General features: G+C 68.0%; 52 protein-coding genes (2 of these 52 cut by a window edge). 31 read left to right on the top strand and 21 right to left on the bottom strand.

All coding sequences use genetic code 11. The features are described 5' to 3' along the window. The 11 genes from gspF to gspG form a co-directional block, all read right to left on the bottom strand. A protein-coding gene (gene gspF / locus AB6807_RS17085) for a type II secretion system inner membrane protein GspF (RefSeq protein WP_116912284.1) crosses the window boundary here: on the bottom strand, positions 1–553 show its 5' portion. It extends 686 nt beyond the left edge of the window; 553 of the gene's 1,239 nt are visible here — the first part of the coding sequence; it begins with the start codon at positions 551–553; its stop codon lies off the left edge, out of view. A 21-nt stretch (positions 554–574) separates the two neighbouring features. Next, positions 575–1,972 carry a GspE/PulE family protein gene (locus AB6807_RS17090; RefSeq protein WP_286513465.1) on the bottom strand — a complete coding sequence of 466 codons (1,398 nt, stop codon included), beginning with the start codon at positions 1,970–1,972 and terminating at the stop codon, positions 575–577. Between the two features lie 28 nt (positions 1,973–2,000). Next, entirely contained in the window at positions 2,001–4,301 is a 2,301-nt protein-coding gene (gene gspD, locus AB6807_RS17095) for a type II secretion system secretin GspD (RefSeq protein ID WP_286513462.1), read from the bottom strand. 5 nt (positions 4,302–4,306) lie between these two features. After that, positions 4,307–5,125, bottom strand: a complete 819-nt coding sequence (gene gspN, locus AB6807_RS17100) for a type II secretion system protein N (RefSeq protein WP_371085499.1) — start codon at positions 5,123–5,125, stop codon at positions 4,307–4,309. A gap of 25 nt (positions 5,126–5,150) precedes the next feature. Beyond that, complete coding sequence (gspM, locus tag AB6807_RS17105; RefSeq protein WP_371085500.1) at positions 5,151–5,699, bottom strand: type II secretion system protein GspM; 549 nt, start codon at positions 5,697–5,699, stop codon at positions 5,151–5,153. After that, positions 5,696–6,913, bottom strand: coding sequence for a type II secretion system protein GspL (gene gspL / locus AB6807_RS17110; RefSeq protein WP_371085501.1), 1,218 nt, complete (start codon positions 6,911–6,913; stop codon positions 5,696–5,698). Before gspL ends, gspM begins: the two co-directional genes overlap by 4 nt. 126 nt (positions 6,914–7,039) lie before the next feature. Next, complete coding sequence (gene gspK, locus AB6807_RS17115; RefSeq protein WP_286513456.1) at positions 7,040–8,026, bottom strand: type II secretion system minor pseudopilin GspK; 987 nt, start codon at positions 8,024–8,026, stop codon at positions 7,040–7,042. After that, entirely contained in the window at positions 8,023–8,715 is a 693-nt protein-coding gene (locus AB6807_RS17120) for a type II secretion system protein J (protein ID WP_371085502.1), read from the bottom strand. The genes gspK and AB6807_RS17120 overlap by 4 nt, the downstream gene beginning before the upstream one ends. Next, positions 8,715–9,128 carry a type II secretion system minor pseudopilin GspI gene (gene gspI, locus AB6807_RS17125; protein ID WP_371085503.1) on the bottom strand — a complete coding sequence of 138 codons (414 nt, stop codon included), beginning with the start codon at positions 9,126–9,128 and terminating at the stop codon, positions 8,715–8,717. The genes AB6807_RS17120 and gspI overlap by 1 nt, the downstream gene beginning before the upstream one ends. Next, positions 9,125–9,637, bottom strand: coding sequence for a prepilin-type N-terminal cleavage/methylation domain-containing protein (locus tag AB6807_RS17130; protein ID WP_371085504.1), 513 nt, complete (start codon positions 9,635–9,637; stop codon positions 9,125–9,127). Before AB6807_RS17130 ends, gspI begins: the two co-directional genes overlap by 4 nt. After that, a complete protein-coding gene (gene gspG / locus AB6807_RS17135) occupies positions 9,612–10,052 on the bottom strand; it encodes a type II secretion system major pseudopilin GspG (RefSeq protein ID WP_116912274.1) in 441 nt (146 codons plus the stop codon). Before gspG ends, AB6807_RS17130 begins: the two co-directional genes overlap by 26 nt. A 50-nt stretch (positions 10,053–10,102) precedes the next feature. Between gspG and AB6807_RS17140 the strand changes: the two genes are divergently transcribed. Then, complete coding sequence (locus tag AB6807_RS17140) at positions 10,103–10,705, top strand: hypothetical protein (protein ID WP_371085505.1); 603 nt, start codon at positions 10,103–10,105, stop codon at positions 10,703–10,705. 48 nt (positions 10,706–10,753) lie between these two features. On the opposite strand, the gene ilvA is transcribed toward AB6807_RS17140, so the two are convergent. Then, positions 10,754–12,388, bottom strand: coding sequence for a threonine ammonia-lyase, biosynthetic (gene ilvA / locus AB6807_RS17145; RefSeq protein ID WP_371085645.1), 1,635 nt, complete (start codon positions 12,386–12,388; stop codon positions 10,754–10,756). 49 nt (positions 12,389–12,437) lie between these two features. Here ilvA and AB6807_RS17150 point away from each other — a divergent pair, with 49 nt between their 5' ends. Next, positions 12,438–13,568, top strand: a complete 1,131-nt coding sequence (locus AB6807_RS17150; protein ID WP_371085506.1) for a hypothetical protein — start codon at positions 12,438–12,440, stop codon at positions 13,566–13,568. A 94-nt stretch (positions 13,569–13,662) separates the two neighbouring features. Here AB6807_RS17150 and AB6807_RS17155 read toward each other — a convergent pair whose 3' ends face one another. After that, complete coding sequence (locus AB6807_RS17155; protein ID WP_371085646.1) at positions 13,663–14,943, bottom strand: porin; 1,281 nt, start codon at positions 14,941–14,943, stop codon at positions 13,663–13,665. 252 nt (positions 14,944–15,195) lie between these two features. Between AB6807_RS17155 and AB6807_RS17160 the strand changes: the two genes are divergently transcribed. Next, on the top strand, positions 15,196–15,645 hold the full coding sequence (locus AB6807_RS17160; RefSeq protein WP_093125587.1) for an OsmC family protein: 450 nt from the start codon (positions 15,196–15,198) through the stop codon (positions 15,643–15,645). A gap of 18 nt (positions 15,646–15,663) precedes the next feature. Here AB6807_RS17160 and coq7 read toward each other — a convergent pair whose 3' ends face one another. Further along, on the bottom strand, positions 15,664–16,293 hold the full coding sequence (gene coq7, locus AB6807_RS17165; protein WP_371085507.1) for a 2-polyprenyl-3-methyl-6-methoxy-1,4-benzoquinone monooxygenase: 630 nt from the start codon (positions 16,291–16,293) through the stop codon (positions 15,664–15,666). 281 nt (positions 16,294–16,574) lie between these two features. Here coq7 and AB6807_RS17170 point away from each other — a divergent pair, with 281 nt between their 5' ends. From AB6807_RS17170 to ygiD, 10 genes are all read left to right on the top strand, one after another. Continuing rightward, entirely contained in the window at positions 16,575–17,840 is a 1,266-nt protein-coding gene (locus AB6807_RS17170; RefSeq protein ID WP_286513436.1) for a porin, read from the top strand. A gap of 196 nt (positions 17,841–18,036) precedes the next feature. After that, positions 18,037–19,017 carry an ABC transporter permease gene (locus AB6807_RS17175; RefSeq protein WP_371085508.1) on the top strand — a complete coding sequence of 327 codons (981 nt, stop codon included), beginning with the start codon at positions 18,037–18,039 and terminating at the stop codon, positions 19,015–19,017. A gap of 1 nt (position 19,018) precedes the next feature. After that, a complete protein-coding gene (locus AB6807_RS17180) occupies positions 19,019–20,293 on the top strand; it encodes a M20 aminoacylase family protein (RefSeq protein WP_116912268.1) in 1,275 nt (424 codons plus the stop codon). A gap of 31 nt (positions 20,294–20,324) precedes the next feature. Then, positions 20,325–21,911 carry an ABC transporter substrate-binding protein gene (locus AB6807_RS17185; RefSeq protein ID WP_116912267.1) on the top strand — a complete coding sequence of 529 codons (1,587 nt, stop codon included), beginning with the start codon at positions 20,325–20,327 and terminating at the stop codon, positions 21,909–21,911. Positions 21,912–21,983: 72 nt separating this feature from the next. Continuing rightward, on the top strand, positions 21,984–22,895 hold the full coding sequence (locus AB6807_RS17190; RefSeq protein ID WP_116912266.1) for an ABC transporter permease: 912 nt from the start codon (positions 21,984–21,986) through the stop codon (positions 22,893–22,895). A 21-nt stretch (positions 22,896–22,916) separates the two neighbouring features. Then, the gene (locus AB6807_RS17195; protein WP_116912265.1) at positions 22,917–23,987 is read left to right on the top strand and encodes an ABC transporter ATP-binding protein; all 1,071 of its coding nucleotides are present in this window, start codon (positions 22,917–22,919) and stop codon (positions 23,985–23,987) included. Then, entirely contained in the window at positions 23,984–25,039 is a 1,056-nt protein-coding gene (locus AB6807_RS17200) for an ABC transporter ATP-binding protein (protein WP_371085509.1), read from the top strand. Before AB6807_RS17195 ends, AB6807_RS17200 begins: the two co-directional genes overlap by 4 nt. A 131-nt stretch (positions 25,040–25,170) precedes the next feature. Then, positions 25,171–25,350 (top strand): DUF3311 domain-containing protein, encoded by a 180-nt coding sequence (locus tag AB6807_RS17205; RefSeq protein ID WP_371085510.1) that lies wholly within the window; start codon positions 25,171–25,173, stop codon positions 25,348–25,350. Continuing rightward, positions 25,350–26,852 carry a monocarboxylate uptake permease MctP gene (mctP, locus tag AB6807_RS17210; RefSeq protein ID WP_286513422.1) on the top strand — a complete coding sequence of 501 codons (1,503 nt, stop codon included), beginning with the start codon at positions 25,350–25,352 and terminating at the stop codon, positions 26,850–26,852. The genes AB6807_RS17205 and mctP overlap by 1 nt, the downstream gene beginning before the upstream one ends. 85 nt (positions 26,853–26,937) lie before the next feature. Continuing rightward, positions 26,938–27,837 carry a 4,5-DOPA dioxygenase extradiol gene (ygiD, locus tag AB6807_RS17215; protein WP_371085511.1) on the top strand — a complete coding sequence of 300 codons (900 nt, stop codon included), beginning with the start codon at positions 26,938–26,940 and terminating at the stop codon, positions 27,835–27,837. Positions 27,838–27,874: 37 nt separating this feature from the next. On the opposite strand, the gene zwf is transcribed toward ygiD, so the two are convergent. Further along, the gene (gene zwf, locus AB6807_RS17220) at positions 27,875–29,347 is read right to left on the bottom strand and encodes a glucose-6-phosphate dehydrogenase (protein WP_116912261.1); all 1,473 of its coding nucleotides are present in this window, start codon (positions 29,345–29,347) and stop codon (positions 27,875–27,877) included. A 147-nt stretch (positions 29,348–29,494) separates the two neighbouring features. Here zwf and AB6807_RS17225 point away from each other — a divergent pair, with 147 nt between their 5' ends. Genes AB6807_RS17225 through AB6807_RS17240 form a run of 4 tightly spaced genes read left to right on the top strand, consistent with a single transcriptional unit; the run spans position 29,495 to position 34,502 of the window. Beyond that, the gene (locus AB6807_RS17225; RefSeq protein ID WP_116912260.1) at positions 29,495–30,508 is read left to right on the top strand and encodes an ABC transporter substrate-binding protein; all 1,014 of its coding nucleotides are present in this window, start codon (positions 29,495–29,497) and stop codon (positions 30,506–30,508) included. Continuing rightward, a complete protein-coding gene (locus tag AB6807_RS17230; protein WP_371085513.1) occupies positions 30,509–32,767 on the top strand; it encodes an ABC transporter permease in 2,259 nt (752 codons plus the stop codon). Between the two features lie 16 nt (positions 32,768–32,783). Beyond that, positions 32,784–33,827, top strand: a complete 1,044-nt coding sequence (locus AB6807_RS17235) for an ABC transporter ATP-binding protein (protein WP_371085514.1) — start codon at positions 32,784–32,786, stop codon at positions 33,825–33,827. A gap of 12 nt (positions 33,828–33,839) precedes the next feature. Further along, positions 33,840–34,502 carry an HAD family hydrolase gene (locus AB6807_RS17240; RefSeq protein ID WP_371085515.1) on the top strand — a complete coding sequence of 221 codons (663 nt, stop codon included), beginning with the start codon at positions 33,840–33,842 and terminating at the stop codon, positions 34,500–34,502. On the opposite strand, the gene AB6807_RS17245 is transcribed toward AB6807_RS17240, so the two are convergent. After that, positions 34,448–35,134: a lipocalin family protein gene (locus tag AB6807_RS17245; protein WP_286513411.1), complete on the bottom strand. Its 687-nt coding sequence runs from the start codon at positions 35,132–35,134 to the stop codon at positions 34,448–34,450. The two genes, AB6807_RS17240 and AB6807_RS17245, sit on opposite strands and share 55 nt — an antisense overlap. 245 nt (positions 35,135–35,379) lie before the next feature. Between AB6807_RS17245 and tal the strand changes: the two genes are divergently transcribed. Beyond that, positions 35,380–36,339 carry a transaldolase gene (gene tal / locus AB6807_RS17250; protein WP_116912255.1) on the top strand — a complete coding sequence of 320 codons (960 nt, stop codon included), beginning with the start codon at positions 35,380–35,382 and terminating at the stop codon, positions 36,337–36,339. 2 nt (positions 36,340–36,341) lie between these two features. Further along, on the top strand, positions 36,342–37,904 hold the full coding sequence (gene pgi / locus AB6807_RS17255; protein WP_371085516.1) for a glucose-6-phosphate isomerase: 1,563 nt from the start codon (positions 36,342–36,344) through the stop codon (positions 37,902–37,904). Here pgi and AB6807_RS17260 read toward each other — a convergent pair. After that, positions 37,885–38,970 carry a 4-hydroxythreonine-4-phosphate dehydrogenase PdxA gene (locus AB6807_RS17260; RefSeq protein WP_371085517.1) on the bottom strand — a complete coding sequence of 362 codons (1,086 nt, stop codon included), beginning with the start codon at positions 38,968–38,970 and terminating at the stop codon, positions 37,885–37,887. The two genes, pgi and AB6807_RS17260, sit on opposite strands and share 20 nt — an antisense overlap. A 61-nt stretch (positions 38,971–39,031) precedes the next feature. After that, a complete protein-coding gene (locus AB6807_RS17265; RefSeq protein ID WP_371085518.1) occupies positions 39,032–40,006 on the bottom strand; it encodes a Bug family tripartite tricarboxylate transporter substrate binding protein in 975 nt (324 codons plus the stop codon). 108 nt (positions 40,007–40,114) lie between these two features. Between AB6807_RS17265 and AB6807_RS17270 the strand changes: the two genes are divergently transcribed. From AB6807_RS17270 to xylB, 11 genes are all read left to right on the top strand, one after another. Further along, complete coding sequence (locus AB6807_RS17270) at positions 40,115–41,047, top strand: LysR family transcriptional regulator (protein WP_286513399.1); 933 nt, start codon at positions 40,115–40,117, stop codon at positions 41,045–41,047. A gap of 216 nt (positions 41,048–41,263) precedes the next feature. Then, on the top strand, positions 41,264–42,574 hold the full coding sequence (locus tag AB6807_RS17275; protein WP_116912251.1) for a sugar ABC transporter substrate-binding protein: 1,311 nt from the start codon (positions 41,264–41,266) through the stop codon (positions 42,572–42,574). A gap of 142 nt (positions 42,575–42,716) precedes the next feature. Further along, positions 42,717–43,574, top strand: coding sequence for a carbohydrate ABC transporter permease (locus AB6807_RS17280; protein WP_116912250.1), 858 nt, complete (start codon positions 42,717–42,719; stop codon positions 43,572–43,574). Positions 43,575–43,586: 12 nt separating this feature from the next. After that, a complete protein-coding gene (locus AB6807_RS17285; RefSeq protein ID WP_116912249.1) occupies positions 43,587–44,420 on the top strand; it encodes a carbohydrate ABC transporter permease in 834 nt (277 codons plus the stop codon). A 17-nt stretch (positions 44,421–44,437) separates the two neighbouring features. Continuing rightward, the gene (locus AB6807_RS17290) at positions 44,438–45,478 is read left to right on the top strand and encodes an ABC transporter ATP-binding protein (protein ID WP_286513395.1); all 1,041 of its coding nucleotides are present in this window, start codon (positions 44,438–44,440) and stop codon (positions 45,476–45,478) included. A 79-nt stretch (positions 45,479–45,557) separates the two neighbouring features. Beyond that, entirely contained in the window at positions 45,558–46,946 is a 1,389-nt protein-coding gene (dalD, locus tag AB6807_RS17295; RefSeq protein WP_371085647.1) for a D-arabinitol 4-dehydrogenase, read from the top strand. Continuing rightward, entirely contained in the window at positions 46,943–47,731 is a 789-nt protein-coding gene (locus AB6807_RS17300; RefSeq protein WP_116912247.1) for an L-iditol 2-dehydrogenase, read from the top strand. Before dalD ends, AB6807_RS17300 begins: the two co-directional genes overlap by 4 nt. Positions 47,732–47,834: 103 nt before the next feature. Then, the gene (locus AB6807_RS17305) at positions 47,835–48,506 is read left to right on the top strand and encodes a transaldolase family protein (protein WP_371085519.1); all 672 of its coding nucleotides are present in this window, start codon (positions 47,835–47,837) and stop codon (positions 48,504–48,506) included. A gap of 33 nt (positions 48,507–48,539) precedes the next feature. Next, positions 48,540–49,514, top strand: a complete 975-nt coding sequence (locus AB6807_RS17310) for a carbohydrate kinase (RefSeq protein WP_116912245.1) — start codon at positions 48,540–48,542, stop codon at positions 49,512–49,514. Positions 49,515–49,540: 26 nt separating this feature from the next. Further along, complete coding sequence (locus tag AB6807_RS17315) at positions 49,541–50,497, top strand: AraC family transcriptional regulator (RefSeq protein WP_116912244.1); 957 nt, start codon at positions 49,541–49,543, stop codon at positions 50,495–50,497. Positions 50,498–50,524: 27 nt separating this feature from the next. Then, positions 50,525–52,006, top strand: a complete 1,482-nt coding sequence (xylB, locus tag AB6807_RS17320) for a xylulokinase (RefSeq protein WP_371085520.1) — start codon at positions 50,525–50,527, stop codon at positions 52,004–52,006. 171 nt (positions 52,007–52,177) lie between these two features. Here the strand turns inward: xylB and groL are convergent, their stop codons facing one another. Beyond that, a complete protein-coding gene (gene groL / locus AB6807_RS17325) occupies positions 52,178–53,833 on the bottom strand; it encodes a chaperonin GroEL (protein ID WP_116912242.1) in 1,656 nt (551 codons plus the stop codon). A 52-nt stretch (positions 53,834–53,885) separates the two neighbouring features. After that, positions 53,886–54,176 (bottom strand): co-chaperone GroES, encoded by a 291-nt coding sequence (locus AB6807_RS17330; protein ID WP_056572926.1) that lies wholly within the window; start codon positions 54,174–54,176, stop codon positions 53,886–53,888. A gap of 262 nt (positions 54,177–54,438) precedes the next feature. On the opposite strand from AB6807_RS17330, the gene AB6807_RS17335 reads away from it, so the two are divergent. Continuing rightward, on the top strand, positions 54,439–55,695 hold the full coding sequence (locus AB6807_RS17335) for a Zn-dependent hydrolase (RefSeq protein ID WP_371085521.1): 1,257 nt from the start codon (positions 54,439–54,441) through the stop codon (positions 55,693–55,695). Here AB6807_RS17335 and AB6807_RS17340 read toward each other — a convergent pair. Next, positions 55,667–56,092, bottom strand: the final stretch of a protein-coding gene (locus AB6807_RS17340) for a LysR family transcriptional regulator (protein WP_371085522.1). Its footprint extends 549 nt past the window's final position; the window shows 426 of its 975 coding nt (coding positions 550–975); the start codon falls outside the window, past its right edge; its stop codon occupies positions 55,667–55,669. The genes AB6807_RS17335 and AB6807_RS17340 overlap by 29 nt on opposite strands.

Raw genomic sequence — 56,092 nt, forward strand, 5'->3', positions numbered from 1 at the left:
TGACGATGGCCGGGTACAGCGCCGCGCCGACCAGCTTCTGCTGCAGCGCCTGGCGCTCCTCGAGGTCGTCGGCCAGGCGGTCGAGCACCAGGCCCAGGTTGCCGCTTTGCTCGCCGGCGCCGATCACGGCGGTGTAGATGGGCGAGAACTCGCGCGAGTGCGCCGACAGCGCGCGCGCAAAGGGCGAGCCCGCGTTGACCTCGGCGCGCAGCGAGGCGACGAGGTTGCGCTGGGGCTCGGACTCGGCTTCGTCGGTGAGCGCGGTGAGCGCGCGTTCCAGCGGCAGGCCCGAAGACACGAGGCCCGCGAGCTGGCGCGTCCACACGGCCAGGCCGGTGGAGTTGAAGACGCGCTTGCCGCCGCCCAGCCAGCGGCTCAGGCTGCTGCGCTGGCCGGTGCCGTTGACGTGGTCGCTGCCGACCGGCTTGACCGACAGCGGAATGAGCGCCTGCGCGCGCAGCAGGCTGCGTGCGCTGCGCGCGGTGTCGGCCTCGAGCACGCCTTCGCGCGACTGGCCGGTGGCATCGATGGCTTCGAAGGAATAGGCGGGCATGGCGGTCTTGCGCGGGGGGCGCTAGTCACGCGTGACGCGCAGCAGCTCGGCGCGCGAGGTGACGCCGGCCTGCACCAGCCGCTCGCCGTCTTCGCGCATCAGCCGCAGGCCGCCGCGTGCGCCGGCCTGCAGCAGTTCGCTCTCGGCCGCCTTGCCGTGGATGAGGCCCTGCACGGTCTCGTCGGCCACCAGCAGCTCGAAGATGCCGGTGCGACCCTGGTAGCCGGTTTGCCCGCACACCTCGCAGCCCGCGCCGGCGCACACCGTGCACACCTTGCGCACGAGGCGCTGCGCGAGCACGCCCAGCAGCGACGAGCTCAGCAGGAAGGGCTCCACGCCCATGTCGGTCAGGCGCGTGACGGCGCTGACCGAGTCGTTGGTGTGCAGCGTGGCCAGCACCAGGTGGCCGGTGAGCGAGGCCTGGATGGCGATCTGCGCGGTTTCGAAGTCGCGGATTTCGCCGATCATGATCACGTCCGGGTCCTGGCGCAGGATGGCGCGCAGGGCCTTGGCGAAGGTGAGCTCGATCTTGGCGTTGATCTGCGTCTGGCCCACGCCCGGCAGCTCGTACTCGATGGGGTCTTCCACCGTCATGATGTTGCTGCGGCTGGCGTCCAGCCGGGCCAGCGCGGCGTACAGCGTGGTGGTCTTGCCCGAGCCCGTGGGCCCGGTCACCAGGATGATGCCGTGCGGCTGCGAGATGAGCTTCTCGAACCGGTCCAGCGTGTCGCCCTGCATGCCCACCGACTCGAGCGTGAGCTTGGATTCGCTCTTGTCCAGCAGGCGCAGCACGGCGCGTTCGCCGTGCGCGCTGGGCAGCGTCGATACCCGCACGTCGACCGCACGCGTGCCGATGCGCAGGCTGATGCGCCCGTCCTGCGGCAGCCGCTTCTCGGAGATGTCGAGGTCGGCCATGATCTTCAGCCGCGAGATCAGCGCGGCGTGCAGCGCCCGGTTGGGCTGCACCACCTCGCGCAGCGTGCCGTCGATGCGAAAGCGCACGGACGAGGTGCGCTCGTAGGGCTCGATGTGGATGTCGCTGGCGCCGTCGCGCGCGGCCTGCGTGAGCAGCGCGTTCAGCATGCGGATGATGGGCGCGTCGCCCGCGCTGGCCAGCAGGTCTTCGACCGCAGGTAGCTCCTGCATCATGCGAGAGAGGTCGGCGTCGTTCTGCACCTCGCTCACCACCGCGGCGGCGCTGGATTCGCCCTGCGAGTACGCCGCGCTGATGCGCTGCGCGAGCGCGGCGTCGGCCAGCACCTCGAAGGCCTGCACGCCGTACTTGCGCGCCACCTCGCCCACGGCGCTGCGCGCGGGGTGCGAGGACATCCACAGCGTGTAGCGGCCGTCGTCGGTCTCCTCGAGCAGCAGTTGCTGGCTGCGTGCGAACGCGTAGGGCAGGGGGTAGCGGCTGGACATCAGGGCAGTATCAAGGCAATTCGCGGGGTCAGGGCAGTTCGCGTGCGCTCACGGGGTCGGCCGTGGGCGGCAGGGCGCCGCGCAGGGGGCTGGGGGCCAGCTTGCGGTTGTCGGCGGGCAGCGCGGGCGGCGGGATCAGCTGGGTGCCTTCCTCGCGCAGGCCGCCGGTGCGGTTGCTGGCGGCGCCCAGCGGCGGCGTGGCGGGCAGCACCGGCGCGGCGCTCACGTTGCGCAGCATCACGTTGTCGGTGTTGGGCTGGGTTGCCTGCTGCAGGCCGCGGATCTGGTCGTAGCGGTCGTAGGCGAAGGCTTCGGTGGAGTTCGCGTCGCGCATGACCACCGGGCGCAGGAACATCATCAGGTTGTTCTTCTCGCGCTTGCGGGTCTCGTTCTTGAACAGGTTGCCCACCACCGGGATGTCGCCGGCCAGCGGCACCTTCTCGATGGAGTTGCCGTAGGTGTCCGACAGCAGCCCGCCCAGCATGACGAGCCCGCCGTCTTCCACCAGCACGCTGGACTCGAGCGAGCGCTTGTTGGTGGTGGGGCCGTTCGGGTCGGTGGTGGTGCCGGCGGCCACGTTGGAGATCTCCTGGAAGATCTGCATCTTCACGGTGCCGTTCTCGTTGATGGTGGGGCGCACGCGCAGGGTGAGGCCCACGTCCTTGCGCTCCACGGTGGTGAAGGGGTTGATGCCCACCGAGCCCGAGGTGCTGGCGTAGGAGCCCGTGGGGAAGGGCACGTTCTGGCCGATGACGATCTTGGCCTCTTCGTTGTCCAGCGTCAGCAGGTTGGGCGTCGAGAGCACGTTGGCGTCGTTGTCGCTGCTGAAGAAGTTGGCGATGGCGCCCAGGATGTACTGGCCGCCGACCTTGCCCGCGATGCCGAGGTTCAGGCCGGTGGGAAGGTTGATGCCGGCCGCGTTGCGGGTGGCGATGGCCTGCGTGAGCGCCAGGATGTTGGCCCCCGTGAGGCTGGAGTTGGTGCCGATCACCGCGTTGTTGCCCAGCGCGCTTTGCCACTGCACGCCGAAGTTCGCCGCCTTGGTGGCGTTCACCTCGACGATCAGCGCCTCGATCATCACCTGCGCGCGGCGTCCGTCGAGCCGGTCGATCACGGCGCGCATCTGCCGGTATTGCGGCTCGGGCGCGGTGATGATCAGCGAATTGGTGCTCGGGTCGGCCTGGATCTGGCCGCCGGTGGAGGGCTGGTTGGCGTTGTTCAGCGGCGCCGAGGCCTGCGGCGAACCGCTGTTCTGGCCGCCGCCGAAGGCCGTTTGCTGCGCCTGCTGGGCGAAGGCGTTCTGTGCCTGCGGCTGCGCCGCGCCACCGGCCCCGGCCGCGCCGCCCTGGGTGGTGTTGATCTGGTTGGCCGCCATGGCGGCGCGCAGCGTGGCGGCCAGGCGCACGGCGTCGGCGTTCTTCAGATAGACCACGTAGATGTTGCCGGCCGCGCCGTTGCTGCTCTCGGCGGCGGGGCGGTCGAGCTTGTCGACCAGCGAACGCACCAGGCTCACGCGCGCCGGGTTGGCCGCGCGAAGAATGAGCGAGTTGCTGCGCGGGTCGGCCATCAGCGTGGTGCGGAACGACGCGTCGCTGGCGCCCGGGGCTGCCGCCGCACCGGGCGCGCCCGCGCCGCCGCCGTCGATGAGCCGCTGCACCAGCGGCACCATGTCGGTGGCGATCGAGTGCTTGAGCTGGATGACCTCGATGTCGGACGCGTTGGGCACGTCGAGCGACGCGATGATGCGCGCCAGCCGGCGCATGTTGTCGGCGTAGTCGGTGATCACGAGCGAGTTGTTGCCCGGGTTCACGTTGATGGTGTTGTTCGGCGGAATCAGCGGGCGCAGCACCGGCAGCAGGCTGTTGGGCGACTCGTAGTTGAGCCTGAAGATCTGCGTGACGATCTGGTTGCTGCCGCTGGAGGACACGGCGCCGATGGAGGTGTTGACGGTGCTGCTCTGCAGCTTGGCGTCGGCCTCGGGCACCACCTTGTACAGGCCGTCGGCCTCCACCACCGCGAAGCCCTGCAGCCGCAGCGCCGAGGCGAACTGGTTGAACGCCGCCGCCGGCTGGATGGCGCGGTCGGTCACCAGGTTCATGGTGCCCTTCACGCGCGGGTCGACCACCACGTCGCGCCCCGTCACCACCGCCATGGTGCGCGCCACGGCCTCGATGTCGGCATTGGCGAAGTTCAGCGTGATGGGCTCGCCGCGGCGCGGCGCGTCGCCGGTCTGCGCGAACACCGCGGGCGCGGCCTGCAGGAAGGTGGCGGCGATCAGCACGCGCACGGCGAGTGCGACGGTGCCGGTCGAAAACAGTGGCTTCATCATGAGGATCAACCCAGGGTGATGATCGAGCGCGCGTTGTCGCGCCGCCCGATGATGTTCAACAAATTGGAAAGTGCGTCTTCGCGGCCGGGCGCGGCGCTGGCCTCGCCGTTGAAGCGGAACGAGGTGCCGTTCCAGCTGCCGCTGCCGTTGAGCTCGAGGCTGCCCTCGCGCGTGCTCAGCAGCAGCGTGGGCCGGGGACCGCCGTCGAGCGTGAGGCGGTAGCTGCCCATCGGCCGCAGGGTCGAAAGGCTGGAAGAAACATCGGTGGCGTCGAGCGTGGCCTGCCCGGCGATGCGCAGCGCGGGGCCGTCCCATTGCATGGCGAAGGCCTTGGTGCTGAGGTCGAGCGCGCCTTCGAGCTTGAGCGTGTTCCAGGGCGCGCCCAGGCCGGTGAGCATGGTGGCGGGCCAGCGCGAGCGGCTGTCCTGCCAGGTGAGCAGCAGGCCGCCGGCGCGCGGGCTGGCGCGCAACTCGATAGGTTGCGCGGCGCAGCAGGCAAGGTCGAGGCTGGCGGAGATGCCGCCCCAGCCCGGACGCATGCGCCAGTGCAGCACGCCGGGCAGCGACACCGCCTGCGCGCCGTTCACGCCTGCTGAACTACCGGAACCGTTGGCGAACACCACGGCGGCGGTGCCGTTCCACACGGTGCCGCGCGGGTTGGCCAGCACGAGGCGGCCCTGCGTCCAGCCCGACAGCGCGGCCGACAGCCAGCGCGCCGGCGCGAACAGCACCACGGCCGCGAGCACGCCGATGGCCAGGCCGAGCAGCGCCCAGCGCCAGCCGCGCCGCGGCTTGGGCTCGGAGAGGGGGGCGCGGGTCACCATGGGGTGGCGTTCATCGCGATGGCGTTCATCGCGCGGCGGGCAGCGCCATGACGACAGTGCCGTCCCAGCGCACCACCGGGGGCTTCGACGCGTCCTTGCCGGGGACGGTCGGCGACGTCGGTGCGGCGGTGGGCGCGCGGGTCAGGTGCACCTCGCGCGGCACCGCGTGCGCGTTGCCGCGAGCCTGTGCCAACCACTGGGCGACCGAGGGCGCGGGCGCGGCGCGCAGCGACACCGTGGCGGCACCGTCACCGCCGGACGTCATGAGCTGGGCGTTGCCGGCGCCGAGGCCGTCGCGCACCGAGGCTTCCAGGGCGCGCAGCGCGTCGTCGCGGTTCAGCCGCGGCTGCGACTGCAGCGCCTTCGCGCGGTTCTGCAAGGTGGCCATCTGCTGCAGCTGCGCGTCGAGCTGCGCGTGCTCGGCCGGCGCCGCGCTCAGCGTGCGCAGCGCGGGCGCAAGCGCAATCCACCAGAGCAGCGCGAGCGCCACCAGCGTGGCGGCGGCGATGACCAGGCGGCGCTCGCGCGCCTCGAGGGCGGCCCAGCGGGCCTTGAGTTGCTCGCTGAAGTTCATCGGGCGGCCTCTGCCTGTGCCTGCACCAGGAGCAGGTCGCCTTCGGTGCGCACGCTGTAGCCGCGCGGCGCCATGGCACCGGTGATCTGCGACACCTCGGAAGGCTGCAGCCCCAGGCCGCGCAAGCGCAGCTGGCCGGCGCTGTAGTCGACGGCGCTGGGCACCTTGCCCGGCGGAAGGTTGGTGGCGAGCGCGCCGACCATGGGTTCGAAATCGCTGCCGGCCACGTCGCCCACGGCCTGCTGCAGCGCCGCGACCTCGCGCTGCATCTGCAGCGGCGCGTCGATGACGATCTTCACCGCCGGAAAGGTCTGGGTCAGCACGGCCTTGGCTGCCTGGCGCTTGGCCTCGAGCGCATTGCGCTCCTTCCAGGCCCACGCGTTCAGGCCGACGAGCTGGGTCAGCAACAGCACCACCACGCCCCAGCGCGCGGCGCGCCACTCGGAGGCGTAGCGCAGCGTCTGCAACACGGACGCGAACTTCTTGCCGGCGCGCGCGCGGCCCGTGGCGGCCAGGTCGAACTGCGCCAGCTCCCACGGCGTGCGCGCGGCGTTGAGCCAACGCTGCGGCGCCTGCACGATGGGCACGCGGCGCTCCAGCAGGTGCTCGGCAGCCTCGGCCACGGCTGGCTCGGTGGTGATGACGGCGGTGTCCAGCGGCAGGCCGCCCGACAGCGCCAAGCCCGCGCCGGCCAGCGGCAGCGAGACCACGCCGTCGGCGTCGCACACCGTGAGCACCGGCAGTTCGGGCTCGCCCGTGACCAACAGCAGCGGGGGCGCGTCGGCCGGTTGCGGCGCGAACTCGGGAACGATGCGCACCACCCGGCGGCCCGCGGCCTCCAGCCCCTGCACCACGCTGCGCAGCCAGATGCGGTTGCAGGCCGCGACCCACACCGGCACGCCGGCCTTGGCGTCGGGCTCGAGGGCGAAGTGCAGGCTCTCGGGCTCGTCGAGCAGGTGCTCTTCGAGCAGGCCGTCGAGCACCGCGCGCAGCTTCGAGGCGCTGCCCATGCTGCCCTTGGGCAGCGTGACGCGGTGCCACGAAAGCGCCGCCGAGGGAATGCCGAGCATGACTTCGGTGCTCGATGGCAGGAGCGCCAGCAGCGCGCGGCCTTGGTTGCGCAACGCAATGCCGTCGTCGCCTGCCTGGGCCCAGTCGTACTCGCCCGCGGCATCGGCCGGGGGGAGGGGGGCAAGGAGCAGCAGGGGGGTCATGTCGATCTGGGAAAAGCCGGTGATTGTAGGTGGGCGTCTTACAGGCGGGCGCTCTTCTTTCGATAGCGTACAGCGCAGATGTGACGGGCGTTGGAAGGCTTTTTGTTTACAAACAGTGCACCGAAATCAGGGTTTGACCGTAGAGTTCGTTGCGCCGGCGCCGCGGGTGCGCCAGATCGTCGTCACCGTGACACCGTTGCGCTGTAGGAGCGAATGTTCTTCCACGTACGTGCGGTCCAGCCGCAGGCGGCCGTACACCTCGAAGTAGTTGGTTCCCACGCCGTGCTGCGCCGCGTTGAAGGGCGCGCTGCCGCTGGGCAGCGCGGCGTTGGCGGCGGCGATGTCCTTGAAGAAGGTGCTGGTGCGCCGCGCCACCAGCTGGCGCGCGCTGGCGATGTTGAGCGACTCCATGCTGGCGCTGATGGCCTCGGCGCTCGCGGTGTTCAGGTTGAGCGTGGTGCGCACGGGCAGGATCGTCACGTAGGGCTCCAGCGCCGCGGCGGTCGAGGGCGACAGGCCCAGCCACACCAGCTGCGAGACTTCCTGCGGCATCAGCGGCGCGGCGCCAGAGTCGCCGTCGCCACCGCCGTCGGTGCCGCTGCCCGTGGCGAGCGCGCTGGCCAGGCCGGCGGTCATGCGGGTGAGTTCGGCCACCGGCAGGCCCAGCGTGTTGAACAAGCGGGTGAAGGTCGCCACGCTGGCGGGTATCGGCTTGCCCGCGTCGACCAGCGACAGCACGTTGAGCTTGGACTGCGCATCGATGATGCGGCCCGACAGGAACGCGTCTGGCAGGCCCTCGACGCTGTCGCTGGCCACGTTCTTCTCGGCCGACAGGAAGGTGGTGAGGCGGGCCTCCTCGAGCGGCACGGCCCAGGGCTCGGTCAGGTTGTCGGAGCCGCCGGCGCGGCCGTCTTCCCCGAGGATGAGGCGCGACCAGTCGAGCGCGCCCACCAGCACCCAGGCGGCCTGCACGCGCGCGCGCTCGGCGCTTTCGATCTCGGCGGCGCGCCACTGCTGCCAGAGCGCGGCAGCCGAGAAGGTGGCGACCAGCATCACCGTCAGCATGGCGGCCAGCAGGGCGGCGCCGGACTGGCGCTTGCTTGTCTTCGTCATGAGGTTCGGGGCGCGCCGACGGTCGGGCGGACCCAGTCGCGCGTGAGGGTGCCCGACAGCCCGTCGCCGGGCGGCAGCGTGATCACGAGGCGCACGCCGTCGGGCATGGCCACGACCGGGCCGGAGGGGTTGTTGGGCGTGGCGGCGACAGTGGGCAACTGGCTCGCCGGCACCCAGGTGTTCTCTCTGAAAAAGTAGAGCTGCCAGCTGCTGGCGGGCACCAGCGTGACGTCGCTGTAGCCGCCGGCCGGGCCTGCGCCGCCGTCCTGCGACCATGCGGCGGCCATGTTCCAGGCCTGCTGCCATTCGCCGCGCGTCGTGAAGGGCAGCGACTGCCAGCGCCGCCAGTACACGCCGTCGGGGCCTTGCTTCAACGTCCAGGCCACCACCAGCACCGAGGGCGCGCTGGCGTCGCTGCCGCGCCGCGTGAGCCGCAGCACGCGACCGTCCCAGTCGATCGGGCGGGTCTGCGCCAGCGTGGTCACGGCGTCGAGGTCGGCGCCCCATTGCGCGAGCGTGGTCTGCAGCGTCAGCACGGCGTCGGCGCGCTGCTGGTTCTGCGTGGTGGCGCGCGACATGGCCTCCAGCCCGCGCCAGCTCACGAGCGACAGCAGCGCCATCACCGAGATGGCGACCAGCAGCTCGATGAGCGTGAAGCCGCGCGAAGTGGCTGGCGTGGCGCGCGGCATCAGTAGCGTCCCACCACGGTCGAGATGCGCAGGATGGGCGCGTCGGTCTCGTCGCGCACCTGCACGTCGACACGGCGGAAGTTCGGGTTCAGCGTGGGAAAGGTCGAAGTGGTCACGTTGAACGACGCGCCCGCCTGCGGGCAGATCGAACCCGAGTCGCCCACCGCCGGCATCTGCCGCGAGAGCCGGGCCTTGGCCAGTTCGTTTTCAGCGCACAGCTCGGCCAGCACCAGGTCGGACTGGCGCTGTGCATTGCGGGTGAGCGACATGGTGGCCTGAGAGCCGGCCGCCAGCGCCAGCGCGACGATGCCCAGCGCGATCAGCACCTCGATGAGCGTGAAGCCGCGGCCGCGGGCCGCGCGCGACGACGCAGCGACAGTAAGAGCAAAACCAGAAGTGCGCCGCGTGGTCATTGCACGGCGGACACGGTGAAGGGGCGCAGCCCGTCGGTGGCCACGCGCAGCACGCGCGCGGGCGGGCCGGCGGAATACAGCAGCACCTGTTGCGGCGCAATGATCGGGTCGGGGCCGAGCTGCAGCCCCGGAACTTGCGCGCCGCTGGCGAGCAGCGCCTGCGCGGTGATGCCTTCTGCGGCCCAGCCGGTGGGCAGCGCGTCGGCCGGCAGGCCGTCGAACACGAAGCCGCCTTCCACCAGGCGCCATCGCACCACGACGCCGCTGGCGCGCGACTGCGCACGGGCCGATTCGAGCAGCGCCGCCAGGCGGTCGCCTTCGCGGTCGAGCTTGGCGGCGTTGGTGTCGCGCATGGCGAAGCTCACCGCGGCGGTGGCGATCGCGATGATGGCGATCACCACGATCAGCTCCAGCAGCGTGAAGCCGCGTGCGCTAAGAAGAAGATGCCGGGGGTGTGGGTTCTGGCGCGGCGCGCCCGGGCCGCTACTGCCAGCTGCCGATGTCGGCATTCTTGCCCTCGCCGCCGCTCTGGCCGTCGGCGCCGAAGGAGAGCACGTCGATCTCGCCCTTGATGCCCGGGTTCATGTACTGGTAGGGATGGCCCCACGGGTCGTTGGGCAGCTTCTCGACGTAGGGCTTCCAGTTGGGGGCGGCGGGGCCGGCGCTCGGGCGCGTGAGCAGCGCCTGCAGGCCCTGCTCGGCGGTGGGGTAGCGCTGGTTGTCCAGGCGGTACAGCTTGAGCGCCTGCATGAGGTTGTTGATGTCGGTGCGCGCGGCCGTCACGCGGGCATCGTCGGCGCGTTCGATCACGTTCGGCACGATCAGCGCCGCCAGCACGCCGATGATGACGAGCACCACCATCAGTTCGATCAGCGTGAAGCCGCGTTGGGCGGTGCGGGTGGCGGCACGAAGGAATTTGTTCATAGGTTCGACGGACATGATTCGGAAAGCGCGCTGCATGATAATCCGCGCCCATGACAAGTCCTTACTCCGCCGCCCGCTGGCATGCCCCACTTGCAACGACGGGGCTTTGGGCGCTGGCCGCCGGTGCCGCGGTGTTCTGGGCGTTGCGCCTGGCGTCTCCGGCGGACATGGTCGCAGCCGCCGCGACCATGCCTGCGCCGTCGGTGTCGGCCGATTCGGATGCGGTGGCGCGGTTGCTGGGCGTGCTGCCTGCGTCCAGCACGGCGCCGCTGACGCCCGAGGCCGCCAGCCGTTTCGCGCTGTCGGGCGTGGTGGCGGACCCGTCGAAGCAGGGCGCCGCGCTGATCGCCATCGACGGCAAGGCGCCGCGCCCCTTCCGCGTCGGCTCCAGGGTCGGCGACAACTACGTGCTGCAGTCGGTGGGGCTGCGCTCCGCGACGCTGGGCGCGCAGGTCGATGGGCCCGCAGCCTTCACGCTGCAGCTGCCGGTGCGTGCGCCGATCAGCGTGACGAGCGTGCCGCCGGCCTTGCCGACCGTGGCGTCGCCGCCGCCCGTGTCGATGAGCGCGCCGCAGCCTGCGGGCTTGCCTCCGGCGATGATGCCGGCGGTGGTGGCACCGCCGCCGCAGGGGACTTCGGGTCCCGCGCAGTAGGCGAAAAGAACCACCACAGAAGCCGGCCTTGCGCCGGCTTCTGTCTTTTCAGGCCTGCAGGAACAGCCGGTACGCGGGGTTGGCGGTTTCCTCGACGTAGGGGTAGCCCAGCGTTTCGAGGAAGGCGTCGAAGGCCGCCGACTCGCCGGTCGGCACCTGCAAGCCGACCAGGATGCGGCCGTAGTCGGCGCCCTGGTTGCGGTAGTGGAACAGGCTGATGTTCCAGTTGGGCTTCATCAGGCTGAGGAACTTGAGCAGCGCGCCCGGACGCTCGGGGAACACGAAGCGCAGCAGGCGCTCGTCGTGCGCGAGGCCGGTGCGCCCGCCGACCAGATGGCGCAGGTGCTCCTTGGCGAGCTCGTCGTGCGTGAGGTCGAGCGCGTCGAAGCCGTGCGCGTTGAAGGTCTGCGCAATGGTGGCCGACTCGCCGCGCTGCGAGGTCGTCAGGCCGACGAACACGTGCGCCTTGGCGGCGTTGCTGATGCGGTAGTTGAATTCGGTCACGTTGCGCAGCGCGCCGCCAATGACGCCGGTCGCACCGCTGGTTGCGGCGGCTTCGGCATCGCGCGTGGGCATCTCGCTGACCAGCTCGCAGAAGCGGCGAAAGCTGCCGCGCTCTTCGGGAATGGTGACGGCGAACAGCGCCTCGCGTTCCTCGCCGACCTCGGCGCGCTCCGCCACGAAGCGCAGCCGGTCGAAGTTCATGTTCGCGCCGCACAGGATGGCCGCGTAGGTCTCGCCCTGGCGGCCGTGCTGCGCCACGTACTGCTTGATGGCCGCGACCGCCAGCGCGCCCGCCGGCTCGACGATGCTGCGCGTGTCCACGAACACGTCCTTGATGGCGGCGCACACGGCATCGGTGTCGACGGCGATGTAGTCGTCCACCAGCTCGCTGGCGATGCGGAAGGTTTCCTCGCCCACCAGCTTCACCGCGGTGCCGTCCGAGAACAGGCCGACGTCGTTGAGGTTCACGCGCTGGTGCGCCGCGACCGATTGCATCATCGCGTCGGAGTCGTTCATCTGCACGCCGATGACCTTGATCTCGGGACGCACGGCCTTGATGTAGTTGGCCACGCCGGAGATGAGCCCGCCGCCGCCGATCGCGACGAACACGGCATCGAGCGGGCCCTGGTGCTGGCGCAGGATTTCCATCGCGATCGTGCCCTGGCCCGCAATGACGTCGGGGTCGTCGAAGGGATGCACGAAGGTCAGGTTCTGCTGTGCCTGCAATTCGAGCGCATGCACATAAGCGTCTGAATAGCTGTCGCCGTGCAGCACGATTTCGCCGCCAAAACCGCGCACGGCATCGATCTTCAATCGCGGCGTGGTCACCGGCATCACGATGACCGCGCGCGTGCCGAGTTTGCGCGCACCCAATGCAACGCCTTGCGCGTGATTGCCGGCCGAAGCGCAAATCACGCCGCACGCCAATTGCTCCGCGCTGAGATGCGCCATCTTGTTATAGGCACCACGCAGCTTGAAGCTGAACACCGGTTGCTGGTCTTCGCGCTTCAGCAAAACGGTGTTGCCGAGCCTGGTGCTGAGTGCGCGCGCCTTCTCCAGCGCGGACTCGACAGCGACGTCGTACACCCGGGCGTTGAGAATTTTTCTGAGATAGTCGGCGGGCGTCAGCGCCGGAGTAACAGGTGCATTGCGCACGATTTTTTCCAAGGGAGTTTTCAGTTGCTAACCATCGATGATAAGAGGCATCGGGATTGCATGCGGGTATGACATGGACACAAATGTCATAAACCTATTTAAAAGTACCCCGGCTGCAAATGATTCGGGATTTTTGGAACGTGTCTATCCCGCAGTTCTTCAACCTGCCAATCAAATTACGATTGAGCAAAAACTGTTATCAATTTCTGTCAGTGATCTTTCCAAAGGCCTGATGCAAGCGGAGGCCGCGCGCGTTCAGAGAAAAGAAATTGGGCGGCCGACGTGGCAAGTGATGGGCAACAGACTGCGTGCGCACATCGTTCCGTTGCTCGGCGATGTGCAGGCGCAGTTGTTCGCAACGACCGATGCGCAGCGCCTCATCGATCACCTCGGCGACCAGGGATTCACCAGCACGACGATCGCGCAGTACCTGGTGCTGTTGCGCAAGGTGGTGATGCATGGCGTGCACACCGGTGTGTTGCTCGTTGCGCCGACATTTCCAAAAGTGAAGGTGCGCAGCCAACCGCGCGGCAGCTTCAGCGTGGCGGAGTACCGAACGATCATCGGAACCGCGCGCAGCTTGCGTGGGCACGCGCATCCGGTGCTCGATCGACTGAGCGCGGGCGAGCGCTTCTGGATTGCACGGGAACTGCTCGTGATGCCCGACGAGTTGCCGTGGCTGATTCGCTGGATGGTCAACACCTTTGTGCGGCCGAGCGACATCAAGCTCATGAAGCACAAGCACATCGAGGTGGTGCGCAGCAAGCACGTCTACCTGCGCATGAACCTGCCGGAGACCAAGCGCCACAGCCAGCCCATCGTGAGCCTTCGTCCTGCCGTGCGCGTGTATGAATGTTTGCTCGACTACCGCCGCGAGCACGGGCATGGCGCGCCGGACGACTACATCTTCATGCCGCACCTGAAGAACCGAGAGCACGCACTGGCCGTGCTCAACTTCTTCTTTCATTGGGTGCTCGAGAAGACGGGGCTCGCCAAGGGGCCGTTGGGCCAGGCGAGGACGCTCTATTGCCTGCGGCACACCGCGATCACGCTGCGGCTGCTGTACGGGCAGGGCATCGACATGCTGACCTTGGCGCGCAACGCACGCACGAGCGTCAACATGGTCGAACGTTTCTACGCATCGGTGTTGAGCGGAGAAATGAATGTGGGGTTGCTGCAGAGCCGGCGCGGCCGGTTGAGCTGAACGCAACGGACAAAAAGCCGCCCGGCTTGCACCGGGCGACTTGGGTCTTTGCAGATTCGAACTGGCGCGAGCCAGCATCGGGGTCAAGCGAAGATCAGAACGCGTGACGGATACCGAAGTCGTAGCCCGTCGAGGTCTTCGGAGTGAAGCCGCCGGTGATCGTGAAGGCCGGGCCGCCCACGGTCAGTGCAGCGCCATTCTTGTTGCTCACACGAGCCACCGTGGTGTACAGGGCGGTGCGCTTCGACAGGTTGTGCACGTAGCCGAGCGCCAGCTTGTTGGCCTTCGGGTCGCGCTGGGTGGAGCCGACCGGCAGGTTGTAGTCGTACTTGACGCTCGAGAACGAAGCACGGATGAGGCCCGCGCCGACTGGCACCGTCACGCCGAGCAGGTAGCCTTTCAGATCGACATCGGGGCGGCCGCCGAGGATGGGCGTGACTTCGTAGTCGCGCGAGTTCTTGGCACGGGACAGCTCGCCGAACAGCTTTGCCGGACCGAAGTCGTAGGAAGCGCCCAGGTTGAAGGTCTTCACGGCGTCGGTGGTGCCGGGGTAGTACTGGTCGCCGACCGTGCTGTTGCCGTAGGCGAGAGCGACGTCCAGCGGGCCGTTGGCGTAGCCGAAGCGACCACCGACGTAGCGGCCTGTGCGGCTCTTGGCTGCGGAGGCCTGTTCGATGGCACCCGTCTTCGCGTTGAGCACGAAGCCGCTTCCCGTTGCAGGGGTGAAATCGCCATTCTTGTACTTGTCGTTCTCGTGGAACGCGTACATCACCTGGCCATAGAAGCCGCCCAGGTTCGGTGGCAGGAAGTAGCCGATCGAATTGCTGGCACGCACGTAGTTTTGATTGCCCGCGAAGCCGCCCGAGCTGTTGGTCGCGACGTTGAAGCCGTTGGCCGAACTGATCAAGTTGGTGCCGACGCCGTTCGTGCCGAACGGATCGAACACGGTGTCGTTCCAGAAGGTGGGCGTGTAGTCGCGGCCGAGGCGGATTTCACCGAAACCGCCGGACAGGCTCACAGTGGAGCGGCGAGCGAAGGTCGAAATGCCGGTGGCGCCGTCGTCGTTGGTGATCGGGGCTTCGAGCCAGAAGCTCGCCGCCAGGCCGCCGCCGAGGTCTTCGGTGCCGCGGAAACCCAGGCGGCTAGAGTTGTAGGCGGAGCTGGCCAGGGCCGTGCGGCTGACCTTGACGCTGCCTTGGTTCGTATAGGTAGGAACGCGGAAGTCGTTGCGCAGTACGGTGGGCTTCAGGTCTTGCGACTTGGACGAGTAGCCGCTGATCGATGCGTCGACCACACCGAACAGGGTGACGGACGACTGAGCCGAGGCAACACCGGCAACAGCCAGGGCAGCCAGAGCAGCTGCCCTTTTCGGCACGCGCACTAGAGTGGCCGAGGGCCTTTGCTCGCGTTCAGGCAAGAAAAAAGCCCCGAGCTTTGCAGCTCGGGGCTAAATCCACCAATTGGAAGGGTGGAGGAGACAACTGGGTGCGCACAACAGGGCGCGCAATGAAATAAAGTATATCGACTGTTTGTTGCGATGCAACAAGCGAGTGACGCTTTTCCCACACATAAACGGATCTCGGCGTGCATTTTTGCCCGATATCCCTCACTGGAACCCCGAAAAACCATGGAATGCACAGTAAGTTGGACCGGTGACGCCGGCACGCGATCGGCCATGGGCTTCGTTGCCGAGACCGGCAGTGGCCATGTCTTGATGATGGACGGCGCCCCTGACGCCGCGAAGCCCGAGAACGGCGGCCAGAACCTGGCAGCGCGGCCGATGGAGACGGTGCTGGCAGGCACCGGTGGCTGCACGGCGTATGACGTCGTGCTCATTTTGAAGCGCGGGCGCCATCGCGTGGAGCGCTGCAGCGTCAAGCTGACCAGCGAGCGCGCCGAGAAGGACCCCAAGGTGTTCACCAAGATCCACATGCACTTCACCGTGGCTGGCAAAGGCATTCCGGCCTCCGCCGTGGAGCGCGCGGTTGCGCTGAGCCACGAAACCTATTGCTCCGCCAGCATCATGCTGGCGAAGACGGCCGAGATCACCACAAGTTTCGAACTGATCGAAACCTGAGGGGCCGGCCGACGCCGGCTAGATGCGGTGCGCCAGCGTTGTCATGACGCGGGATGCCACGCGCATCAAGGCCTTGGCGGGGGCGGGAAGCTCAGCCGCGCCGGCGTCCACGGCTTGCGCCGCGTGGCGGGCCTCGTCGGCTTTCATTTGTTCTACAACGGCTCTGGAAGCGGTGTCCGCGGGCGGAAGGCGGTCCAGATGGCTGTCCAAATGGGCTTCTACCTGCCGTTCTGTTTCGGCCACAAAGCCCAAGCTCAATGGGTCGCCCAGTCGCCCGGCAACGAGGCCGAGGCCGAAAGCACCGGCATACCAGAGCGGATTCAGCAATGAAGGACGCGCTTCCAGGTCTTCCAGGCGCTGGCGAGTCCAGGCCAGATGATCGGTTTCCTCGTGGGAAGCCTCGATGAACTGGGCGCGCAGGGCGGGATCGCGCGCTACCGCCGCCTGCGCCGTGTAAAGCGCTTGCGCGCAGACCTCTCCGACGTGGTTCACACGCATCAGCGCGCCCGCCTCGCGGCGTTCTGACTCCGTCATTTCGCCAGGCATCTGGCTCGGGGTGGGCATGGCCCGGGTGGCATGCGGCCGGGCGAAAAGGGTGCGCAACGCGGCGTCCGCCGCAGTCAAAACAGGGTCGAGCAGAAGCGTCATGGGTCTATTTGAACCCACGCCGGAAATGACCTGCTTGTGCTGCGTCATATTTCACATGGTGGTGCAAAGAGGGGTCCAAGTCTGTTGTTGCAGGCGTGCAACGAAACGCGCGGACCAGTCCACTTTTCGGGCGAATTGTTTTGCCCTGCCGCAGCGGCTCTGGTGCAATAGCATCAACTTCCCAAAAGGAGGTTGGCCCGGGGTCCGGTGGGAGCACTAAGTGCCAGTCACAGTGAGCCCTTCGCACCGGAGCCCTATGTTTAACCTTGGAGAAACTTGCAATGAAAAAATCTCTAGTTGCTCTGGCTGCCCTGGCTGTTGCCGGTGTTGCCTCGGCTCAGTCGTCCGTCACCCTGTTTGGTGTGGTCGACGCTTCGGTAACGGGCTACTCGAACACCGCACGTGACAACCGTGCGACCGTTTTCCCGAACCAATTCGGCATCCCCGTTTACCTGAACCAAGGTTCGGTCAAGACCAGCCGTCGTGAACTGGCTAACTCGGCTTACAACTCCAGCCGTCTGGGCTTCCGTGGTACGGAAGACCTGGGTGGCGGTCTGGCAGCCAGCTTCTGGCTCGAAGCCCCGATCTCCAACGACGACGGCAGCCAAGGTGTCGCAACCTTCGCACGTCGCTCGACCGTGAGCCTGTCGGGTGGTTTCGGTGAAATCCGCCTGGGTCGTGACTACACCCCGACGTTCTGGAACGACACCGTGTTCGATCCGTTCGGCACCAACGGCGTTGGCACCAACCTGATCTCGACGGCTAACACGCCTTTCGGCGCTTTCGGTTCGCCGGCAGCTACCGTTGGTTCGTTCGCTAACGTCGGTTCGAGCAACTACGTTCGCGCCAGCAACACCGTCGGCTACTTCCTGCCGCCGAACCTGGGCGGCTTCTACGGCCAGCTGCAGTACGGCTTCGCTGAGAAGACCAAGTACGACTCGGGCATCTTCACGCCTGACGTTGCTAACAGCCAACGCCAAGGCCGTTACGTCGGTGGCCGTTTCGGCTACGCGAACGGTCCTCTGGACGTTGCACTGGCTTACGGCAGCAGCACGGTTGGCGACAACTACTACGCTGGCACGACCACCAAGGTCAACACCCTGAACCTGGGCGCTTCGTATGACTTCGGTCCCGTGAAGCTGTTCGGTGAACTGTCGAAGGCCAAGAACAAGATCGACTACGAAGTGACGCCGTTCGCTGGTGGCCGTCCTGACATCGACCTGACCGGTTACCTGCTCGGCGCTACCGTGCCGGTCGGTGCTGGCCTGATCCGCGCTTCGTGGTCGCACGTCAAGTACGACTTCAACACGGTCAACACCAACCCGTTCGCTCTGAACACGCCGGATCCCAAGGCTAACAAGCTGGCTCTGGGCTACGTGCACAACCTGTCGAAGCGCACGGCTCTGTACGCAACGATCGCTCGTATCAGCAACAAGAACGGTGCTGCTCTGACCGTTGGCGGCCCTGGCTTCTACAACAACGCAGCTGGCGCCTTCACCCCGAAGACCTCCACCGGCTACGACTTCGGTATCCGTCACGCTTTCTAATTTGACGCTGGCGTAAGCCAGCTTCGAATTCAAAAGCTCAAGAAGCCACTCGACGAAAGTCGAGTGGCTTTTTTCGTTCTGGCGCAGGCACGCGAAGCAGTGTTGGCAAACAGCACCAAGTGCGTGCACCCCCGGGGAACCCCCGTGCGGGCACGCACCTTGCACTGCTAGCATGCCCGTTCACTTTTGTTGCTGAATGATTGCCTTTGTACTGCGCCGCCTGATCCAGGCCGTGATCGTGATGGTCGCGGTCGCGTTCATCGCCTTCCTCCTTTTCCAATACGTGGGCGACCCCGTCGTGTTCCTGCTGGGACAAGACGCCAAGCCTGACCAGATCCGCGAATTGCGCGCCTCATTGGGGCTCGACCAGCCCTTCTTCGTGCAGTTCTGGCATTTCCTGGTGAATGCCGCACAAGGAGAGTTCGGTCTCAGCCTGCGCCAGGGCGCAAAGGTGTCGCGCCTGATCGGCGAGCGCTTTCCCGCCACGCTCGAGCTCGCGCTCGTGGCCGCCGCGCTGGCGCTGTTCATCGGCATCCCGATGGGCGTGTACACGGCGCTGCGCCGAGGCACCTTCATGAGCCAGGTGTTCATGACCGTGTCGCTGCTGGGCGTGTCGCTGCCCACCTTTCTCATCGGCATCCTGCTGATCCTGGTGTTCGCGGTCACGCTGGGCTGGTTCCCGAGTTTCGGGCGCGGCGAGACGGTGAGCTTCGGCTGGTGGACCAGCGGCCTGTTCCGCGTCGACGGCTGGCACCACATCGTGCTGCCCGCGGTGACGCTGGCGATCTTCCAGCTCACGCTGATCATGCGGCTGGTGCGCGCCGAGATGCTCGAGGTGCTGCGCACCGACTACATCAAGTTCGCGCGCGCGCGGGGCCTGTCGAACCGCGCCATCCATTTCGGCCACGCGCTCAAGAACACGCTGGTGCCGGTCATGACCATCACCGGCCTGCAGCTCGGCGGGCTGATTGCCTTCGCCATCATCACGGAGTCGGTGTTCCAGTGGCCGGGCATGGGGCTGCTGTTCATCCAGGCCGTGACCTTCGCCGACATCCCGGTGATGGCGGCCTACCTCTGTCTCATTGCCTTGATCTTCGTGGTGATCAACCTGGTGGTCGACCTGCTGTATTTCGTGGTCGATCCGCGGTTGCGCGTTGGCAAGGCGGGAGGGCACTGACATGACGACGGCAACCACAGCCGAGGCGCCGCGCCTGCAGGCGTCGGGACGCGCGTTTGCGCACATCGCCAGCTTCTACCCCGAGATCGCGGCGTTTCGCCGCGACCTGCATGCGCACCCCGAGCTCGGCTTCGAAGAGGTCTACACCTCGGGCCGCGTGCGCGAAGCCTTGCGCGCCTGCGGCGTCGACGAGATCCACGAGGGCATCGGCAAGACGGGCGTGGTGGGCATCATCCGCGGCCGCTCGACGGCCAGCGGCCGCATGATCGGCCTGCGCGCCGACATGGACGCGCTGCCCATGCGCGAGGACAACGACTTCGGCTGGCGCTCCGCCAACGACGGCCTCATGCACGGCTGCGGCCACGACGGCCACACCACCATGCTGGTCGGCGCCGCGCGCTACCTGGCCGAGACGCGCGACTTCGACGGCACCGCCGTATTGATCTTCCAGCCCGGCGAGGAAGGCTTCGCCGGCGCGCGCGTGATGATCGAGGACGGCCTGTTCGACCGCTTTCCGGTGAACGCCGTCTACGCCATGCACAACTGGCCCGCCATGCCGGCCGGCACCGTGGGCATCAACCGCGGCGCCATGATGGCCGCGGCCGACCGCATCACCATCCACATCAAGGGCAAGGGCGGCCACGGCGCGCACGCGTACCAGACGGTCGACCCGGTCATCGTCGCCGCGCACATCATCACCGCGGCGCAGAGCATCGTCTCGCGCAACGTGCGCCCCATCGACGCGGCCGTGCTGAGCATCTGCGCGATGCAGGCCGGCGACCTGGGCGCCATGAGCGTGATCCCGGGCGAGGCCACGCTGGTGGGCACGGTGCGCACCTTCAGCGCGCGCGTGCAGGCGCAGGTCGAGCAGCGCCTGGGCGAGCTGTGCACGGCTATTGCCGCGGGCTTCGGCGCCACCGCCCGCATCGAGTACGAGCGCATCTACCCCGCCACCATCAACACCGCGCCCGAGGCCATGTTCGCGGCCGACGTGGCCGAGTCGCTGGTGGGCGCCAAGAACGTGGACCGCAACATGGAGCCCAGCATGGGCGCCGAAGACTTCTCCTTCATGCTGCAGAAAAAAGCCGGCGCCTACCTGCGCATCGGCCAGAACGTGCACAACGGCGCATACCTGCACAACAGCCGCTACGACTTCAACGACGAGATCCTGCCGCTCGGCGCCGCGCTGCATGCCGGCCTGATCGAGCAGGGCATGCCGCTTGCCGCTACCCGCGGTGCGCAGCCAGGAAAAGCAGCCGCCACCGCGGCGACGTGATGTGTTCGATTTCAACCCGAGGAGTGTCCCCATGAGTTTCAAGAAGAGTGTGGCTGCGGCCGCCGTTTTGTGCGCCCTGGGCGCCATCAGCATGGTCGCCGGCGCGCAGACCATCCGCGTTTCCAACCAGGGCGACGCGCTGTCGCTCGATCCGCACTCGCTCAACGAGTCGCTGCAGCTGAGCACCACCGCCAACGTGTATGAAACCCTGGTCGGGCGCAACAAGGACCTGAGCGTCGCGCCGCTGCTGGCCACCAGCTGGAAGCAGACCTCGCCCACGGTGTGGCGCTTCGAGCTGCGCAAGAACGTGCAGTTCCACGACGGCACGCCGTTCAACGCCGACGACGTCATCTTCAGCTTCGCCCGTGCCTCCGGCGACGGTTCGGACATGAAGTCGAACACCACCGACATCAAGGAAGTGCGCAAGGTCGATCCGTACACCATCGAGATCGAGACCAAGGGTCCGTTCCCGATCCTGCCCGACGTCATCACGCAGCTCATGATCATGAGCAAGAAGTGGTGCGAAGAGAACAAGGCCGTCACGCCCGTGGACCGCCGCAAGGGCATCGAGAACACCGCCTCGTTCAAGGCCAACGGCACCGGCCCGTACCGCGTGCGCGAGCGCCAGCCGAACGTGCGCACCGTGTTCACGCGCAACCCCACCTACTGGGGCAAGATCGAAGGCAACGCGCAAGAAGTCATCTTCACGCCCATCGCCAACCCCGCCACGCGCGTGGCCGCGCTCATCTCCGGCGAAGTCGACGTGATGGAGCCGGTGCCGGTGCAGGACATTGCCCGCGTCAACGCCAGCCCCACGGCCCGCGTGATCTCCGGCCCCGAGCTGCGCACCATCTTCCTGGGCATGGACCAGAAGCGCGACGAGCTGCTCTACTCCAGCGTGAAGGGCAAGAACCCGTTCAAGGACAAGCGCGTGCGCCAGGCCTTCTACCAGGCCATCGACATCGTCGGCATCCAGCGCACCGTGATGCGCGGCGCCTCGCGCCCGACCGGCCTGATGGTCGGCCCCGGCATCAACGGCTGGACCGAAGCGCAGGACAAGCGCCTGCCGCTGGACGTCGAAGGCGCCAAGAAGCTGCTGGCCGACGCCGGCTATCCCAACGGCTTCGAGGTGTCGCTGAACTGCCCGAACGACCGCTACGTGAACGACGGCCAGATCTGCCAGAGCGTGGCCTCCAACCTCGCGAAGATCGGCGTCAAGATCAACCTCGTGGCCGAGACCAAGGGCACCTACTTCCCGAAGGTGCTGCGCCGCGACACCAGCTTCTACATGCTGGGCTGGACCCCGACCACCTACGACTCGCACAACGCGCTGACCGCGCTGATGGCCTGCCCCGACGACAAGACCGGCGCCGGCCAGTTCAACCTGGGCGCGTACTGCAACCCGAAGGTCGACGAGCTGACCAAGAAGATCCAGTCCGAGACCGACAAGCCCAAGCGCGACGCGATGATCAAGGAAGCCTTCGACCTGCACACCGCCGACATCGGCCACCTGCCGCTGCACCAGCAGACGCTGGCCTGGGGCGTGAGCAAGAAGGTTTCGCTCACGCAGATGGCCGACAACTACATGCCGTTCAAGTGGATGAGCATCAAGCCGTGATCCCCAGGGCCGCTCTCTGAGCGGCCCGACCATGGGCCCGCTTCTTGCGGGCCCATTCCTTTTTGCCTCACGATGAAAAAAACACTAGCCCGCTGGCTCGACAGCGATGTCGGCTACAGCTTTCGCACCTCGCCGGTGGCGATCGTGGCAGCGCTCATTGCGCTGGTCTGCGTCATCTGCGCCTTGTTCGCCGGATGGGTTTCCCCGCACAACCCGTTCGACCTCGCGGTGCTCGAACTCGGCGACGCCCGGCTGCCGCCCGCGTGGAGCGCCGAAGGCACTTCCAAGTACCTGCTGGGCACCGACGACCAGGGCCGCGACATTCTCTCGGCCGTGATCTACGGCGCGCGCATTTCGCTCATCGTCGGCCTGGTGTCGGTGGTGCTGTCGGTGGCGGTCGGCGTGGTGCTGGGCCTGCTGGCCGGCTTCTTCGGCGGCTGGCTCGACTCCTTCCTCATGCGCGTGTGCGACGTGATGCTGTCGTTTCCGCCCATTCTGGTGGCGCTGCTCATCTCGGGCGTCGGCCGCGCGCTGTTTCCCGGCGCGAACGAGTCGCTGGCCTTCGGCGTGCTGATCATTTCCATCTCGCTCACGGGCTGGGTGCAGTACGCGCGCACGGTGCGCGGCTCCACGCTGGTGGAGCGCAACAAGGAATACGTGCAGGCCGCGCGCGTCACCGGCGTGGCGCCCATGCGCATCATGCTGCGCCACGTGCTGCCCAACGTGATGGGGCCGGTGATGGTGCTGGCCACCATCCAGGTCGCGACCGCGATCATCACCGAGGCCACGCTGTCGTTCCTTGGCGTCGGCGTGCCGCCCACTTCGCCCTCGCTGGGCACGCTCATCAGCATCGGCAACCAGTATCTGTTCTCGGGCGAATGGTGGATCACGGTGTTCCCGGGGCTGATGCTGGTGCTGATCGCGCTGAGCGTGAACCTGCTGGGCGACTGGCTGCGCGACGCGCTCAACCCGCGCCTGCGCTGAACAGAAAAGGACAACGCCACCATGACGCTGCTCCAGGTCAAAGACCTCGTCGTCGAGTTTCCACACCGCCGCGGCACGCTGCGTGCCATCGACCGCATTTCCTTCGACATCGCGCCCGGTGAAATCCTGGGCGTGGTGGGCGAGTCGGGTGCCGGCAAGTCGCTCACGGGCGCGGCCATCATCGGGCTGCTGGAGCCGCCGGGCCGCGTGGCCGGCGGCGAGATCGTGCTGGACGGCCAGCGCATCGACAACCTCGGCTTCGACGCGATGCGGCCCATTCGCGGCCGCAAGATCGGTGCGATCTTCCAGGACCCGCTGACCTCGCTGAACCCGCTGTACACCGTGGGCCGACAACTGGTCGAGACCATTCGCGCGCACCTGCCCGTGACCGAGTCCGAGGCCCGCAAGCGCGCCATCGGCCTGCTGCAGGACACCGGCATTCCAGCGGCCGAGCAGCGCATCGACCACTTTCCGCACCAGTTCTCCGGCGGCATGCGCCAGCGCGTGGTGATCGCCCTGGCGCTGGCGGCGGAGCCCAAGCTCATCGTGGCCGACGAGCCGACCACCGCGCTCGACGTGTCGATCCAGGCGCAGATCATCCAGCTGCTCAAGCGCATCTGCAAAGACCGCGGCGCCGCGGTGATGCTCATCACGCACGACATGGGCGTGATCGCCGAGACCTGCGACCGCGTGGCCGTGATGTACGCGGGCCGCATCGCGGAAATCGGCCCGGTGCACGAGGTGATCCACCAGCCCGCGCACCCCTACACCTCGGGCCTGATGGCCTCGATTCCCGACATGACGAGCGACCGCGAACGGCTCAACCAGATCGACGGCGCCATGCCGCGGCTCAACGCCATTCCGACCGGCTGCGCGTACAACCCGCGCTGCCCGCGCACCTTCGCGCGCTGCCTCACCGACCGGCCCGAGCTGATGCATGCCGGCGCCACGCGCGCCGCCTGCTGGCTGCACGACGGCGCCGACCCGCACGCGGGGCAGGCGCAGATAGCGGCGCAGCACCATGACGCGCTCGCGGCCGGCGAACGCGCCGCGCCCGAGGCGTCCGAACCCCTGGCGGAGGTGACGCGATGAGCGCCGTGATCGAACCCCGTGACAACGCAGGCACGGCCGCGGCCGCGACCGCTTCCACCGGCGAACCGCTGGTGGTCGCGCACGACCTCGCCCGCACCTTCGACGTGTCGCCACCCTGGCTCAACCGCGTGCTCGAACGCAAGCCGCGCGTGCTGCTGCATGCGGTGGACGGCGTGAGCTTTTCCATCGAGCGCGGCAAGACGCTGGCGCTGGTGGGCGAGTCGGGCTGCGGCAAGAGCACCGTGGCGCGGCTGCTGGTGGGCCTGTACGCGCCCACGCGCGGCGGCCTGCAGTTCGACGGGCAGGACGCGCACGCAGCCTTCAAGACGCCCGAGGGCCGCAAGCTGCGCCGGCGCATCCAGATGATCTTCCAGGACCCGTACGCGAGCCTGAACCCGCGCTGGATCGTGGAAGACATCATCGGCGAGCCGCTGCGCGAGCACGACATCCTGACCGACAAGGCCGCGCTGCGCGAGCGCGTGGGCGAGCTGCTGAAATCGGTCGGCCTGTCGCCGCTGGACATGAGCAAGTACCCGCACCAGTTCTCCGGCGGGCAGCGCCAGCGCATTTCCATTGCGCGCGCGCTGGCCACGCAGCCCGAGTTCCTGGTGTGCGACGAGCCCACCTCGGCGCTGGACGTGAGCGTGCAGGCGCAGGTGCTCAACATCATGAAGGACCTGCAGCGCGAGCAGGGCCTGACGTACCTCTTCATCTCGCACAACCTCGCGGTGGTGCGCCACGTGGCCGACCAGGTCGGCGTGATGTACCTCGGGCGGCTGGTCGAGGTGGCCGACAAGCACACGCTGTTCGCGGCGCCGCAGCACCCGTACACGCGCATGCTGCTGGACGCCATTCCGCAGATGAAGCACACCGGCCGCCAGCGCACGCCGGTGCAGGGCGAGGTGCCCAACCCGCTGAACCCGCCCACGGGGTGCGCCTTTCATCCGCGCTGCCCGCACGCCAACGCGCGCTGCGCGTCGGAGCGGCCGAAGCTGCTGAGCATCCGGGGCGTGCAGGTGGCGTGCCACGCGGCCGAAGAAGGGCGCATCTAGCGGGTGTGTTCGGGGGCGCGCCCTGCGCCTCGTCTAGCACCGACCCGTATTTCCGGGTCGGCGCCGCGTGATCGGCGGAAGGTCTATAACTCCTCGGTGCTTTCGTATAAACACACCAAGGAGAACAGCACATGTGGGCCTTGCTCTTGTTGCCCTTCATCGGGCTTCTGTGGCTGCCGTTCTACAACAGCCCCTTGCCCGAGCTGTTCGGCTTTCCCTTCTTCTACTGGTACCAGCTGCTGTGGGTGCCCATTACCGCGCTGCTGATCTGGTTTGTGTACCGCAGCGGGTATGAAGAGGGAGACGAATGATGGACGGCCACGTCAACTGGACCGCGCTCGCGGTCTTCGTCTTCTTCTTCCTGCTGGTCACCGTGATGGGCTTCTGGGCCTCGCGCTGGCAGAGCGGCGGCGCCAGCAGCAAGGGCGCGCATCTCGACGAATGGGGCCTGGGCGGGCGCAACTTCGGCACCTGGATCACCTGGTTCCTGGTGGGCGGCGACTTCTACACGGCGTACACCGTGATCGCCGTGCCCGCGCTGGTGTACGCCGTGGGCGCCTACGGCTTCTTCGCGCTGCCGTACACCATCCTCGTGTACCCCATCGTCTTCGTCATCATGCCCAAGCTGTGGCACGCGGCGCACAAGGCCGGCCACGTCACGGCCGCCGATGTGGTGTACGGGCGCTACGGCTCGCGCGCGCTGGAACTGGCCATCGCGGTGACGGGCGTGGTCGCCACCATGCCGTACATCGCGCTGCAGCTGGTGGGCATGGAAGTGGTCATCAAGGCCCTGGGGCTCACGGGCGAGCTGCCGCTGGCGGCGGCCTTCGTGATCCTGGCGCTGTACACCTACTCGGCGGGCCTGCGCGCGCCGGCGCTCATCGCCTTCGTGAAGGACCTGATGATCTACATCGTGGTGCTGGTCGCCGTGGTGCTGGTGCCCATGAAGCTGGGTGGCTACGCCAGCGTGTTCCATGCGGCCGGCGACGCCTTCGCGGCCAAGGGCGGCGCCACCGGGCTCACGCTGAAGCCCGCGCAGTACCTGCCGTACGCCAGCCTGGCGCTGGGCTCGGCGCTCGCGGCCTTCATGTACCCGCACACGCTCACCGGCATCTTCGCAGCCAGAAGCGCCAACACCATCCGCAAGAACGCCGTGTTCCTGCCGGCGTACACGGTGCTGCTCGGGCTGATCGCGCTGCTGGGCTACATGGCCTACGCGGCCAAGCTCACGGTGAAGAGCAACAACGACGTGGTGCCCGCGCTGTTCAACGCGCTGTTCCCGTCGTGGTTCGCGGGCTTCGCGTTCGCGGCCATCGCCATCGGCGCGCTGGTGCCGGCGGCGGTGATGTCGATCGGCGCGGCCAACCTGTTCACGCGCAACTTCTGGAAGGCCTACGTCAAGCCCGACGTCACACCCGCGGGCGAGGCCAAGGTCGCGAAGATCGTCTCGCTGGTGGTGAAGCTGGGGGCGCTGGTGTTCATCCTGTTCCTGCCCACGCAGTTCGCGCTCGACCTGCAGCTGCTGGGCGGGCTGTGGATATTGCAGACCTTTCCGTCGGTGGTGTTCGGCCTGTTCTTCGGCTGGTTCCGCGCACCGGCCCTGCTCGCCGGCTGGGCGGTGGGTCTGGTGGGCGGCAGCTGGCTGGCGTTTTCGGACGGCATCAAGCCGGTGCACACCTTCGTCATCGGCGACGGCAGCTACACGCTGTACACCGGGCTGACCGCGCTGGTGCTCAATATCGTGGTGGCGGTGCTGGTGCAACTGGTGGTGAAGGGTGGGCCGCTGCGCGAGCCGGTGCTCGCGAGAAAGTGAACCCGCTTCCGGGCGCGCACTGAAAAAAAGTGTGCGCAAAGGCACCGCCTTGCGCCGGAATCTGTTGCAGAGTGCCGCCATGCCAATGACGACGACACTCGCCACTTCCGAACTCGGCCGCCGCGGCTTCCTGATGGGCACCGCCCTGGGCGCGACCGCGGTGCTGGCCTCGCTGGCCTGCAGCGTGCAGGCCGCCGTGCCGGCCCGGCGCATGCCGGTCGTGTTCATCGGCCACGGCACGCCCATGAACGCCATTGCCGACAACGCATTCACCCGTCGGCTGTCGGCCTGGGGCCGCGAGCTGCCGCGGCCCACGGCCATCCTCAGCGTGTCGGCGCACTGGTTGAGCCGTGGCGCCACCGGCGTGGGCGTGCAGGCCAACCCGAAGACGATCCACGATTTCGGCGGCTTTCCGCAGGCGCTGTTCGACGTCGAATACCCGGCGCCGGGCCATCCCGCGCTGGCCCGCGAAACTGCTGGCGTCGTGAAGCAATCCGCGGTGATCGCCACCGACCAGTGGGGCCTGGACCACGGCACCTGGTCGGTGCTGAAGCACCTCTACCCCAAGGCCGACGTGCCTGTGTTCCAGCTGAGCATCGACTACGACAAGCCCGCCGCCTTCCACTACGCCGTGGGCCGCGACCTGGCCGCGTTGCGCGACAGGGGCGTGCTGGTGATGGGCAGCGGCAACGTGGTGCACAACCTGCGCGCCACCGACCGCGGCACGCCCGACGGACCCAGTGCGAGCCGGCCCTGGGCGCAGTCCTTCGACGATGCGGTGAAGTCCGCCTTGGCGGGGCGCGACGACCGCGCGCTGGTCGACTACGAGAAGCTGGCGGGCGCGGGCACCGCGGTGGCGACGCCCGACCACTACTACCCCTTCCTCTACGCCCTCGGTGCCGCAGGAAGCGGCGAGCGCGCGAAGACGGTCTACGAGGGATTCCAGTCGGGCACGCTCAGCATGCGGTGCCTGCAGTTCGGCTGAACGCGCGGCCTTCCGTCAGGTCGGCCGAAAGGGCTGACTACTGCTCTTCGCCCCAGGAGAAGCCGTCGCGCGCAATCATCGCGCTCGACGCGCTCGGGCCCCAGGTGCCGGCCGCATAGGGGCGCGGGCCGCCGTCGGATTCCCAGCTCTCGATCAGCGGCTCCACCCAGCGCCAGGCCTCTTCCTGCTCGTCGCTGCGCACGAACAGGTTCAGCCGTCCGTCGATCACGTCGAGCAGCAGCCGCTCGTAGGCGCCCACGCGCTCGGAGCCGAAGCGCTTGTCGAAGTCCAGGTCGAGCTGCACCGGCGCCAGCTGGGTGGCGGCGCTGTTGGCGCCGTTGTTGCGCTGGCGGTTGTCCTGCGCCTGCGCGAGCATGTGCAGCTCGAGCCCGTCCTTGGGCTGCAGGTTGATCACCAGCTTGTTCACGTTGCCGGCCGGCGCGCGGTAGATGGCGTGCGGGGTGGGGCGGAAGTTGACCTCGATGCGCGCGTCGCGCGAGCCCAGGCGCTTGCCGGTGCGAATGTAGAAGGGCACGCCGGCCCAGCGCCAGTTGGCGATTTCGGTGCGCAGCGCCACGAAGGTCTCGGTGCGGCTGTCGGGCGGCACGCCGGGCTCGTCGCGGTAGCCCTGCACCCGCTCGCCGTAGGCCGTGCCGGCCGTGTACTGGCCGCGCACCGCGTGCAGGTTCAGGCTCTCCGGCGTCCAGGGCTTCAGCGCGCGCAGCACCTTGAGCTTTTCGTCGCGAATGGCGTCCGCGTGCGCGTTGATCGGTGGCTCCATGGCCACCGCGCACAGCAGTTGCAGCGCATGGTTCTGCACCATGTCGCGCAGCGCGCCGGTCTGGTCGTAGAAGGCGCCGCGCTTTTCCACGCCCAGGTCTTCGGCGATGGTGATCTGGATGTTGGCGATGTGCTCGCGCCGCCAGATGGGTTCGAACAGCGCATTGCCGAAGCGCATCGCGAACAGGTTCTGCACCGAGGGCTTGCCCAGGTAGTGGTCGATGCGAAAGACCTGCTTTTCCTCGAGCACCTTGCTCACCGCCGCGTTGATGGCGCGGTTGGAGGCCAGGTCGTGGCCCAGCGGCTTTTCCAGCACGATGCGCGTGCTCGGCCCGTTCAGGCCGGCCGCGGCAATCTGCTCGACCACCTGCGTGAAGAGGGCGGGCGCGGTGGCCACGTACATCACGACCGTGTCGGCGTTGCGCTGCTTGAGCAGCTCGGACAGCCGCGCGTAGTCGTCGGGCTTGGACAGGTCCATGCGCAGGTAGTGCAGCATCGACGCGAACTTCTTGAACTCTTCCGGAGAAGGCCGCTTGGAGCCCTCGACCGCGCTGAAGCGCGACTGGATGAGCTCGCGGTACTGGTCGTCGGAGTGGTCGTCGCGCGCCACGCCGATGATGCGGCCGTCTTGCGGAAGGCTGCCGTGCCTGAATGCCTGAAACAGCGCGGGCATCAGCTTGCGCCATGCGAGGTCGCCGGTGCCGCCGAACAGAACGAGATCGAAGCTCATGAAAAACTTTCCTTTGTCTGGATGCCCGGCAGGCCGCGGGCCGGGTGCAGTCGCGATGGTACTTGTACCGATTTTCTAAACCTGTACTAAAGCTATGCTGACCCGTGGCCGCAAGGCCTTTTTTTGTTGATGAGGCGGAGATTCCCAATGAAGAGCAAGATTTTTACCGCAGCCGCGCTGCTCGGCCTGTCGGCCATGGCCTCGGCCCAGACCGTGAATGTGATCTGTTCGGTGCAGGCCGAATGGTGCAACGTGATCTCCACCGTGTACGCGCGCACCACGGGTGTTCGCATCAACATGGCGCTCAAGGGTTCGGGCGAGGCGCTGGCCCAGCTGATCGCCGAGAAGGACAACCCCAAGACCGACGTGTGGTTCGGCGGCACCGGCGACCCGCACCTGCAGGCGGCCGAGCAGGGCCTCACGCTCGAATACAAGTCGCCCTCGCTGTCGCAGCTGCATCCGTGGGCGCAGCAGCAGGCCAGGCAGTCGGGCTACAAGACGGTGGGCATCTACTCGGGCCCGCTGGGCTTCGGCTACAACCCCGAGCTGCTCGCCAAGAAGAAGCTGCCCGTGCCCAAGACCTGGGCCGACCTGCTCAAGCCCGAATACAAGGGCGACATCCAGGTGGCCAACCCCGCATCCAGCGGCACGGCCTACACCATGATCGCCACGCTGGTGCAGATGATGGGCGAGGACAAGGCCTTCGACTACCTGAAGGCGCTGCACAGGAACGTGGGCCAGTACACCCGCTCGGGCACCGGCCCCATCAAGGCGGTGGCGCGCGGCGAGACCGCGATTTCCATCAGCTTCGTGCACGACGGCCCGGGCGAGAAGATGCAGGGCTTTCCGGTGGAAACCATCACGCCGAGCGACGGCACCGGTGCCGAAATCGGCTCCATGAGCATCGTGAAGGGCGCGCGCAACCTCGACGCGGCCAAGAAGTTCTACGAATGGGCGCTCACCCCCGGCGCGCAGGAACTGGGCGCGGCCAACAAGCAGTTCCAGCTGCCGAGCAACGTCGCCGCCAAGCTCGACCCGCGCATTCCTGATTTCAAGAAGATCAAGTTCATCGACTACGACTACGCCAAGTACGGCGCCAGCGCCGAGCGCCGCCGCCTCATCGCGCGCTGGGAAAAAGACGTCAATTCGCTTCCCCGCTAAGTGAGCGCGCGTTCCAACGAGGGCGCGCCGGTCAACCCGGCGTCGCTGGCCGCGGCACGGCGCTCGCAGCGCTGGATCCGGGCGTGGGTACTGCTGGGTTTTGCGGCGTACCTGCTGCTGCCCTGGTATGCCATCCAGGATGCGACCTGGTACGAAGCCGTTCCCCAGGTGTTCGGCCAGGCCGAGGGCGCCAACGGCCTGATGCAGGCGGCCACGCAAGGGCGTGGCTGGCTCTTCATCGGGCTGGCGGGGCTCGCGCTGTGCGCCATCGGTGCATGGCTGCCGGCCGGCAAGGCGCAGGGGCGCTGGCTGCTGGCCGGGGGCGCCGCGGGCGCCATCGGGCTGGCCGTCGCGGGCTTCACCATCGGCGCCAAGGGCTGGAGCCTTGCCGCGCTGAACACGCAGTTCGGCGAGCTGGCCATCAACCAGTTCGGCATCGGCGCGGGCGGCTTCGTGGCGCTCACGGCGCTGGTGCTGCTGGCGGCCTTCGGCATGGCGCGGCTCGGCCTGTTCAAGGGCGACCTGTTCGTGTCCGCCGCCGTCATCGGCTGCGGCGTGCTGATGGCGCTGTTCATCGCGTACCCGGTGAGCAAGGCGCTGGCGGGTGCGTTCTTCAACGAAGACGGGCACTGGTCCGCCAGCGCCTTCATCGCGCGCGTGTTCACCGAGCGCATCTGGGGTGTGGGCTGCCTGGCCGGCGGCGTGCGCTGCGGCGTGGCCTGGAACACGCTGGTGCTGGCGTTGCTCACGGCCGCGGGCACCACCTTTCTCGGCACGCTGATGGCGCTGATGGCCGAGCGCGGCAGCAAGCGCGGGCAGGGCGCCCTGCGCGTGCTGGCGCTGCTGCCCATCATCACGCCGCCTTTCGTGGTGGGGCTGGGGCTGATCCTGTTGTTCGGGCGTGCCGGCGTGGTCAACCAGGTGCTGGAGAGCGTGTTCGGCATCGAGCCCACGCGCTGGTTCTATGGCATGCCGGGCGTGCTGGTGGCGCAGCTGTTCGCGTTCACGCCCATCGCCTTCATGATCATGCGCGGCGTGGTGCAGGGCATTGCGCCCAGCCTGGAAGAAGCCGCGCAGATGCTGCGCGCCGACCGGCGCCGCACCTTCTTCACCGTGACATTGCCGCTGCTGAAGCCGGGGCTGGCCAATGCCTTCCTGGTGGGCTTCATCGAGAGCATTGCCGATTTCGGCAACCCGGTGGTCGTGGGCGGGCAGTTTTCGGTGCTGTCGACCGACATCTTCTTCGCCATCGTCGGCGCGCAGTACGACCAGGGCCGCGCGGCCTCGCTGGCCTGGGTGCTCACGCTGTTCGCGCTCGGCGTGTTCGCGCTGCAGCGCGGCCTGCTCGGCAAGCAGAACTACACCACCGTGAGCGGCAAGGGCGACGCCGGCATCGCCATGGCGCTGCCCGACGGCGTGCGCCGCACCATCTACTGCGTGGCGCTGCCATGGATCGCATTCACCGCCGTGGTCTACCTGTTCGCCTTCGCGGGCGGCTTCGTGCAGACCTGGGGGCGCGACTACACCTTCACGCTGAACCACTTCAAGAGCGCCTTCGCGCTCGAGTGGGGGCAGTTCGGGCTGGTGTGGGCGGGCACGGCGTGGAACTCGCTGATCACCACGCTCAAGCTGGCGGGCATTTCGGCGCCCATCACCGCGGCGCTGGGCCTGCTCATTGCGTGGCTGCTGGCGCGCAACGAATTCAAGGGGCAGGGCTTCTTCGAGTTCGGCGCGCTGCTGGCCTTCGCCATTCCGGGCACGGTGCTGGGCGTGAGCTACATCCTGGCGTTCAACGTGCCGCCGTTCGAGCTCACGGGCACGGGGCTGATCATCGTGCTGTGCTTCATGTTCCGCAACCTGCCGGTGGGCGTGCGGGCGGGCACGGCGGCCTTCAAGCAGCTGGACCGCTCGCTCGACGAGGCCTCGCTGATGCTGCGCGCATCGACCTCGCAAACGCTCTTCAAGGTGGTGCTGCCGCTCTTGAAGCCGGCGCTGGTGGCCGCGCTGGTCTACAGCTTCGTGCGCGCCATGACGACGGTGAGCGCGGTGATCTTCCTGGTCACCGCCGAGAACGAGCTGGCCACCACCTACATCATCGGGCGCGTGGGCAACGGCGACTACGGCATCGCGCTGGCGTACTGCACGGTGCTCATGGTGCTGATGTCGCTGGCCATCGCGCTGGTGCAGTTCGTGGTGGGCGAGCGCAAGCTGGGGCGGCGCAAGGCGGGGGCACCCGTGGTGGCCGCGCCGGTGCATTGAAACGAGAGAACAAGACATGAGCAACGGCATCGAATTCCGCAACGTCACCAAGCGCTACGGCACCGACAGGAACGCGCCCCTGGCCGTCAAGGGCATCAGCTTCGAGGTGCCCGTGGGGACGCTCACCACCATCCTCGGCCCCTCGGGCTGCGGCAAGACGACCACGCTGCGCATGATCGCGGGGCTGGAGTCGCCGACCTCGGGTTCCATCTTCATGGGCGGGCGCGACGTGACCACGCTGGGGCCGGCCGAGCGCAACGTGAGCATGATGTTCCAGAGCTACGCGCTGTTCCCGCACATGAACGTGATCGAGAACGTGGGCTACGGCCTGCGCATGAGCGGCGCGAAGAAGGAAGAGGCCACGGCGCGCGCCCGCGAGGCGCTGCGCGGCGTGGGCCTGGTCGGCTTCGACGAGCGGCTGCCCAGCGAGCTCTCCGGCGGCCAGCAGCAGCGCGTGGCCCTGGCGCGCGCGCTGGTGCTGGAGCCCGCAGTGCTGCTGTTCGACGAGCCGCTGTCCAACCTCGACGCCCGGCTGCGCCGCGAGATGCGGGAAGAAATCCGCACGCTGCAGCAGCGGCTGAAGCTCACGGTGGCCTACGTGACGCACGACCAGAGCGAGGCGCTGGCCGTGAGCGACCAGATCATCGTGATGGACCACGGCGTGATCGCCCAGCGCGGCACGCCCGAGCAGCTCTACGGGCGGCCCGAGAGCGAGTTTGTCGCGGGCTTCATGGGCGAGGCGATGGTGTTCCCCGCCACGGCGCAGGCCGACGGCAGCGTGTCGCTGGGCCCGCTGCGCGTGCAGCCGCGCTACGCGGTGGCGCCCGGCAGCGTGAAGGTGGCAGTGCGCCCCGAGGCCTGGCAGATCGGCGCCATCGACGGCTTGCCGGCCACGCTGCGCAAGGCGGCGTACCTGGGCAGCTTCTACGAATATGGCTTCGACACCACCCTGGGGCCGGTCTTCGTGATGTCCACCGACCTGTCGCGGCCGCTGGCCGCCGGCACGCGGACCACGCTGTCGCTGGGAGCCCATGGCGTGAGCGTGGTGCCCGGCGCATGAAACAATGGCGCCATGAACGTGGTTTTCGATCTTGGCGCCGTGCTGTTCGCATGGGAGCCCACCCGCCTGGTACAGACGCATCTCGCGCCACACGCCCCCACTGAAGCCGCCGCGGCTGCCTTGGGACGGGCCCTGTTCCATCACGACGACTGGACCAGCTTCGACTGCGGCACCCGCACGCTGGACGACGCCATCGCCCGCATGTCGGCCCGGCTGGCCCTGCCGGCCGAGGCGCTGCACACCATGCTCGAAGGGCTGGGCGAGCGGCTGGAGCCCATCGGCGTGACGGTCGGCATGCTCGAGGAACTGATTTCGCACCGCGACGCCGGCCACCCGCTGCGGCTGTACTACCTGTCGAACATGCCCGCGCCGTACGCCCGCGCCATCGAGCGCCGGCATGCGTTCATGCGGCGCTTCGACGGCGGCGTGTTCTCCGGGGACGTGAAGTTCCTGAAGCCCGAGCGCGAGATCTACGAGGTGCTGGCCATGCGCCACGGCCTGGACCCCGAGCAGACCGTGTTCATCGACGACTCCGCCGCCAACGTGGAAATGGCCCGTGCCTTCGGCTGGCACGCCATTCATTGCACCGCGCCGGCCACGTTGCCGTCGCAGTTGCAGCGTTACCTGCCGGTCAACACCACCTTGTCGGTGTCGAACCCCAGGCTGCGGGCGTAGTCAAGTTCGGCTTCCAGCACCGCGGCGTCCACCCGCGGCGCGCGCGACAGCACCCAGAGGTACTCGCGGTTGGGCGTGCCCACCAGCGACACCTGGTACTCGCGGTCCAGCTTCAGGATCCAGTAGTCGCCCCACACCATCGGCAGCCAGCTGAGCCACGACGGCGCAAAGCGCACCTCGAGCCGGCCGGCACCCGGCTGGCCCGCCACCGGCACCACGCGCGCGCTGCCGATGGCCTCGTCGAAATTGCCGTCGGGCCGCACGCAGCGGTTCAGCACCTGCACGGTGCCATCGGGCTGGGGCGTGTACTCGGCGGTCACGGGGCCGCCGCAGTTCTTCTGGAAGCGGTTCGGCAGGCGCGCCTGCTCGTGCCAGATGCCCGCATAGCGCTGAAGGTCGACCGGCGCCACCACCTGCAGCGGCGCGCGCATCAGCGGAGCGCCGTCGGCCGGGCCGGCGGGCTGGGCGCGCGCGGTGCGTGCCGCGCCCAGGGCCAGCCAAGTGGCCACGCCGCCGACAACGAAGGCCGTGGCCATGACACCGATCGCCTGGCTGGTGCGGCGGTCGTCGAAGGGCGGGGGCCGGACGGCGGGCGCGGCGCGGGCGCCGATACGGCGGGGGCGTTGGGTCATGGGGGCACTCCTGAAAGGGGATGGAAACGTTCGCTTGCCTGCAGCCTAGCCCCGGGGCAGACCCTTTGGCCGTCAGTCGCGGACCACAGCCCCTGTAGGGCGGAAAGGCTGGAACACACCGACAACCCCACGGGCATCAGGCTGATGGAGCGGTGCGAAAACACGTGCTACGGTGCGCATGAAAACATCGGCCGACGCGCAACTGCGTGCAGGACTTGTCACCACCCGCACAGGATAATGATTTCATGAACCAACTCGATGCCCTCCGCCAGTGGACCACCGTCGTCGCAGACACCGGTGACTTCAAGCAGCTCAGCGTTTCCAAGCCGCAGGACGCGACCACCAACCCGTCGCTGATCCTGAAGGCCGTTCAAAAGCCCGAGTACCGCCCCCTGCTCGACGACACCGTGAAGAAGCACGCGGGCAAGCCGCTGGACGAGGTCATCGACCGCCTGCTGGTCAATTTCGGCACCGAGATCCTGCAGATCATTCCGGGACGCGTGTCCACCGAAGTCGATGCGCGCCTGTCGTTCGACACGGCTGCCACCATCGCCCGCGGCGAGCGCATCGTGGCGCTGTACAAGGCCGAAGGCATCGACACCGAGAAGCGCCTGCTCATCAAGGTCGCTTCCACCTGGGAAGGCATCGAGGCCGCGCGCGAGCTGCAGAAGCGCGGCATCCACACCAACCTCACGCTGCTGTTCTCGTTCGCGCAGGCCGTGGCCTGCGGCGACGCGGGCGTGCAGCTCATCTCGCCCTTCGTGGGCCGCATCTACGACTGGTACAAGAAGTCGGCAGGCGCCAAGTGGGACGAGGCCGCCAGCGCCGGCGCCAACGACCCGGGCGTGAAGTCGGTGCGCCAGATCTTCGAGTACTACAAGCAGCACGGCATCAAGACCGAGGTGATGGGCGCGAGCTTTCGCAACGTGGGCCAGATCAAGGCGCTGGCCGGCTGCGACCTGCTGACCATCAGCCCCGAGCTGCTGGCCGAGCTGGCCGCGAGCAACGAGCCGCTCGAGCACGCGCTCGACGCCAAGGCCGCCGCAAAGCAGAACGATGCGAAGAAGGTGAGCTACGACGAGGCCGGTTTCCGCTTCGCGCTCAACGAAGACGCCATGGCCACCGAGAAGCTCGCCGAGGGCATCCGCGCCTTCGCGGCCGACGCCGTGAAGCTCGAGAAGCTCATGCAGGAAAGCGGCAAGTAACCATGGTCATGACCCAACGCTGCGACCGCGCACCGGCCTGGGCGCAGCTGCAGTCCAGCTTCGACATCGCAGGGCGCCAGTTCGATGTGCGCCACGCCTTCGTCGACGACGCCGGCCGCTTCGCGCGCTTCAGCCAGGAGGCTCCCTACGTCTTCGCCGACCTGTCGAAGAACCTGATCGACGCGCGCACCGAAGAGCTGCTGCTCACGCTGGCGCGCGAATGCGGCCTGGAGGCGCACCGCGACGCCATGTTCGCGGGCGAGCACATCAACAACACCGAAGACCGCGCCGTGCTGCACACGCTGCTGCGCGCCCCGGCCGATGCGCCCACCGGCCCGAAGACCGCCAACGAACTGCGCGAGGTGCACGCCACGCTCGACGCCATGCTGGCCTATGCCGAGCAGGTGCGCGGCGACCACACCATCACCGACGTGGTCAACATCGGCATCGGCGGCTCCGACCTGGGCCCGCAGATGGCGGTGCTGGCGCTGGCCGAGTTCGCCGCGCCGGGCAAGCGCTTTCACTTCGTCTCCAACGTCGACGGGCACGAACTGGCCGGCGTGCTGAAAGGGCTGGCGCCGGAGCACACGCTGTTCCTCATCGCCTCCAAGACCTTCACCACCACCGAGACGATGACCAACGCGCTCTCGGCCAAGCGCTGGTACGAGCAGTCGGGCGGCACCGACATCGCGGGCCACTTCGCGGCGCTCACCACCAACGTGGAAGCGGCGAAGAAGTTCGGCATCACCACCACCTTCGGCTTCTGGGACTGGGTGGGCGGCCGCTATTCCCTGTGGTCGGCCATCGGCCTGCCGATTGCGCTGGCCATCGGGCCCGAGGGCTTTCGCCGGCTGCTGGCGGGCGCGCATGCGATGGACGAGCACTTTCGCACCGCGCCGCTCGCGCAGAACCTGCCGGTGCGCCTGGGGCTGCTCGACGTCTGGTACCGCAACTTCCACAAGTTCACCAGCCGCGGCATCGCGCCGTACCACAGCGCGCTGAAGCGGCTGCCGGCCTACCTGCAGCAGCTGGAAATGGAAAGCAACGGCAAGCAGGTGGACGCGAGCGGCAAGCCCGTGGCGTTCGGCACGTCGCCGGTGCTGTGGGGCGAGCCCGGCACCAACGGCCAGCACGCCTACTTCCAGATGCTGCACCAGGGCACCGACGTGATTCCGCTCGAGTTCGTGGCGGTGCGCGACGCCGCGCACGACCTCGAAGGCCACCACGCCAAGCTGCTGGCCAACGCGCTCGCGCAGGCGCAGGCGCTCATGGTCGGCAAGCTCGACGAGGGCGGCCACAAGAACTTTCCGGGCAACCGGCCGAGCACCTTCTTCGTGTTCGAGAAGCTCACGCCCGAGACGCTGGGCGCCTTCCTGGCGCTGTACGAGCACCGCGTGTTCACCAGCGGTGCGCTGTGGGGCATCAACAGCTTCGACCAGTGGGGCGTGGAGCTGGGCAAGGTGCTGGCCAAGGACATCGAGCCGCGCCTCGCCTCGGGCGACGTGATGGGGCTGGACGCCTCGACGGCCGGCCTGCTGCAGCGCCTCAGCCCGCAGCAGCCGTAACTGCTTCGCCGGCGCCCTGCGCCGTTGCCGCCGCCGCCGGCGCGCCGCTGGCCATGCGCACGCACAGGTCGAAGGCCTGCTGCAGCCCTTCGATCTGCGCGACGCCCTGGCCGGCAATGTCGAAGGCGCTGCCGCTGGCCGAGGTGGCCACCGGCACCGGCAGCCCCCCGTGCAAGGTCACGCCTTGCTCGAAGCCCATGAGCTTCATCGCGATCTGGCCCTGGTCGTGGTACATCGACACCACCGCATCGACATCGCCGCGCCGCGCGCCGATGAACACCGTGTCCGGCGAGAACGGACCGCGCGCGTCATGGCCTTCGGCGCGCAGCTGCGCGATGGCCGGCGCGATGATCTCGATTTCTTCCATGCCGATGGAGCCGCCGTCGCCCGCGTGCGGGTTGAGCCCCGTCACCGCGATGCGCGGGTGCGCCACGCCGGCGCGGCGCAGGGCCGAGGCGATGATCTTCACCGCGTCCTGCACGCCCTCCAGCGTGATGTGGCTCGCCACGTCTTTCAGCGGAATGTGCGAGGTCACGCGCGAGGTCCACAGCGAGCCCGTGAGGTTGAACTCGCAGACGAAGCCCTTCACCGCGAAGCGCTCCTGCATGTAGCGCAGCTCGTCTTCGTGCACCAGCCCGCCCAGGCGCAGCGAATGCTTGTTGAGCGGCGCGAACACGATGGCATCCGCCTGTCCGCGGCGCACCACCAGCGTGGCCAGCTCCAGCGCCTCGAAAGAGGCGCGGCCCGAGGCTTCGTTCGATTCGCCGAGCACCGCTTCGCTGCCCGCCATCCAGTCGCAGGCGAGCAGGCTGGGCCGGCCGTCTTCGAAGCGCAGGCTGTCCAGGCTGTCGATGCGAAGCGCATCGAGCTTCACGCCCGCCACGCGCTCGCCGGCGGCCAGCACGAGCGGGTCGGCAATGAGCAGCACGCGCGCGGCGTCCAGGTTGCGCTGGCGCGCGAGCAGCTTCACGGCCATCTCGGGGCCGACGCCGCCGGGGTCGCCGAGCAGCACGACGAGGCGGGGCTTGGCGGAGATCACGCTCGGGGTCTTGGATGGGGTGGACATGACGATGTGGGCGATGTGGACGGTGGGGAAACTGGTTGAATTCGGGGGAGTGCGCGCGGCGTCAATCGGCCTTGATGTTGGCGTCGCGCACCAGCTGGCCGTAGTGGTCGAACTCCTGCCGGTTCATGGCCGCGAAGGGCTCGCCGGTCAGCGCGCCGGGTTCGCCGCCCAGGGCCTTGATGCGCGCCTGCACGTCGGCCATCTTCAGCGTGCGCGTGAGCTCGGCGTTCAGCCGCTCGACCGCGGGGCGCGGCGTGCCGGCCGTCACGTACAGGCCGTACCAGGTGGACACGTCGGCGCCCTTGATGCCCTGCTCGGCCAGCGTGGGCACGTCGGGCAGCTCGGGCGAGCGCTGCGGCGCGCTCACGGCCAGCGCGCGGAACTTGCCGGCCTTGATCTGGCCCATGGCCGAGGAGGTGCTGTCGAACATCATGTCGACCTCGCCGGACATGATGTCCACGTGGGCCTGAGCGCTGCCCTTGTAGGGCACGTGGATCGACTTCATGCCCGTGGCCAGGTTGAAGGCCTCGCCGCCCACGTGCTGCGTGCTGCCGATGCCCGACGAGGCGTACTTGAAGCCGCCCGGCCGCGCCGCCATGGCGGCCACCAGGTCCTTCACCGACCGGTAGGGCGAGCTGGCCGACACCACCAGCACATTGGGCATGACGGCCACCAGGCCCACCGGCTGCAGGTCTTTCAGCGGGTCGTACTTGAGCTTGAGGATGTGCGGCGCCACCGCCTGCGCCGTGTTGGTGGCCAGCAGCAGCGTGGCGCCGTCGGCCGGCGCGCGGGCGGTGAGCTCGCCGGCGATGGTGTTGGACGCGCCGGGCCGGTTCTCGACCACCACCGTCTGCTTGAGCGAGGGCGCGAACTTGTCGGCCAGCACGCGCGCCAGGATGTCGGTGCCGCCGCCGGGCGAAGCCCCCACCATGATGCGCATCGGCTTGTCGGGGTAGGCGGGCTCGGCGCTGACCAGGGGCGCTGACAGCGCCATCGCGGCGAGCCACCCCACGCGGGCCAGGAAGAAAGGCTTCATCGGGTTTGTCTCCAGCTTGTGTCTTGCGACTTGTTGTGAGCCCGAGCGTACGGAGCAACGGCCGGCCGATCCAATCGAAAAAAGCCGGCACTCCATATACTTTTGTGCATGACACACGAGCCCGCCGACACCTCCCTGATGCTCCATGTGCGCCCGCGCCAGCTGCTGTTGCTGGCCCGGCTGCATGCGCACCGGCACCTGGGCCGCGCGGCCGAGGCCATGAACATCAGCCAGCCCGCGGCCACCAAGCTGCTGCAGCAGCTGGAAGACTCGCTGGGCGAGAAGCTCTTCGAGCGGCTGGCGCGCGGCATGGAACCCACGCCCTACGGCGAGATCCTGATCCGCTACGCCCGCCGTGTGCTCAGCGACTTCGGCACCGCGCGCGAGGAAATGCTGGCGCTGCGCTCGGGCCTGAGCGGCGCGTTGCGCGTGGGCAGCGTGCCCGGCGCCGTGGCCGAGCTGCTGGCGCCGGCGCTGGTCGAGTACCACCGGCGCCATCCGCGGGTGGCAGTGTCGGTGGTGGTCGAGACCAGCGACGTGATGCAGGCGCAGCTGGAACAGGGCGACGTCGACCTGGTGCTGGGCCGCCTCACCGACGGCCACGACGAGGCGAAGTACGCCAGCGTGCCGCTGCTGGGCGAGTCGCAGGTGGTCGTGGTGCGCACCGCGCACCCGGTGTTCGAGCGCGCGGCCGTCACGCTGGCCGACATGGCGGGCTGGTCGTGGGTGCTGCAGCCGCCGGGCTCGCCGCAGCGCGGGCGCTTCGAGGCGGCCATGCGCGAGGCCGGCATCCAGGCGCGGCTGGACATCATCGAAACGGCATCGCCCATTGCCATCACGGCGCTGCTGGAAAACTCCGACATGGCGGCCGTCATGCCCGCCTCGCAGGCCAACCACTACGCCCGGCTGGGCGTGCTGCGCACCGTGGCGCTCGAGCTGCCGGTGCGGGTGCCGCCCATTTGCCTGATCACGCGCGAAGACCGGGCGCTCTCGCCGGCGGCGGCGCAATTCCGCCGGCAGCTGCTGGGCGACACCGCCTGAACCGCTCGAAACCCGCTGGAGCTCGCCGAGCCTTCACGTAGCGCTTTGGATTGCGCAGAATCCATGCTGTATTGCGTTAACTAGGGAATCCACCAGTCAGGTGGTGCATGAAAGTACCATCGTCGACATTCGAAGTACCAAAGCCGCAAGCGCGTTTCTTCAGAATCCCGGCACGGCGACCCGACAAGAGGGCGTCGCTCACCTCTAGGAGACAACATGAAGCGTTTTCTGAAAGCGGGCCTCGTCCTCGCACTCATCGGTACGGGCGTCGTGTCCCAGGCCGCCACCGAACTCGTGATCGCGACCGTGAACAACGGCCACATGATCGAGATGCAGAAGCTCACCCCCTTCTTCGAAAAAGCCAACCCCGACATCAAGCTGAAGTGGGTCACGCTCGAGGAAGGCACGCTGCGCCAGCGCGTGACCACCGACATCGCCACCAAGGGCGGCCAGTTCGACGTGATGACCATCGGCCTGTACGAAGCGCCCATCTGGTCGAAGAAGGGCTGGCTCAAGCCCATTGCCACCGACGCCGCCTACGACATCGACGACCTGCTGCCCGCCATTCGCAACGGCCTGTCGACCGACGGCAAGCTGTACGCCGCGCCGTTCTACGGCGAGAGCTCCATGCTCATGTACCGCAAGGACCTGGCCGACAAGGTGGGCGTGAAGTTTTCCGACCAGCCCACCTGGGCCCAGGTGAAGGAGTTCGCCGACAAGGCCAACGACCCCAAGGCCGGCGTGTACGGCATGTGCCTGCGCGGCAAGCCGGGCTGGGGCGACAACATGGCCTTCCTGACCACGCTGGTCAACACCAACGGCGGCCAGTGGTTCGACATGCAGTGGAAGCCGCAGATCGACACCAAGGCCTGGAAGGACGCCATCACCTTCTACGTCGACATGATGAAGAAGGACGGCCCCCCGGGCGCCTCGGCCAACAGCTTCAACGAGAACCTGGCGCTGTTCAACGAAGGCAAGTGCGCCGCCTGGGTGGACGCGACCATCGCCGCCTCGTTCATCAGCGACCCGAAGCAGTCGAAGGTGGCCGACAAGGTCGCCTTCGCGCAGGCACCGACGGCCAGCACGCCCAAGGGCGCCAACTGGCTGTGGTCGTGGAACCTGGCCATCCCGGCCAGCTCGACCAAGGACGAGGCCGCGCAGAAGTTCATCAAGTGGGCCACGTCCAAGGACTACATCAACCTGGTGGCCAAGGAAACCGGCTGGGCCTCGGTGCCCACCGGCACGCGCAAGTCGACCTACGCGAACCCCGAGTTCCAGAAGGTCGCCAAGTTCGCCGAAGCCGAGAAGAAGGCCATCGACAGCGCCAACCTCACGGACAGCACGCTGCCCAAGTCGCCGTACGTGGGCGTGCAGTACGCGGCCATTCCGGAGTTCCAGGCCATCGGCGTGGCGGTGGGCCAGCAGATGAGCGCGGCGCTGTCGGGCAAGGTCACGGTCGACCAGGCGCTGAAGACTTCGCAGACGGCCGCGGAGCGTGAGATGAAAAAGGGCGGGTACTACAAGTAACCCGGTCCCTTCCCCTCTCCCCTCGGGGAGAGGGCCAGGGTGAGGGGGCAGCAGCGCGCCCACCGCCGGCGTCGCTTGCCCTCACCCCAACCCTCTCCCGCCACGCGGGAGAGGGGGCAACAGCCCCAGAGAGGAACACACAATGAAAAGACTCCTGCCCCGCGCCCTCATGGCGCCCGCGGTGCTCACGCTCTTCCTGTGGATGATCGTGCCGCTGCTGATGACGTTGTACTTCTCGTTCGTCAACTACAACCTCATGCAGCCCGGCGAGCGCACCTTCGCGGGCCTCGAGAACTTTCACTACTTCGTCACCGACCCCGACTTCTGGCCGGCCACCTGGAACACGCTGCTGCTCATCGGCAGCGTGATCGTCATCACGGTGGTGTTCGGCGTGCTGCTCGCGCTGCTGGTGAACGAGCCGTTTCCGGGGCGCGGCATCGTGCGGGTGCTGCTCATCTCGCCGTTCTTCGTCATGCCCGCGGTGAACGCGCTGCTGTGGAAGCACATGATGATGAACCCCATCTACGGCGTGCTGGCAGACCTGTGGCGCTTCTTCGGCGCGCAGCCGGTGGACTGGCTCACTGACGTGCCGCTGCTGTCGGTGATCATCATGGTGGCCTGGCAGTGGCTGCCCTTCGCCTGCCTGATATTCATCACCTCGCTGCAGTCGCTGGACCGCGAGCAGATGGAGGCCGCGCGCATGGACGGCGCCAGCGCGTTCCAGCGCTTCTTCTATCTCACCATTCCGCACCTGGGCCGCCCGATGGCCGTGGTGATCATGATCGAGATGATCTTCCTGCTCAGCGTGTTCGCCGAGATCGCCATCACCACCAACGGCGGCCCGGGCAACGAGAGCACGAACATGACCTACATGATCTTCAAGCAGTCGCTCATGAACTTCGACGTGGGCGTGGCTTCGGCCGGTGCGCTCTTCGCGGTGGTGCTGGCCAACATCGTGGCCGTGTTCCTCATCCGAATCATCGGCAAGAACCTCGACTGAGGCGCACACGTCATGCAACAACAAGCTCCCAGCAACTTCCTGCCGCAGGCCATTCGCACCGTGGGTGCGTGGGCCGTCACGCTCGTGCTGTTCTTTCCGCTCGGCTGGCTGTTCCTCACGGCCTTCAAGACCGAGCTGCAGGCCATCCACGTGCCGCCGCTGTTCATCTTCGAGCCCACGCTCGACAACTTCGGCGAGGTGCAGCGCCGCAGCGACTACCTGCTGTACGCGCGCAACTCGCTCATCACCAGCCTGGGCTCGACCATCCTGGGCCTGTTGATCGCGGCGCCCGCGGCGTACTCGATGGCCTTCTTCCGCACGAAGAAAACGCGCGACATCCTCATGTGGATGCTCTCCACCAAGATGATGCCGGCCGTGGGCGCGCTGGTGCCCATCTACGTGATCGCGCAGACCGCGGGCATGCTCGACTCGCTCACCGCGCTGACCATCGTGTTCACGCTGTCGAACCTGCCGATCATGGTGTGGATGCTGTACAGCGCCTACAAGGACATTCCGAACGAAATCCTGGAGGCCGCGCGCATGGACGGCGCCAACCTGTGGACGGAGTTCCGCCACGTGGTGCTGCCTCTGTCGGTGGGCGGGCTCGCATCGACCGGCCTGCTGTGCCTGGTGCTGAGCTGGAACGAGGCCTTCTGGGCGCTCAACCTCACCTCGGCCAAGGCCGGCACGCTGGCCACGCTCATCGCCTCGTATTCCAGCCCCGAGGGCCTGTTCTGGGCCAAGTTGTCGGCCGCGTCGCTGATGGCCATCGCGCCCATCGTCGTGTTCGGCTGGTTCAGCCAGAAGCAGCTCGTGCAGGGCCTGACCTTCGGCGCCGTCAAGTAAAGAAAGGGAGACATCTCATGGCCTACCTCGAACTCAAGAACATCAAGAAAAGCTTCGGCGACGTCGACATCATCAAGGGCGTCGACCTGCAGATCGCCAAGGGCGAGTTCATCGTCTTCGTCGGGCCCTCGGGCTGTGGCAAGTCGACGCTGCTGCGGCTCATTGCCGGGCTGGAGCCCATCACCAGCGGCAACCTGCTGCTGGACAGCAAGGACATCACCTGGACCCCGTCGGGCAAGCGCGACCTGGCCATGGTGTTCCAGAGCTACGCGCTCTACCCGCACATGAGCGTGTACGACAACATGTCGTTCGCGCTGAAGCTGGCGGGCGTGCCCAAGGACGAGATCAAGACCAAGGTCGAGTACGCGGCCAAGACGCTCAACCTGACGCAGTACCTCGACCGCACGCCCAAGGACCTGTCGGGCGGCCAGCGCCAGCGCGTGGCCATCGGGCGCGCCATCGTGCGCGCGCCCAAGGTGTTCTTGTTCGACGAGCCGCTGTCGAACCTCGACGCGGCGCTGCGCGGCAACACGCGCGTGGAAATCCACAAGCTGCACCGCGCGCTGGGCGCCACCACCATCTACGTGACGCACGACCAGGTGGAGGCCATGACGCTGGCCGACCGCGTGGTGGTGCTGAAGGACGGGCTCATCGAGCAGGTGGGAACGCCGCTGGAGCTGTACGACCACCCGGCCAACCAGTTCGTCGCGCAGTTCATCGGCATGCCGTCGATGAACATGGTGGCGGCCGCCGCCATTCCCAGCTTCTCGGCGGCCACCGGCGGCAAGCTGCCCGCCGACGGCTTCCTGGGCGTGCGCCCTGAAGGCCTGCGCGTGCATCCGAAGCAGGGCGCGCCGGTGAGCGACGTGCAGGGCCGCGTGGAGCTCATCGAGGCGCTGGGCGCCGACACGCTCATTCACGTCGACGTGGGCGGCGTGCCGCTCATCGCGCGCCAGAACGACCGCACGCCGCTGCAGGCGGGCGACGACGTGGCGGTGGAGCTCGACCCCTCGGTGCTCCACCTGTTCAACCGCGAAGGCCGTTCGGTCGGCGCGTGACTCCGAATCTTTCAACGCCATTTCAACGGACATTGCCGTGACCATCGCGCACATTCCACCGGCTCCCTCGGAGTTCACGGTGCTTCATCTCGGCCTGGGCTCGTTCCATCGCGCGCACCAGGCGGTGTACCTGCAGCGGCTGATCGACGCGGGCGACGCCCGCTGGTCGCTGTCGGGCGCCAACATCCGCCCGGACATGGCCGACGTCGTCGCGGCGCTGCAGGCGCAGGGCGGGCGCTACACGCTGGAAACCGTGTCGCCCGCGGGCGAGTACCGCTACGAGGAAATCACGGCCATCCGCGAGGTGCTGGCCTGGGAGCCCTCGCTGGCCAGCGTGGTCGCGCGCGGCGCGGCACCCGGCACGCGCATCGTCTCGTTCACCGTGACCGAAGCGGGCTACTACCTCGACAACAAGGACAAGCTGGACCTGTCGTTCGCCGAGCTGGCGGCCGACGTGGAGCGCGCGCGCAAGGGCGAGTCCGGCGGCGACAACGTGACCGTCTACGGCGCGGTGTGCGCCATTCTTCGCGCGCGCAAGGCGGCCGACGCCGGCGCCATCACGCTGCTGAACTGCGACAACCTGCGCCACAACGGCGACCGCTTTCGCGCCGGGCTGCTGGAGTTCATCGCGCTCGCGGGCGACACCGACCTGCTGGCCTGGGTGAACGCGAATACGCGCTGCCCCAACGCCATGGTCGACCGCATCACGCCGCGCCCGCCGCCCGAACTGCGCGCGCGCGTGCAGGCCGCCACCGGCCGCGACGATGCCGCCGCCATCACCGGCGAGAGCTTCATCCAGTGGGTGGTCGAAGACAACTTCGCGGCCGGCCGGCCCGAGTGGGAGCGCGTGGGCGCGGAGCTGGTCGCGTCGGTGCAGCCGTATGAAGAGGCCAAGATCCGCATCCTCAACGCCACGCACAGCTGCATTGCCTGGGCGGGCACGCTGGTGGGGTTGAACTTCATCCACGAGGGCACGCACGACGCGGCCATCCGAAAGATGGCCTTCGACTACGTCACAGACGATGTCATTCCGTGCCTGACGCCGAGCCCGATCGACCTGGCGGCCTACCGCGACGTGGTGCTCGACCGCTTCGGCAACCCTGCCATCCGCGACACCAACCAGCGCGTGGCGGCGGACGGCTTCTCGAAGATTCCGGGCTTCATCGCCCCCACCGTGCGCGAGCGGTTGGCGGCCGGCGCGAGCATCGACAGCGTGGCGATGCTGCCCGCGCTGTTCCTCGCCTTCCTGCAGCGCTGGCACCGGGGTGCGCTGCCGTATACGTACCAGGACCAGGGCATGGACGAAGCGGTGGCGCATGCGATCTGCGATGCGGCCGACCCGGTGCTGGCCCTGTGTTCGGATGCGGGCTTGTGGGGCCACACCGCGGGCGACGCGCGCCTGGTCGATGCGGTGCGCCGTGCGAGCGAACGCGTGGCGCGCTTCGTCGACACCCAGGGCAAGCCATGAGCGGCCGCCTGCAAGACAAGCATGTGCTGCTGACCGGCGCGGGCGGCGGCATCGGCCTGGCCGTGGCCGAGGCCTGCATGGCCGAGGGCGCGCGCTGCACGGTGATCGACCGCGCCACCGCCGCGCCGGAGGCCGTGCGCGTGCTGCAGCAGAGCCACCCCGACACGCTCGCCTACATCGCCGCCGACGTGACCGATACGCAGGCCATCACGCACATGCTGGCCGAGGCGCAGGTCGCCTTCGGGCCGGTGCACACGCTGTTCAACAACGCGGCCGTGTTCGACCTGGCGCCGCTGCTCGACAGCGACGAAGCCTCGTTCGACCGGCTGTTCGCGGTCAACGTGAAGGGCATGTTCTTCGTGATGCAGGCGGTGTTGCGCCACATGGTCGAGGCCGGCACGCAGGGCGCGTCGGTGATCAACATGGCCTCGCAGGCGGGGCGCCGCGGCGAGGCGCTGGTGTCGCACTACTGCGCGACCAAGGCGGCCGTCATCAGCTACACGCAGAGCGCCGCGCTGGCCATGGCGCCGCACGGCATACGGGTGAACGGCATCTCGCCGGGTGTGGTCGACACGCCGATGTGGGACCACGTCGACAGCCTGTTCGCCAAGGCCGAGGGGCTGCAGCCCGGGGAGAAGAAGCGGCAGGTCGGGCTGGCGGTGCCGCTCGGGCGCATGGGGCTTCCTGGCGACATCGCGGGGGCCGCGGTGTTTCTTGCGAGCGACGAGGCGCGCTACATCACTGCGCAGACTCTGAATGTGGATGGCGGCAACGTCATGAGTTGATGAGGTGCTTTTTGTTTCTTCGCGATGTTTCTTGCGTGCGTGGTTCGGGGCGGCCTGTTCACCCGTCCCCGAACGCACCGGCACTTTCGGCACAAAAAAAGCCATGACAGAAGACTTCCACCTTTACCTGGACAGCGCCGACCTGCAAGAACTGCAGGCCTGCCTGCCGCACCCCGTGGTGCACGGCGTGACCACCAACCCGACGCTGCTGCTGCGTGCGGGCATCGGGCGTGCGGCCTTGCCGGGGCTGCTGAAGCGCTGCATCGAACTCGGGGCTCGGCAAGTGCAGGCCCAGGTGTATTCGAGCGAGGTCGACGGCATGCTCGACGACGCGCATGCGCTGCTGCCGCAGTTCGACCGCGGCCAGCTGGTGGTCAAGATTCCCGCCACGCGCCAGGGCCTCGATGCCGGCGCGCAGCTCATCGCGCAGGGCGTGCCCGTGACGTTCACGGCGGTGTACGCGCCCGAGCAGGCGCACTTCTCGGCGCAGCTGGGCGCGGCCTATGCGGCGCCGTATCTCGGGCGGCTCGAAGACTCGGGCGTGAACGGGCTGGCGCTGATTGCTCAGATGCAATCGCTGGTCGCACAGCGGCCTTCGTCGGGCACGCGGCTGCTGGTGGCGAGCATTCGTTCGCGCGAGGCGTATCTTTCGCTGCTGGGGCTCGGCGTGGGTGCCATCACCATTCCGCCGCGGCTGTTCGCGGAGCTGCTCGACCACCCGCCCACGCTGGCCGCCGAGCGCGGCTTCCTGGCCGACGCGGGCAGCTTGCCTTGAGCCCATGACACAGTGACCCAGAATCCAGACACCATGCGCATAGCACTCACGGGCGAAGCCCTCATCGATTTCACCGCCAGCGAGGCCGGCACCCTGGCCTTCCTGGGGCACGAGGGCGGCTCGCCGCTCAACACGGCAGTGGCCTGCGCCCGGCTCGGGCAGCCCACCGGCTTCTTCACGCAGCTGTCGACCGACCTGTTCGGCGAGCGGCTGATGGGTTTTCTTCAACGCAACGGCGTGGACACGAGCTTCGTGCTGCGCAGCAACGCGCCCTCCACGCTGGCTTTCGTCGAACGCACGCCGCAGACCAACCGCTACGCGTTCTACACAAGCGGCAGCGCCGACGCCACCTGGGCGCCCGAGCCGCTGCCGCAGCTGCCGGCGGACTGCCGCTTCCTGCACTTCGGCTCGATCTCGCTGCTGCAGCAGCCGGCCGCCACGCGCATCGCCGACCTGATCGCGGCGAACAGGGGCCGCTGCGTGATCGTGTTCGACCCCAACGTGCGGCCCAGCCTGATTCCGGACATGGCCTCCTACCGCGAGCGCGTGTCCGGCTGGTTCGCGCTGGCCGACCTGGTGAAGCTCAGCGACGAAGACGCGGAGCTGCTGGCGCCGGGCCAACCGGTCGATGCGCTGGCCGCGCAGATCCTGCAGGCCGGCGCGCGCGCCGTGATCGTCACGCGGGGCGGCGACGGCGCGACGCTGTGGCGCACCGGGCATGAAGCCCTTGCCGTGGCCGCGCCGCGCGTGCAGGTGGTGGACACCATCGGCGCGGGCGACACCTTCACGGCCGGGCTGTCGGTGTCGTTGCTGGCGCACGGCGTGGAGCAGCCTGCGCAGCTCGCCGGGCTGAGCGACGAGACCTGGCGCGAGGTGATGGGCTTTGCCGCCACCGCCGCCGCCCTGAACTGCACCCGCGAGGGTGCGGACCCACCGACGCTGGTCGCGGTTCACGCCGCGCTCGCGCAGGCACAGAATTCCGCTGCCGAACCTGCCTCCCGGCCCTGAGCCGTGCGGCCTGAACCGTTGCTGCCATGACGACGTCCACACGCAAGCGTTCGATTCCCCGCCAACGCCAGCCCGAGCTGGAGCGCGACTTTGCGCGCTCCCCCTCGCTGGGCTACGAAGCGCCCGAAGAAACCGGCCTGGTGCGCTGCCTGGCGCACGGCTTTCCCAGCCCGCTGGTGCGATGGCACTTCCATGAAGACTACGAGCTGCACCTGATCACCGAGACCTCGGGCAAGGCCTTCATCGGCGACTGGATCGGGCCGTTCCAGCCCGGGCACCTGGTGCTGTGCGGACCGCGGCTGCCGCACAACTGGATCTCGCTCGACGTGCCCGAAGGCGGCGCCGCCGGGCGCGACCGGGTGATCCAGTTTCGCCACGAGCCCATCGAGCGGGCCGCCGCCGAGATTCCGGAGCTGCGCGAGGTGATGCAGCTGCTGGAGCGCGCGCGCCACGGCATCGAGTTCTTCGGCATGTCGCAGCAGGCGCAGAGCCACTGGGACCACATCAAGGCCGCGCGCGGCGTGCGCCGGCTGGGCCTGTTCTGCGAGTTCCTGGCGGACCTGGCCGACTGCACCGACTACCGGCTGCTGTCGAGCGTGCAGATGCAAGGTGCACAGGGCGCGGACGGCGACGCGCAGGTCGACCAGATCAACGGCATCGTCAACCGCATCACCAACAACATGGCGGAGTCGATCTCCATGTCGGACGTGGCCGCCGAGCTGGGCATGAGCGAGAGCCGCTTCAGCCGCTTCTTCAGGCGTTCCACCGGCAACAGCTTCACCGACTTCGTCAACCGCGTGCGCATCAACAGCGCCTGCCACCTGCTGATGCAGACCGATCACTACGTGACGGACATCTGCTACCAGGTGGGCTTCAACAACGTGGCCAATTTCAACCGGCGCTTTCTCGAGATCAAGGGAATGACGCCCAGCGAGTTCAGGAAGCAGGCCGACACGCGCTTCGGCAGCGGCCTGCCGTCCTGAGCATTCCTGTTTTCCAGGGGGTTCATCTTGTATCTGGGACTCGACCTCGGCACGTCCGAGCTCAAGGCGCTGCTGCTCGCCGACGATCACCGCATCGTGGGCGTGGCGCGCGCGCCGCTCACGGTCGAACGGCCGCGACCGTTGTGGTCCGAGCAGGCGCCGCAGCAGTGGTGGCAGGCGCTGGAAGAGGTGATGCGCGCGCTCGGCAAGTCGCACCCCGAAGAACTCGCCGCGGTGCGCGCCATCGGCCTGTCGGGCCAGATGCACGGCGCCACGCTGCTCGACGCGGCGGGTGAGGTGCTGCGCCCCGCCATCCTGTGGAACGACGGCCGCAGCGCCGCCCAGTGCGAGGCGCTCACGCGCGCCGTGCCGCGGCTCGGCGACATCGCGGGCAACCTCGCGATGCCGGGCTTCACCGCGCCCAAGCTGATGTGGGTGCGCGAGCACGAACCGCAGGTGTTCGCGCGCACGGCACGCGTGCTGCTGCCGAAGGACTGGCTGCGCTTCATGCTCAGCGGCGAGGCGGTCAGCGAGATGTCGGACGCGGCCGGCACGCTGTGGCTCGACGTGGGCGCGCGCGACTGGTCCGATGAGCTGCTGGCCGCGACCGGCCTCACGCGCGCGCACATGCCGCGGCTGGTCGAGGGCAGCGAGGTGTCGGCGCGGCTCAAGCCCGAGCTGGCCGCGCGCTGGGGCCTCGGGACGGGCCAAGGCCAGAGCGAGGTGCTGATTGCCGGCGGCGCGGGCGACAACGCCGCCAGCGCGGTCGGCATGGGGCTGGTGGAGCCGGGGCAGGGCTTTGTCTCGCTGGGTACCTCGGGCGTGGTGTTCGTGTCGACTGACCGCTTCCTGCCGAACCCCGCGCAGGCCATGCATGCGTTTTGCCACGCGCTGCCCGGGCGCTGGCACCAGATGTCGGTGATGCTCTCGGCCGCCAGCGCCGTGAGCTGGGCCGCGAAGACGTTCAGGTTCGCCGACGAATCCGCGCTGCTCGAGGCGGCGGCTTCCGTCGCGGCCGACCAGCGTGCGCGTTGCCCGTTGTTCCTGCCGTACCTGTCGGGCGAGCGCTCGCCGCACAACAACGCGAATGCGCAGGGCGTGCTGTTCGGCCTGACGCATGCGCACGGCCCCGCGGAAATTGCCTACGCGGTGGTCGAGGGCGTGAGCTTCGGCTTGCGCGACGGCTTCGACACCTTGCGCCTGCCGGCTGACATGCCGCTGCGCGAAGTCGCGCTGGTGGGCGGCGGTGCGCGCAGCGTGTGGTGGGGACAGTTGCTGGCCGACATCTTCGGGGTGCCGCTCACGCTGTACGCGGGCAGCGAGACCGGCGGTGCGCTGGGCGCGGCGCGCCTGGCGTGGCTGGCCGATGGTGGCGCCGTGGCGGAGGTGTGCACGCTGCCGCCGGTGAAGCAGGCGTTGGTGCCGTCGAGGGACGGGGCCGAGGGCCACAAGGCGCGCCATGCGCGGTTCCAGGCGCTCTACGCCGCGCTGAAAGACCAGTTCTATTAGCCGACGGGCTCCAGCAACATTCCGAGCGCCCATAAAAAAACCCGTCGCAAGACGGGTTTTTTTATTTCGCGAAACACCGCGGAACCGGCTTTGCCGGGCCGCAGGTGTTGCCCCCGGTAGGGGGTTGGCGTAGCGGACACGAAGTGCCGCGCAGCCTGGGGGCGAGCGAATTTACATGCCCATGCCGCCCATGCCGCCCATGCCACCCATGTCGGGCATGCCGCCGCCGCCAGCACCCGACTCGTCCTTGGGTGCGTCAGCAACCATGGCTTCGGTCGTCAGCAGCAGCGAGGACACCGAAGCGGCGTTCTGCAGTGCGGTGCGGGTGACCTTCGTCGGGTCCAGGATGCCCAGCTCGAGCATGTCGCCGTACGTGTCGTTCGCAGCGTTGAAGCCGTAGTTGCCCGAACCGGCCAACACAGCGTTCACCACCACCGAGGCTTCGCCGCCGGCGTTGTTCACGATTTCGCGCAGGGGCGCTTCGATGGCCTTCAGCACGAGCTTGATGCCGGCTTCCTGGTCGGCGTTGTCGCCCTTGACCGAGGTGCCCACAGCTTGCTTGGCACGCAGCAGAGCCACGCCGCCGCCAGCCACGACGCCTTCTTCCACTGCAGCGCGGGTAGCGTGCAGGGCGTCTTCCACGCGAGCCTTCTTTTCCTTCATTTCGACTTCGGTGGCAGCGCCGACCTTGATCACTGCCACGCCGCCGGCCAGCTTGGCCACGCGCTCTTGCAGCTTTTCACGGTCGTAGTCGCTGGTCGCTTCTTCGATCTGAACGCGCACTTGCTTCACGCGGGCTTCGATGTCACCAGCAGCGCCGGCGCCGTCGATGATGATCGTGTTTTCCTTGCCCACTTCGATGCGCTTGGCTTGACCCAGGTCGGCCAGCGTCACCTTTTCGAGCGTCAGGCCCACTTCTTCAGCGATGACCTTGCCGCCCGTCAGGATGGCGATGTCTTCCAGCATGGCCTTGCGGCGGTCGCCGAAGCCAGGAGCCTTCACAGCCACGACCTTCAGGATGCCGCGGATCGTGTTCACGACCAGCGTAGCCAGGGCTTCGCCTTCGACTTCTTCGGCAATGATCAGCAGCGGACGGCCAGCCTTGGCGACTTGCTCCAGCACCGGCAGCAGGTCACGGATGTTGCTGATCTTCTTGTCGAACAGCAGCACGAAGGGGTTGTCCAACAGCGCCGATTGCTTCTCGGGGTTGTTGATGAAGTAGGGCGACAGGTAGCCGCGGTCGAACTGCATGCCTTCGACGACGTCGAGTTCGCTGTCCAGCGACTTGCCGTCTTCCACGGTGATCACGCCTTCCTTGCCGACCTTGTCCATCGCGTCAGCGATGAGCTTGCCGATGGTTTCGTCGCTGTTGGCCGAGATGGAGCCGACTTGCGCGATTTCCTTGGAGGTGGTGGTGGGCTTGGAAGCCTTCTTCAGCTCGGCGACCAGGGCCGTGACAGCCTTGTCGATGCCGCGCTTCAGGTCCATCGGGTTCATGCCGGCAGCCACCAGCTTGAAACCTTCGCGAACGATGGCTTGTGCCAGCACGGTCGCGGTGGTGGTGCCGTCACCGGCGTTGTCCGAAGTCTTGGAGGCCACTTCCTTCACGAGCTGGGCGCCCATGTTCTGCAGCTTGTCCTTGAGTTCGATTTCCTTGGCGACCGACACGCCGTCCTTGGTCACGGTGGGGGCGCCGAACGAGCGTTCGAGCACCACGTTGCGACCCTTGGGGCCCAGGGTGACCTTGACTGCGTTGGCCAGGATGTTCACACCCTCGACCATGCGTGCGCGGGCTTCTCCGCCGAAGACTACGTCTTTTGCTGCCATGATGAATTAACTCCGAAAGGATTGGATTTGAATGAATCGGAAGGGAGAAGGCTTACTTCTCGACGACTGCGAACAGGTCGTCTTCCTTCATCACGAGCAGTTCGTCGCCATCGACCTTGACGGTCTGGCCGCTGTACTTGCCGAACAGGACGCGGTCGCCGACCTTGACGGTCAGTGCGGCCAGTTCGCCCTTGTCGTTGCGCTTGCCCGGGCCCACGGCCAGGACTTCGCCCTGATCGGGCTTTTCGGCGGCTGCGTCGGGAATGACGATGCCGGAGGCGGTCTTGGTTTCGCTGTCAACACGCTTGACGATCACGCGATCGGCCAAAGGACGAAGTTTCATTGCATCTCCTGGATATGGATAAGAAACGGGTTTGTGGTCGGGCACCGGACAAGGCCGGAGCGCCCATTCGACTGGAAGCGAGTGGCTGTTAGCACTCATCAACAGCGAGTGCTAATCATAAGGGCAATCGATGACGTTTCAAGGGCAGGGAAATGCCCCGGCGGCTTCAAGGGCGCCGGCCAGGGCGTCTGAAAGAGTGCTTTATGGCTTGCATTACCCGTCCACGCTTCAAAGAAAGCGCCGGCCCGGCCACCATACGGGGATGCCTCCAATCCTCTCCATCCAGCCCGAGCGCCTTTGGCGTCGGCTCGAAACCCTCGCTTCCTTCACCCGCCCCGACGTTCCCTGGACCCGCCGCGCCTTCTCGCCCGAATTCGAACGCGCCAGGCAGTGGCTGCGCGGCCAATTCGAGGAAGCGGGGCTCGCCGTGCACCTCGACGCCGCCGGCAACCTGACCGGCCGGCGCGAAGGCAGCCAGCCCGGGCTGGCACCACTGGTGACTGGCTCGCACTGCGACACCGTGGTGGGCGGCGGTCGTTTCGACGGCATCCTGGGCGTGCTCGCGGGGCTCGAGGTGGCGCAGTCGCTGCACGAATCGGGCGTGGTGCTGCGCCATCCGCTCGAAGTGGTCGACTTCCTGTCCGAGGAGCCCAGCGACTACGGCATCTCGTGCGTGGGCAGCCGCGCCTTTGCCGGCACGCTGGACGACGCCATGCTCGCCGCATGCAACGAGGCCGGCGAAAGCCTCGCCCAGGCCATGCAGCGCATCGGCGCCCGGCCCGACGCGCTGGCCGGCGCGGCCAGGGGCCCCGGTGGGGTCGCCGCCTTTGTCGAGTTGCACATCGAGCAGGGCCCAGTGCTCGAGCGCGAGGGGCTGCCCATCGGCGTGGTCACCGACATCGTGGGCATCCGCCGCGTGGCCCTCACCGTGACTGGCCAGCCCGACCACGCCGGCACCACGCCGATGGACATCCGCCGCGATGCGCTGGTGGGCGCGGCCCGGCTGATCGACGCGGTGCACCGCGAGGCCAGCGCCATGGACGGCCAGCCGCACTATGTGGTGGCGACCATCGGGCGCATTTCGATGAGCCCCAACGTGCCCAACGCCGTGCCCGGCCGGGTCGACATGGTGCTCGAAGTGCGCAGCAACGCGCAGGCGGTGCTCGACGAATTTCCGGAGCGGGCCATCGCGCTGTGCAGCGACGACCTGCGGCAGTTGCGGGTCAGCTGCAGCGCCGCGCCGCTGACCCGCACGCCGCCCACGAAGTGCAGCGACCTCGTCATGCAGGCCGTGGCCCGCGCGGCCGACCGCCTCGCGCTGCCCCACAGGGCGCTCCCCAGCGGCGCCGGCCACGACGCCATGCACGTGGCGGCGACCGGGCCCATGGGCATGATCTTCATTCCCTGCCTCGACGGGCGCAGCCACTGCCAGGAAGAGTGGGCGAGCAAGGAGCAGGTGGCCGCCGGCACCCGCGTGCTGGCCGAAACGCTCAGGGAGCTCGACGCGCCGGCGCCGTAGCGTCTTTCGCCGGTTCGCCGTTGGCCGCTTCCACGGCGCGCCCCGCGGCGACCACCGCGTCGATCACCTGCCGCAGGCCCTTGCTCACGGGCTTGTCGTTGCGCGTGACCAGCGCCAGCGTGCGGTGCAGCGGCGGCTGGAGCGGCCGCAGGTCGAGCTCGGCGTGATGGCCGCGCCCCGTGACCGCCATCTTCGGCAGGATGGCGACGCCCAGCCCGGCCGCCACCATTTCCTTGATGGCTTCGACGCTGTCGAACTCCATCACCGGCGGCGACGCGTGCCCGCCGCGGCGAAGCCAGTCGTCCACGAGGCCCCGCGCGCTGGCGCCGGGCACGAACTTCACGAGCGGGAGCGCCCCCAGCGTGGCCGCCGACACCTCGGCCGGCCAATCGGCGCT

Source organism: Variovorax sp. RCC_210 (assembly GCF_041355175.1).
In the GTDB taxonomy this organism is placed as follows: domain Bacteria; phylum Pseudomonadota; class Gammaproteobacteria; order Burkholderiales; family Burkholderiaceae_C; genus Variovorax.

What these genes read in the sequence shown, in the direction of transcription:
- AB6807_RS17090 (WP_286513465.1), bottom strand. Translation starts at nt 1,972, where the DNA reads ATGTCCAGCCGCTACCCCCTGCCCTACGCGTTCGCACGCAGCCAGCAA.
- gspD (WP_286513462.1), bottom strand. Translation starts at nt 4,301, where the DNA reads ATGATGAAGCCACTGTTTTCGACCGGCACCGTCGCACTCGCCGTGCGC.
- gspN (WP_371085499.1), bottom strand. Translation starts at nt 5,125, where the DNA reads ATGGTGACCCGCGCCCCCCTCTCCGAGCCCAAGCCGCGGCGCGGCTGG.
- gspM (WP_371085500.1), bottom strand. Translation starts at nt 5,699, where the DNA reads ATGAACTTCAGCGAGCAACTCAAGGCCCGCTGGGCCGCCCTCGAGGCG.
- gspL (WP_371085501.1), bottom strand. Translation starts at nt 6,913, where the DNA reads ATGACCCCCCTGCTGCTCCTTGCCCCCCTCCCCCCGGCCGATGCCGCG.
- gspK (WP_286513456.1), bottom strand. Translation starts at nt 8,026, where the DNA reads ATGACGAAGACAAGCAAGCGCCAGTCCGGCGCCGCCCTGCTGGCCGCC.
- AB6807_RS17120 (WP_371085502.1), bottom strand. Translation starts at nt 8,715, where the DNA reads ATGCCGCGCGCCACGCCAGCCACTTCGCGCGGCTTCACGCTCATCGAG.
- gspI (WP_371085503.1), bottom strand. Translation starts at nt 9,128, where the DNA reads ATGACCACGCGGCGCACTTCTGGTTTTGCTCTTACTGTCGCTGCGTCG.
- AB6807_RS17130 (WP_371085504.1), bottom strand. Translation starts at nt 9,637, where the DNA reads ATGCCGACATCGGCAGCTGGCAGTAGCGGCCCGGGCGCGCCGCGCCAG.
- gspG (WP_116912274.1), bottom strand. Translation starts at nt 10,052, where the DNA reads ATGAACAAATTCCTTCGTGCCGCCACCCGCACCGCCCAACGCGGCTTC.
- AB6807_RS17140 (WP_371085505.1), top strand. Translation starts at nt 10,103, where the DNA reads ATGACAAGTCCTTACTCCGCCGCCCGCTGGCATGCCCCACTTGCAACG.
- AB6807_RS17150 (WP_371085506.1), top strand. Translation starts at nt 12,438, where the DNA reads ATGGACACAAATGTCATAAACCTATTTAAAAGTACCCCGGCTGCAAAT.
- AB6807_RS17160 (WP_093125587.1), top strand. Translation starts at nt 15,196, where the DNA reads ATGGAATGCACAGTAAGTTGGACCGGTGACGCCGGCACGCGATCGGCC.
- coq7 (WP_371085507.1), bottom strand. Translation starts at nt 16,293, where the DNA reads ATGACGCTTCTGCTCGACCCTGTTTTGACTGCGGCGGACGCCGCGTTG.
- AB6807_RS17170 (WP_286513436.1), top strand. Translation starts at nt 16,575, where the DNA reads ATGAAAAAATCTCTAGTTGCTCTGGCTGCCCTGGCTGTTGCCGGTGTT.
- AB6807_RS17175 (WP_371085508.1), top strand. Translation starts at nt 18,037, where the DNA reads ATGATTGCCTTTGTACTGCGCCGCCTGATCCAGGCCGTGATCGTGATG.
- AB6807_RS17180 (WP_116912268.1), top strand. Translation starts at nt 19,019, where the DNA reads ATGACGACGGCAACCACAGCCGAGGCGCCGCGCCTGCAGGCGTCGGGA.
- AB6807_RS17185 (WP_116912267.1), top strand. Translation starts at nt 20,325, where the DNA reads ATGAGTTTCAAGAAGAGTGTGGCTGCGGCCGCCGTTTTGTGCGCCCTG.
- AB6807_RS17190 (WP_116912266.1), top strand. Translation starts at nt 21,984, where the DNA reads ATGAAAAAAACACTAGCCCGCTGGCTCGACAGCGATGTCGGCTACAGC.
- AB6807_RS17195 (WP_116912265.1), top strand. Translation starts at nt 22,917, where the DNA reads ATGACGCTGCTCCAGGTCAAAGACCTCGTCGTCGAGTTTCCACACCGC.
- AB6807_RS17200 (WP_371085509.1), top strand. Translation starts at nt 23,984, where the DNA reads ATGAGCGCCGTGATCGAACCCCGTGACAACGCAGGCACGGCCGCGGCC.
- AB6807_RS17205 (WP_371085510.1), top strand. Translation starts at nt 25,171, where the DNA reads ATGTGGGCCTTGCTCTTGTTGCCCTTCATCGGGCTTCTGTGGCTGCCG.
- mctP (WP_286513422.1), top strand. Translation starts at nt 25,350, where the DNA reads ATGGACGGCCACGTCAACTGGACCGCGCTCGCGGTCTTCGTCTTCTTC.
- ygiD (WP_371085511.1), top strand. Translation starts at nt 26,938, where the DNA reads ATGACGACGACACTCGCCACTTCCGAACTCGGCCGCCGCGGCTTCCTG.
- zwf (WP_116912261.1), bottom strand. Translation starts at nt 29,347, where the DNA reads ATGAGCTTCGATCTCGTTCTGTTCGGCGGCACCGGCGACCTCGCATGG.
- AB6807_RS17225 (WP_116912260.1), top strand. Translation starts at nt 29,495, where the DNA reads ATGAAGAGCAAGATTTTTACCGCAGCCGCGCTGCTCGGCCTGTCGGCC.
- AB6807_RS17235 (WP_371085514.1), top strand. Translation starts at nt 32,784, where the DNA reads ATGAGCAACGGCATCGAATTCCGCAACGTCACCAAGCGCTACGGCACC.
- AB6807_RS17240 (WP_371085515.1), top strand. Translation starts at nt 33,840, where the DNA reads ATGAACGTGGTTTTCGATCTTGGCGCCGTGCTGTTCGCATGGGAGCCC.
- AB6807_RS17245 (WP_286513411.1), bottom strand. Translation starts at nt 35,134, where the DNA reads ATGACCCAACGCCCCCGCCGTATCGGCGCCCGCGCCGCGCCCGCCGTC.
- tal (WP_116912255.1), top strand. Translation starts at nt 35,380, where the DNA reads ATGAACCAACTCGATGCCCTCCGCCAGTGGACCACCGTCGTCGCAGAC.
- pgi (WP_371085516.1), top strand. Translation starts at nt 36,342, where the DNA reads ATGGTCATGACCCAACGCTGCGACCGCGCACCGGCCTGGGCGCAGCTG.
- AB6807_RS17260 (WP_371085517.1), bottom strand. Translation starts at nt 38,970, where the DNA reads ATGTCCACCCCATCCAAGACCCCGAGCGTGATCTCCGCCAAGCCCCGC.
- AB6807_RS17265 (WP_371085518.1), bottom strand. Translation starts at nt 40,006, where the DNA reads ATGAAGCCTTTCTTCCTGGCCCGCGTGGGGTGGCTCGCCGCGATGGCG.
- AB6807_RS17270 (WP_286513399.1), top strand. Translation starts at nt 40,115, where the DNA reads ATGACACACGAGCCCGCCGACACCTCCCTGATGCTCCATGTGCGCCCG.
- AB6807_RS17275 (WP_116912251.1), top strand. Translation starts at nt 41,264, where the DNA reads ATGAAGCGTTTTCTGAAAGCGGGCCTCGTCCTCGCACTCATCGGTACG.
- AB6807_RS17280 (WP_116912250.1), top strand. Translation starts at nt 42,717, where the DNA reads ATGAAAAGACTCCTGCCCCGCGCCCTCATGGCGCCCGCGGTGCTCACG.
- AB6807_RS17285 (WP_116912249.1), top strand. Translation starts at nt 43,587, where the DNA reads ATGCAACAACAAGCTCCCAGCAACTTCCTGCCGCAGGCCATTCGCACC.
- AB6807_RS17290 (WP_286513395.1), top strand. Translation starts at nt 44,438, where the DNA reads ATGGCCTACCTCGAACTCAAGAACATCAAGAAAAGCTTCGGCGACGTC.
- AB6807_RS17300 (WP_116912247.1), top strand. Translation starts at nt 46,943, where the DNA reads ATGAGCGGCCGCCTGCAAGACAAGCATGTGCTGCTGACCGGCGCGGGC.
- AB6807_RS17305 (WP_371085519.1), top strand. Translation starts at nt 47,835, where the DNA reads ATGACAGAAGACTTCCACCTTTACCTGGACAGCGCCGACCTGCAAGAA.
- AB6807_RS17310 (WP_116912245.1), top strand. Translation starts at nt 48,540, where the DNA reads ATGCGCATAGCACTCACGGGCGAAGCCCTCATCGATTTCACCGCCAGC.
- AB6807_RS17315 (WP_116912244.1), top strand. Translation starts at nt 49,541, where the DNA reads ATGACGACGTCCACACGCAAGCGTTCGATTCCCCGCCAACGCCAGCCC.
- groL (WP_116912242.1), bottom strand. Translation starts at nt 53,833, where the DNA reads ATGGCAGCAAAAGACGTAGTCTTCGGCGGAGAAGCCCGCGCACGCATG.
- AB6807_RS17330 (WP_056572926.1), bottom strand. Translation starts at nt 54,176, where the DNA reads ATGAAACTTCGTCCTTTGGCCGATCGCGTGATCGTCAAGCGTGTTGAC.
- AB6807_RS17335 (WP_371085521.1), top strand. Translation starts at nt 54,439, where the DNA reads ATGCCTCCAATCCTCTCCATCCAGCCCGAGCGCCTTTGGCGTCGGCTC.